57 protein-coding genes and 1 pseudogene (2 of these 58 only partly in view) are annotated in these 56,209 nt (G+C 71.0%); 16 read left to right on the forward strand and 42 right to left on the reverse strand.

Going from position 1 to position 56,209, the window contains the following annotated elements; genetic code table 11:
- Together rpe and HNR73_RS35925 are read right to left on the reverse strand one after the other, a co-directional pair.
- On the reverse strand, positions 1-182 hold the 5' end (the start) of the coding sequence (gene rpe / locus HNR73_RS35920; protein ID WP_184792523.1) for a ribulose-phosphate 3-epimerase. Its footprint begins 535 nt before the window's first position; the window shows 182 of its 717 coding nt (coding positions 1-182); the start codon lies at positions 180-182; the stop codon falls past the left edge of the window.
- Positions 183-195: 13 nt separating this feature from the next.
- Complete coding sequence (locus HNR73_RS35925; RefSeq protein WP_184792524.1) at positions 196-1,062, reverse strand: helix-turn-helix transcriptional regulator; 867 nt, start codon at positions 1,060-1,062, stop codon at positions 196-198.
- A 101-nt stretch (positions 1,063-1,163) separates the two neighbouring features.
- Here HNR73_RS35925 and HNR73_RS35930 point away from each other — a divergent pair, with 101 nt between their 5' ends.
- Positions 1,164-1,892 carry an SDR family oxidoreductase gene (locus tag HNR73_RS35930; protein WP_184792525.1) on the forward strand — a complete coding sequence of 243 codons (729 nt, stop codon included), beginning with the start codon at positions 1,164-1,166 and terminating at the stop codon, positions 1,890-1,892.
- Positions 1,893-1,921: 29 nt separating this feature from the next.
- Here the strand turns inward: HNR73_RS35930 and HNR73_RS35935 are convergent, their stop codons facing one another.
- The 5 genes from HNR73_RS35935 to HNR73_RS35955 form a co-directional block, all read right to left on the reverse strand.
- Complete coding sequence (locus tag HNR73_RS35935) at positions 1,922-2,377, reverse strand: hypothetical protein (RefSeq protein ID WP_184792526.1); 456 nt, start codon at positions 2,375-2,377, stop codon at positions 1,922-1,924.
- A gap of 31 nt (positions 2,378-2,408) precedes the next feature.
- Entirely contained in the window at positions 2,409-3,788 is a 1,380-nt protein-coding gene (locus tag HNR73_RS35940; protein WP_184792589.1) for an RsmB/NOP family class I SAM-dependent RNA methyltransferase, read from the reverse strand.
- On the reverse strand, positions 3,743-4,669 hold the full coding sequence (gene fmt / locus HNR73_RS35945) for a methionyl-tRNA formyltransferase (RefSeq protein WP_184792527.1): 927 nt from the start codon (positions 4,667-4,669) through the stop codon (positions 3,743-3,745). The genes HNR73_RS35940 and fmt overlap by 46 nt, the downstream gene beginning before the upstream one ends.
- A 44-nt stretch (positions 4,670-4,713) precedes the next feature.
- Positions 4,714-5,259 carry a peptide deformylase gene (gene def / locus HNR73_RS35950; RefSeq protein ID WP_184792528.1) on the reverse strand — a complete coding sequence of 182 codons (546 nt, stop codon included), beginning with the start codon at positions 5,257-5,259 and terminating at the stop codon, positions 4,714-4,716.
- 130 nt (positions 5,260-5,389) lie between these two features.
- Positions 5,390-6,286, reverse strand: a complete 897-nt coding sequence (locus HNR73_RS35955) for a DMT family transporter (RefSeq protein WP_184792590.1) — start codon at positions 6,284-6,286, stop codon at positions 5,390-5,392.
- 164 nt (positions 6,287-6,450) lie between these two features.
- Here HNR73_RS35955 and HNR73_RS35960 point away from each other — a divergent pair, with 164 nt between their 5' ends.
- From HNR73_RS35960 to HNR73_RS35980, 5 genes are all read left to right on the forward strand, one after another.
- A complete protein-coding gene (locus HNR73_RS35960; protein WP_184792529.1) occupies positions 6,451-8,022 on the forward strand; it encodes a cellulose binding domain-containing protein in 1,572 nt (523 codons plus the stop codon).
- A gap of 233 nt (positions 8,023-8,255) precedes the next feature.
- Complete coding sequence (locus tag HNR73_RS35965) at positions 8,256-9,014, forward strand: amino acid ABC transporter ATP-binding protein (RefSeq protein ID WP_184792530.1); 759 nt, start codon at positions 8,256-8,258, stop codon at positions 9,012-9,014.
- Positions 9,015-9,068: 54 nt separating this feature from the next.
- The gene (locus HNR73_RS35970) at positions 9,069-9,989 is read left to right on the forward strand and encodes a glutamate ABC transporter substrate-binding protein (protein WP_184792531.1); all 921 of its coding nucleotides are present in this window, start codon (positions 9,069-9,071) and stop codon (positions 9,987-9,989) included.
- 62 nt (positions 9,990-10,051) lie between these two features.
- Positions 10,052-10,699: an amino acid ABC transporter permease gene (locus tag HNR73_RS35975; protein WP_184792532.1), complete on the forward strand. Its 648-nt coding sequence runs from the start codon at positions 10,052-10,054 to the stop codon at positions 10,697-10,699.
- Between the two features lie 14 nt (positions 10,700-10,713).
- Positions 10,714-11,583 (forward strand): amino acid ABC transporter permease, encoded by an 870-nt coding sequence (locus tag HNR73_RS35980; protein WP_184792533.1) that lies wholly within the window; start codon positions 10,714-10,716, stop codon positions 11,581-11,583.
- A 49-nt stretch (positions 11,584-11,632) separates the two neighbouring features.
- Here HNR73_RS35980 and HNR73_RS35985 read toward each other — a convergent pair whose 3' ends face one another.
- From HNR73_RS35985 to HNR73_RS36000, 4 genes are read right to left on the reverse strand one after another with little or no spacing between them, the layout of a single operon-like run.
- Positions 11,633-12,106, reverse strand: coding sequence for a hypothetical protein (locus HNR73_RS35985; protein WP_184792534.1), 474 nt, complete (start codon positions 12,104-12,106; stop codon positions 11,633-11,635).
- Between the two features lie 5 nt (positions 12,107-12,111).
- On the reverse strand, positions 12,112-12,630 hold the full coding sequence (locus tag HNR73_RS35990) for a DUF6069 family protein (RefSeq protein WP_184792535.1): 519 nt from the start codon (positions 12,628-12,630) through the stop codon (positions 12,112-12,114).
- Between the two features lie 56 nt (positions 12,631-12,686).
- Positions 12,687-13,940 carry an ion channel protein gene (locus tag HNR73_RS35995; RefSeq protein ID WP_184792536.1) on the reverse strand — a complete coding sequence of 418 codons (1,254 nt, stop codon included), beginning with the start codon at positions 13,938-13,940 and terminating at the stop codon, positions 12,687-12,689.
- On the reverse strand, positions 13,937-15,622 hold the full coding sequence (locus HNR73_RS36000) for a SulP family inorganic anion transporter (RefSeq protein WP_184792537.1): 1,686 nt from the start codon (positions 15,620-15,622) through the stop codon (positions 13,937-13,939). The genes HNR73_RS35995 and HNR73_RS36000 overlap by 4 nt, the downstream gene beginning before the upstream one ends.
- A 254-nt stretch (positions 15,623-15,876) precedes the next feature.
- Here HNR73_RS36000 and HNR73_RS36005 point away from each other — a divergent pair, with 254 nt between their 5' ends.
- The gene (locus HNR73_RS36005; protein ID WP_184792538.1) at positions 15,877-16,257 is read left to right on the forward strand and encodes a phage holin family protein; all 381 of its coding nucleotides are present in this window, start codon (positions 15,877-15,879) and stop codon (positions 16,255-16,257) included.
- On the opposite strand, the gene HNR73_RS36010 is transcribed toward HNR73_RS36005, so the two are convergent.
- The 14 genes from HNR73_RS36010 to pyrR form a co-directional block, all read right to left on the reverse strand.
- Positions 16,254-18,200 (reverse strand): primosomal protein N', encoded by a 1,947-nt coding sequence (locus HNR73_RS36010; protein ID WP_239122329.1) that lies wholly within the window; start codon positions 18,198-18,200, stop codon positions 16,254-16,256. The two genes, HNR73_RS36005 and HNR73_RS36010, sit on opposite strands and share 4 nt — an antisense overlap.
- A 105-nt stretch (positions 18,201-18,305) precedes the next feature.
- The gene (locus HNR73_RS36015; RefSeq protein WP_184792539.1) at positions 18,306-18,524 is read right to left on the reverse strand and encodes a hypothetical protein; all 219 of its coding nucleotides are present in this window, start codon (positions 18,522-18,524) and stop codon (positions 18,306-18,308) included.
- A 164-nt stretch (positions 18,525-18,688) separates the two neighbouring features.
- On the reverse strand, positions 18,689-19,879 hold the full coding sequence (gene metK / locus HNR73_RS36020; protein WP_184792540.1) for a methionine adenosyltransferase: 1,191 nt from the start codon (positions 19,877-19,879) through the stop codon (positions 18,689-18,691).
- Positions 19,880-19,987: 108 nt separating this feature from the next.
- Positions 19,988-21,253, reverse strand: a complete 1,266-nt coding sequence (gene coaBC / locus HNR73_RS36025) for a bifunctional phosphopantothenoylcysteine decarboxylase/phosphopantothenate--cysteine ligase CoaBC (RefSeq protein ID WP_239122330.1) — start codon at positions 21,251-21,253, stop codon at positions 19,988-19,990.
- Positions 21,240-21,512 carry a DNA-directed RNA polymerase subunit omega gene (gene rpoZ / locus HNR73_RS36030; RefSeq protein WP_184792541.1) on the reverse strand — a complete coding sequence of 91 codons (273 nt, stop codon included), beginning with the start codon at positions 21,510-21,512 and terminating at the stop codon, positions 21,240-21,242. The genes coaBC and rpoZ overlap by 14 nt, the downstream gene beginning before the upstream one ends.
- Positions 21,513-21,582: 70 nt before the next feature.
- Positions 21,583-22,194, reverse strand: coding sequence for a guanylate kinase (gene gmk, locus HNR73_RS36035; protein ID WP_184792542.1), 612 nt, complete (start codon positions 22,192-22,194; stop codon positions 21,583-21,585).
- 20 nt (positions 22,195-22,214) lie between these two features.
- Positions 22,215-22,535 (reverse strand): integration host factor, actinobacterial type, encoded by a 321-nt coding sequence (gene mihF, locus HNR73_RS36040; RefSeq protein WP_184792543.1) that lies wholly within the window; start codon positions 22,533-22,535, stop codon positions 22,215-22,217.
- A 157-nt stretch (positions 22,536-22,692) separates the two neighbouring features.
- The gene (gene pyrF, locus HNR73_RS36045) at positions 22,693-23,613 is read right to left on the reverse strand and encodes an orotidine-5'-phosphate decarboxylase (protein ID WP_184792544.1); all 921 of its coding nucleotides are present in this window, start codon (positions 23,611-23,613) and stop codon (positions 22,693-22,695) included.
- 16 nt (positions 23,614-23,629) lie between these two features.
- Positions 23,630-24,691, reverse strand: a complete 1,062-nt coding sequence (locus HNR73_RS36050; RefSeq protein ID WP_184792545.1) for a quinone-dependent dihydroorotate dehydrogenase — start codon at positions 24,689-24,691, stop codon at positions 23,630-23,632.
- A 73-nt stretch (positions 24,692-24,764) separates the two neighbouring features.
- A complete protein-coding gene (gene carB, locus HNR73_RS36055; protein ID WP_184792546.1) occupies positions 24,765-28,118 on the reverse strand; it encodes a carbamoyl-phosphate synthase large subunit in 3,354 nt (1,117 codons plus the stop codon).
- The gene (gene carA / locus HNR73_RS36060; protein ID WP_184792547.1) at positions 28,111-29,244 is read right to left on the reverse strand and encodes a glutamine-hydrolyzing carbamoyl-phosphate synthase small subunit; all 1,134 of its coding nucleotides are present in this window, start codon (positions 29,242-29,244) and stop codon (positions 28,111-28,113) included. The genes carB and carA overlap by 8 nt, the downstream gene beginning before the upstream one ends.
- Entirely contained in the window at positions 29,241-30,533 is a 1,293-nt protein-coding gene (locus HNR73_RS36065; RefSeq protein WP_184792593.1) for a dihydroorotase, read from the reverse strand. Before HNR73_RS36065 ends, carA begins: the two co-directional genes overlap by 4 nt.
- A 17-nt stretch (positions 30,534-30,550) precedes the next feature.
- A complete protein-coding gene (locus tag HNR73_RS36070; RefSeq protein WP_203686832.1) occupies positions 30,551-31,480 on the reverse strand; it encodes an aspartate carbamoyltransferase catalytic subunit in 930 nt (309 codons plus the stop codon).
- On the reverse strand, positions 31,477-32,070 hold the full coding sequence (pyrR, locus tag HNR73_RS36075; protein WP_184792548.1) for a bifunctional pyr operon transcriptional regulator/uracil phosphoribosyltransferase PyrR: 594 nt from the start codon (positions 32,068-32,070) through the stop codon (positions 31,477-31,479). The genes HNR73_RS36070 and pyrR overlap by 4 nt, the downstream gene beginning before the upstream one ends.
- A 197-nt stretch (positions 32,071-32,267) precedes the next feature.
- Between pyrR and bldD the strand changes: the two genes are divergently transcribed.
- Complete coding sequence (gene bldD, locus HNR73_RS36080; RefSeq protein ID WP_184792549.1) at positions 32,268-32,762, forward strand: transcriptional regulator BldD; 495 nt, start codon at positions 32,268-32,270, stop codon at positions 32,760-32,762.
- Between the two features lie 66 nt (positions 32,763-32,828).
- On the opposite strand, the gene nusB is transcribed toward bldD, so the two are convergent.
- Together nusB and efp are read right to left on the reverse strand one after the other, a co-directional pair.
- Entirely contained in the window at positions 32,829-33,293 is a 465-nt protein-coding gene (nusB, locus tag HNR73_RS36085; protein WP_184792595.1) for a transcription antitermination factor NusB, read from the reverse strand.
- Complete coding sequence (efp, locus tag HNR73_RS36090; RefSeq protein WP_184792550.1) at positions 33,286-33,843, reverse strand: elongation factor P; 558 nt, start codon at positions 33,841-33,843, stop codon at positions 33,286-33,288. The genes nusB and efp overlap by 8 nt, the downstream gene beginning before the upstream one ends.
- Positions 33,844-33,952: 109 nt before the next feature.
- Between efp and HNR73_RS36095 the strand changes: the two genes are divergently transcribed.
- Entirely contained in the window at positions 33,953-34,459 is a 507-nt protein-coding gene (locus HNR73_RS36095; RefSeq protein ID WP_203686834.1) for a GNAT family N-acetyltransferase, read from the forward strand.
- 37 nt (positions 34,460-34,496) lie between these two features.
- On the forward strand, positions 34,497-35,696 hold the full coding sequence (locus HNR73_RS36100) for a sensor histidine kinase (RefSeq protein ID WP_184792551.1): 1,200 nt from the start codon (positions 34,497-34,499) through the stop codon (positions 35,694-35,696).
- Positions 35,697-35,699: 3 nt separating this feature from the next.
- Here the strand turns inward: HNR73_RS36100 and HNR73_RS36105 are convergent, their stop codons facing one another.
- On the reverse strand, positions 35,700-36,371 hold the full coding sequence (locus tag HNR73_RS36105; RefSeq protein WP_184792552.1) for a FadR/GntR family transcriptional regulator: 672 nt from the start codon (positions 36,369-36,371) through the stop codon (positions 35,700-35,702).
- A gap of 154 nt (positions 36,372-36,525) precedes the next feature.
- Between HNR73_RS36105 and HNR73_RS36110 the strand changes: the two genes are divergently transcribed.
- On the forward strand, positions 36,526-37,797 hold the full coding sequence (locus HNR73_RS36110; RefSeq protein WP_184792553.1) for a CynX/NimT family MFS transporter: 1,272 nt from the start codon (positions 36,526-36,528) through the stop codon (positions 37,795-37,797).
- Here HNR73_RS36110 and HNR73_RS36115 read toward each other — a convergent pair.
- On the reverse strand, positions 37,794-38,501 hold the full coding sequence (locus HNR73_RS36115; protein ID WP_184792554.1) for a nucleotidyltransferase domain-containing protein: 708 nt from the start codon (positions 38,499-38,501) through the stop codon (positions 37,794-37,796). The genes HNR73_RS36110 and HNR73_RS36115 overlap by 4 nt on opposite strands.
- Before the next feature lie 93 nt (positions 38,502-38,594).
- Between HNR73_RS36115 and HNR73_RS36120 the strand changes: the two genes are divergently transcribed.
- Complete coding sequence (locus tag HNR73_RS36120) at positions 38,595-39,308, forward strand: ArsR/SmtB family transcription factor (RefSeq protein WP_184792555.1); 714 nt, start codon at positions 38,595-38,597, stop codon at positions 39,306-39,308.
- Here the strand turns inward: HNR73_RS36120 and HNR73_RS36125 are convergent.
- Both HNR73_RS36125 and HNR73_RS36130 read right to left on the reverse strand, forming a co-directional pair.
- A complete protein-coding gene (locus HNR73_RS36125; protein ID WP_184792556.1) occupies positions 39,295-41,742 on the reverse strand; it encodes an ABC transporter permease in 2,448 nt (815 codons plus the stop codon). The genes HNR73_RS36120 and HNR73_RS36125 overlap by 14 nt on opposite strands.
- A gap of 40 nt (positions 41,743-41,782) precedes the next feature.
- Positions 41,783-42,532 carry an ABC transporter ATP-binding protein gene (locus tag HNR73_RS36130; protein ID WP_184792557.1) on the reverse strand — a complete coding sequence of 250 codons (750 nt, stop codon included), beginning with the start codon at positions 42,530-42,532 and terminating at the stop codon, positions 41,783-41,785.
- 131 nt (positions 42,533-42,663) lie between these two features.
- On the opposite strand from HNR73_RS36130, the gene HNR73_RS36135 reads away from it, so the two are divergent.
- Positions 42,664-43,974: a sensor histidine kinase gene (locus HNR73_RS36135; protein ID WP_184792558.1), complete on the forward strand. Its 1,311-nt coding sequence runs from the start codon at positions 42,664-42,666 to the stop codon at positions 43,972-43,974.
- Complete coding sequence (locus HNR73_RS36140; RefSeq protein WP_184792559.1) at positions 43,923-44,579, forward strand: response regulator; 657 nt, start codon at positions 43,923-43,925, stop codon at positions 44,577-44,579. Before HNR73_RS36135 ends, HNR73_RS36140 begins: the two co-directional genes overlap by 52 nt.
- 190 nt (positions 44,580-44,769) lie before the next feature.
- Here HNR73_RS36140 and aroQ read toward each other — a convergent pair whose 3' ends face one another.
- The 5 genes and pseudogenes from aroQ to HNR73_RS36160 form a co-directional block, all read right to left on the reverse strand.
- The gene (gene aroQ / locus HNR73_RS36145) at positions 44,770-45,207 is read right to left on the reverse strand and encodes a type II 3-dehydroquinate dehydratase (RefSeq protein ID WP_184792560.1); all 438 of its coding nucleotides are present in this window, start codon (positions 45,205-45,207) and stop codon (positions 44,770-44,772) included.
- On the reverse strand, positions 45,204-46,301 hold the full coding sequence (aroB, locus tag HNR73_RS36150; protein ID WP_373316644.1) for a 3-dehydroquinate synthase: 1,098 nt from the start codon (positions 46,299-46,301) through the stop codon (positions 45,204-45,206). Before aroB ends, aroQ begins: the two co-directional genes overlap by 4 nt.
- A pseudogene (locus tag HNR73_RS40435) lies at positions 46,281-46,769 on the reverse strand (shikimate kinase); the annotation flags it as partial. The pseudogene HNR73_RS40435 and the gene aroB, both read right to left, overlap by 21 nt.
- Positions 46,766-47,944 carry a chorismate synthase gene (gene aroC / locus HNR73_RS36155; RefSeq protein WP_184792562.1) on the reverse strand — a complete coding sequence of 393 codons (1,179 nt, stop codon included), beginning with the start codon at positions 47,942-47,944 and terminating at the stop codon, positions 46,766-46,768. The pseudogene HNR73_RS40435 and the gene aroC, both read right to left, overlap by 4 nt.
- Positions 47,945-48,024: 80 nt before the next feature.
- Positions 48,025-48,615 (reverse strand): prepilin peptidase, encoded by a 591-nt coding sequence (locus HNR73_RS36160; protein ID WP_184792563.1) that lies wholly within the window; start codon positions 48,613-48,615, stop codon positions 48,025-48,027.
- A gap of 66 nt (positions 48,616-48,681) precedes the next feature.
- On the opposite strand from HNR73_RS36160, the gene HNR73_RS36165 reads away from it, so the two are divergent.
- Together HNR73_RS36165 and HNR73_RS36170 are read left to right on the forward strand one after the other, a co-directional pair.
- On the forward strand, positions 48,682-49,569 hold the full coding sequence (locus HNR73_RS36165; protein ID WP_184792564.1) for a GNAT family N-acetyltransferase: 888 nt from the start codon (positions 48,682-48,684) through the stop codon (positions 49,567-49,569).
- Positions 49,570-49,610: 41 nt separating this feature from the next.
- Complete coding sequence (locus HNR73_RS36170; RefSeq protein WP_184792565.1) at positions 49,611-50,507, forward strand: GNAT family N-acetyltransferase; 897 nt, start codon at positions 49,611-49,613, stop codon at positions 50,505-50,507.
- On the opposite strand, the gene HNR73_RS36175 is transcribed toward HNR73_RS36170, so the two are convergent.
- The 6 genes from HNR73_RS36175 to HNR73_RS36200 form a co-directional block, all read right to left on the reverse strand.
- On the reverse strand, positions 50,504-51,328 hold the full coding sequence (locus HNR73_RS36175; protein ID WP_184792566.1) for a shikimate dehydrogenase: 825 nt from the start codon (positions 51,326-51,328) through the stop codon (positions 50,504-50,506). The two genes, HNR73_RS36170 and HNR73_RS36175, sit on opposite strands and share 4 nt — an antisense overlap.
- 1 nt (position 51,329) lies before the next feature.
- Positions 51,330-52,520, reverse strand: a complete 1,191-nt coding sequence (mltG, locus tag HNR73_RS36180; RefSeq protein WP_184792567.1) for an endolytic transglycosylase MltG — start codon at positions 52,518-52,520, stop codon at positions 51,330-51,332.
- A 62-nt stretch (positions 52,521-52,582) separates the two neighbouring features.
- Positions 52,583-53,056 (reverse strand): Holliday junction resolvase RuvX, encoded by a 474-nt coding sequence (gene ruvX / locus HNR73_RS36185; protein WP_184792568.1) that lies wholly within the window; start codon positions 53,054-53,056, stop codon positions 52,583-52,585.
- 61 nt (positions 53,057-53,117) lie between these two features.
- On the reverse strand, positions 53,118-55,802 hold the full coding sequence (gene alaS, locus HNR73_RS36190; protein ID WP_184792569.1) for an alanine--tRNA ligase: 2,685 nt from the start codon (positions 55,800-55,802) through the stop codon (positions 53,118-53,120).
- Entirely contained in the window at positions 55,799-56,092 is a 294-nt protein-coding gene (locus HNR73_RS36195) for a hypothetical protein (protein ID WP_184792570.1), read from the reverse strand. Before HNR73_RS36195 ends, alaS begins: the two co-directional genes overlap by 4 nt.
- Positions 56,092-56,209: the final stretch of a DUF948 domain-containing protein gene (locus HNR73_RS36200; RefSeq protein WP_221331300.1), read on the reverse strand. The gene runs 344 nt beyond the window's last position; 118 of the gene's 462 nt are visible here — the last part of the coding sequence; its start codon lies off the right edge, out of view; its stop codon occupies positions 56,092-56,094. Before HNR73_RS36200 ends, HNR73_RS36195 begins: the two co-directional genes overlap by 1 nt.

A 56,209-nucleotide genomic window follows, 5' to 3' on the forward strand; every position in this document is an offset into this window, starting at 1 on the left:
GTGGCCGCCTTCAGCGACTTCACCACCGGCGGCCCGAGCGTCAGGTTCGGCACGAAATGGTTGTCCATGACGTCCACGTGCAGCCAGTCGGCTTCCCCGGCGACCGCCGCCATCGCCTCGTCCAGCCTGGCGAAATCGGCCGCGAGGAGACTCGGCGCGATAACCGTATCGGTTCTGTCCACTGGCACAGTGTAGTCAGGTGTTCGGCGTGTACCTCGAACGCGTCAGCGCATCGGCGGCGAGCGCCCGTTCGGCCCGGATGCGCTGCATCGTCGCGTAGGACGGCGATCCCGGCGCGGTCACGTAGAGCACCAGCCGCTGGTCGCGGTCGGGGATCAGCAGGACCTGGCAGGTGATGTGCATGGTGCCGTGTTCCGGGTGGTCGATGGTCTTCGACAGGTCACGGCGGACCTCGACCTCGTGTTCGGCCCAGATCTGCCCGAACTCGGGGCTGGCCCGCAGGAGTTCCTCGACGAAGGCGCCGATGCTCGGGTCGTCGGGGTAGCGGCCGAGGGCGGCGCGCAGGTCGGCGATGGAGGAGCGCGCGAAGGCGAGGTGCTGCCGGTCGGTGAAGAGTTCGGGCACCGGTTCGCGGAAGATCCAGCGCAGGACGTTGCGGTCGTGTTCGGGGTGGGCGGAGAGGTCGCCGATGAACGCGACGGCCAGGTCGTTCCAGGCGAGGATGTCGTATTTGGCGTCGAGGACGTAGGCGGGGACGTCGGTGAGCCCTTCGATGAGGTGCAGGATGCTCGGGGGCACGTCCCTGCGCAGCAGGCTCTGGGGTGCGGGGGTCTCGCCGGCCAGGTGGAACAGGTGGGTGCGTTCGTCGATGTTGAGCATGAGCGCGCGGCTGAGGGCCGACAGGATCTGCCGCGAGGGCCGCGGTCCGCGGGCCTGTTCGAGCCGGATGTAGTACTCGATGGACATCCCGGCGAGTTGCGCGACCTCCTGCCGCCGCAGACCGGGCGTCCGCCGGCGTCCGCCTTCGGGCAGGCCGACGGCCGAGGGCTTGAGCTTGGCCCTGCGGGCCCGGAGGTACTCGGCGAGTTCGGCGCGCTGCATGGGTCAAGGGTCTCTCGCGGTGGCCGTTCCAGGGAGGTACCGGCGATACCACGTTCAGCGGGTCTCTGTCCGCCGCGGCGATCCGGGGTGAGGCTTCGACCATGACGACGAAGATCGCGCTGGTCACCGGCGCCAACAAGGGAATCGGCCTCGACATCGCCCGGGGTCTCGGCAAGGCGGGAGTGACGGTCCTGGTGGGGGCCCGCTCCGCGGAACGCGGTGAGGCGGCCGCCGAAACGCTGCGGTCGGAGGGGCTTGAGGCGGAGTTCGTGCGTCTCGACGTCACCGACGCCGCGACGATCGCGGCCGCCGCGAAGCACATCGAGGAGGCCCACGGGCGGCTCGACATCCTGGTGAACAACGCGGGGATCATCGACCGCAGGGAAGGCTGGATGCCGACCGAGACGCCCGTGGACGCGGTCCGGAACACCTTCGAGACCAACGTCTTCGGGGTGATCGCGGTGACCAACGCACTCGTCGGGCTGCTGGAGCGTGCCGCGGAGCCGCGGATCGTCAACGTCACCAGCGAGGTGGGGTCCTTCGCGATGATGACGAATCCGGAGAGTCCCTATTATCCGCTCCGGGGCGTGGGTTACCAGGCGTCGAAGTCGGCGCTGAACGCCGTCACGATCGCCTACGCCAAGACCTTCGCCGACACGGCGTTCAGGGTGAACGCGGTCAACCCCGGGTACTGCGCGACCGACCTCAACGGCAACGCCGGGCACCGGACGCCGGAGGAGGGCTCGCGGGCGGCGATCCGGATGGCGCTGATCGGCGCCGACGGTCCTACGGGGACCTTCGAGAGCGAGGAGGGGCCGCACCCCTGGTAGGCGCGTGACGCCTTCGGGGTGCCCGCGTGTCAGGCCATGTCGCGCAGGTGTCCCGACGGCGTGTAGTCGATCTTCCAGTGGGTGTAGACGCCGAGTTGGTCGTCCTTGAGGCAGCGCAGGCCGATGCTCACCCAGCGGATCTCGTCGCCCTCACCGGCGGCGGCGAAACCGACGGCGACGGCGAACACGTCGCCGCCGCAGGGGCATTCGCACCGCTCGGGTTCGGCCTCGGTCCAGTAGTCGGCGCTGTCGGCGATGAGCGTGAACTCGCCGCAGGCGACGCAGTGGCGTTCGGCGCAGCCGGCCTCGTCGTCCACGCCGACCTCGAAGGCGCGGCCTCCGCAGGAGGCGCAGACCGACTCGGCGACGCTCGCGACCTCGTAACCGCCGGCCCGGAAGTCCTTGAGATGGGCGGTCAGCGCGGCGAGGTCACCACCCTGCCGATGCGGCCGCCGGCCGGGCCGCGGGTTCTCCTGTGACGTCACCTTCGCCATTGTGCCGTTGAGGTCCGACAGTTCACTTCCGCAGAACGGCCAGGAACATGGCGTCCGTACCGTGGCGATGGGGCCACAACTGGACATGCGGCTCGGGTCCGAGTCCGTCGACGCCCGGGAAGAGCGGCCGCGCGTCGACGGCCGAGACGCCTTCGGCGGCTTCGGCGATCTCGCGGGTCTCGGCGAGGTGCGGGGAGCAGGTCACGTAGGCGACGACCCCACCGGGACGCAGGAGGCGAATCGCCGAGGCGAGCAGCCGGGTCTGGAGCACGGTGAGGTCGGCGATGTCCGACGGCTGGCGGCGCCAGCGTGCTTCTGGGCGGCGGCGCAGGGCGCCGAGTCCGGTGCAGGGCGCGTCGACGAGGACGCGGTCGTAGGTGCCGTCCTCGCCGAACGTGCGGCCGTCAGCCTCGTGGACGGTCACGGGGAGCCCGGCGACGGTCTTCTCGACGAGGCGGGCGCGGTGGGCGGAGACCTCGACGGCGTCGAGGGTGGCACCGCGCTGGGCCGCGAGCGAACCGAGCAGCGCGGCCTTGCCTCCGGGGCCGGCGCACAGGTCGAGCCAGCGTTCGTCGCGTCCTTCGAGCGGCACGGCGGCCAGGGCGGCGGCGACCGCCTGACTGCCCTCGTCCTGGACGTGGGCGCCGCCGTCGACGACCGCGGGGATGTCGCCGGGCGCTCCGCCGGGGAGGATCACCGCGTACGGGGACAGCGCGCCGGGTTTCCCGCCCGTGGCGGCCGCGAGTTCGTCGCGGTCGACGCGGCCGGGTCGCGCGCACAGGTGCACCGACGGGGCGGCGTTGTCGGCGTCGAGGAGGGCCGGGAGCTCGGCGTCGTCCCCGAGGGACGCGGCGAAGGCGCGGACGATCCACTCGGGGTGCGCGTGGCGCAGGGCGAGCGCGCCGACCGGGTCGGACGGGCTCAGTTTGTGCAGCCACGAGTCGAGGGGGCGGGCGGCGACCTTGCGCAGTACGGCGTTGACGAACCCGGCGGGCCGGTGCCCGGCGACCTTGCGGACCAGTGACACCGAGGTCGCCACGGCCGCGTGGGCGGGGACGCGGGTGTAGAGGATCTGATAGGCCCCGAGGCGCAGGACGTCGGCGACGGGCTGGTCGAGGCTCGCGGTCTCGCGGCCGGTGACCGACGCGACGATCCGGTCGAGGGTGCCGCGGGCGCGGCTGGCGCCGTAGGCGAGTTCGGTGGCGAGGGCCGCGTCGCGGCCGGTCACCTTGCGTTCGGTGAGCAGGCGCGGGAGGACGAGGTTGGCGTAGGCGTCGTCGCGGCTGACGGCGGCGAGGGTGTCGTAGGCGATGCTGCGGGGGTCGTCGGAGGTGGCGCGGCGGCCCGAGCCACCGGTCACTGGAAACGCTCCCCGGTCGCGAAGGGGTTGCCGCGCAGCCAGGCGTCGGCGGGCATGGGTTTCTTGCCGGGCGGCTGGACCTCGCCGAGGCGGACGGGCATGGTGGCGGTGCCGACGTGCACGGTGCCGCGTTCGACGGCGACCTCGCCGGGTGCCAGCGCCGGACCGTCGGGGTCGGGGCGGACGGGGCCGAGTTTCACGCGCTGGCCGTCGCGGAGGGTCCAGGCGCCGGGCGCCGGAGTCATTGCGCGGATCTTGCGGTCGACGGCGAAGGCCGGTTCGCTCCAGCGGACCTGGGCGTCCTCGACGGTGATCTTCGGGGCGAGGCTGATGCCGTCGTCGGGCTGCGGGACGGCGCGGGCCGCGCCCGCCTCGATCGCGTCGAGGACGGTGACGAGCAGGCCGGCGCCGCTGTCGGCGAGTCGGCCGAGGAGGTCGCCGGAGGTGTCGGTGGGGCCGATCGCCTCGGTGAGGGAGCCGTAGACGGGGCCGGTGTCGAGGCCCTTCTCCAGCTGGAAGACGCACGCGCCGGTGATCTCGTCGCCGTGCCACACCGCGTGCTGCACGGGGGCGGCGCCGCGCCAGGCGGGCAGGAGCGAGAAGTGCAGGTTGACCCAGCCGTGCGCGGGGATCTCCAGCGCCGACGTCGGGACGAGCGCGCCGTAGGCGACGACCGGGACGCAGTCGGGCGCGAGTTCGCGGAGGCGGTCGAGGAACTCCGGCTCGCGGGGTTTGAGCGGGGTGAGGACCTCGACGTTGCGGTCGTCGGCCCACGCCGCCACCGGCGAGCGCGAGGTCTTGCGGCCGCGGCCGACGCGGGCGTCGGGCCGGGTCACCACGGCGAGGAGGTCGTGTCCGCTCGCCTCGATCGCGTTGAGAGCCGGGATCGCCACTTCGGGCGTCCCGGCGAAGATCAGTCGCATCCGCTCAATCCCCCATCAGGTCCTTGCAGGCAACCTAGCCGACGCTAGAGGAAGCGTCCCTGCGAATCGTGCGGGCTGACCTTGACCTGGAGGCCGTCGTTGTACCACTCGGCGGCGCGGATGTCCTTCATCGCCTGCTTGCGGGTGTCGGCGTCGAGACGGTCGAGGAAGAGGACGCCGTCGAGGTGGTCGGTCTCGTGCTGGATGCAGCGCGACATCAGGCCGGTCCCGACGATCTGCATGGGGTCGCCGTACTCGTTGAAGCCCTTGCCGATGACGTTCTGGCGGCGCACGGTGTCGTAGTAGAGGCCCGGGATGGACAGGCAGCCTTCCTGGCCGTCCTGCTCCTCCTCGTCGGGGAACTCCAGGACCGGGTTGACGAGATGCCCGACGACGTCGTCGACGTCGAAGGCGAAGACGCGCAGCCCGACTCCGAGCTGGGGCGCGGCCAGGCCGGCGCCGCCCTCGTCGAGCATCGTGTCGATCAGGTCCTTGACGAGCTTGCGGAGCTGCTTGTCGAAGTCGACCACCGCGTCGGCGGGCGTCCGCAGCACCGGGTCGCCGAAGAGCCTGATCGCCTGAACTGTCACGTCGCCTGCCCCTTTGGTCCTCAACTCGTCCGGTGGACGAGTCTATGCGGTTGCGGTGGGGAGGGGCTGGGGCGGTGGGCAGGGACTGGCGAGGTGCTCTCGTCACCGCTGCGGGAGCCCGGCCGCGGGCTCACCCTTCCCTCGCTCCGACCGCCGCCGCCGTTCGCCCCCGCGCCGCCGCGCGACGTCCGCCGACCAGGGCCACGGCCACGCCCGCGATGAGCAGGGCGATGCCGGGGACGGCCACGGTCGGCGGCGTCTGGTCGAGCAGCAGGAAGCCGAGCAGCGCCGCTCCGGGCACCTCCAGCAGCAGCAGGAGGCTCACCGCAGTCGCGTCGATGCCGTGCAGGGCGAAGTTGACCAGCGAGTGTCCCAGCAGCTGGGGTCCCACGGTCAGAGCCGCCAGCGCGGCCCAGCCCGCGGCGGCGTACCCCCACAGTTCCGCGCCGCTGACGAGGCAGACGACGAGCAGGCCCACGGCGGCGACCGTGTAGACGATCGCGGTGTAACCGACCGTCGACAGTTCCTCGCGGGCTCGCTGTCCGGCGGTCACGTACACGGCGGCGGCGATGCCCCCGATGAGGGCGAGGACGTCGCCGAGGACGGCGGTCGGTGAGACGGTGAATCCCGCGCCGGTGGCCAGGGCGGCGCCGGCGACGGCCGCGCCGATGCCGATCCACGTGGCGCGCGGGAGGCGGTGCCCGCGTACGACGGCGAATAGGGCCGTCCACAGGGGCGTCGTCGAGACCAGGGCGGTGGCGGTGGCGACGTCGGTGAGGACCGCCGAGGGGACCCACGTCGCGAAGTGCACGGCGAGGGCGACGCCGGCGACGGTGCAGCGTCGCAGCCCCGCGCGGCTGAGTGCGCGGAGTTCGGCGCGGCGCCACACGAGCGCGATCGGCACCAGCAGCACGACGGCGAGCGCGTTGCGCCAGAAGGCGACGGCAAGGGCCGGGACGTCGCCGTCGGCGTTGGCCAGGACCACGACGGGCGCCGAGGAGGAGACCGCGAGGACGGCCACGGCCATGGCGATGCCTGGCGCGGCCCGGCGGAGCGGGGAGTCGGCGGTCACGATCGGCAAGTCTGCCAGCGACGCCACTGATCGGATTCCCTTCCGTCCCCTTGTGCCGGCTCACGGGAGGGCCTACTTTACTGCTAACTCAATTAACAGCTTCCACCTCGGGACACACCATGAAGCTCCGGCGAATCGCGCTCCTGCTCCTCCCCGTCCTGTTACTGGGCCTGCTCCCCGCCGCTCCGGCGCACGCGGCGGCGGCCGGCAAGGCGGTCTTCAGCAAGGACGACAGCTGGTCGTCCGGCTACACCGGCCGCTACACGATCACCAACACCGGCACCGCGAACATCAGCGGCTGGACGGTGGCGTTCACCCTCCCGTCGGGCACCACGGTCGGCTCGTACTGGGACGCGCTGATCACCGGCAACGGCTCCGGCAAGTACACCGCCGTCAACCGCGAGTACAACGGCACCATCGCCCCCGGCGCGACCGCCTCCTTCGGCTGGGTCGCCGCCGGTACCGGCGCGCCGACCGCCTGCACCCTCAACGGCGCCGCCTGCGGTGGCGCGCCGCCCGGCGACGACACCACTCCCCCGTCGGTGCCCGCGGGCCTGACCGTCACGGCCCCGTCGGCGAGCACCCTCACCGTCTCCTGGTCGGCGTCGACCGACAACTCCGGGACCGTCGCCGGCTACGAGCTCTCCCGCGACAACGGCACGCCGGTCGCGGTGAGCGGCACCTCGACGGTCGTCACCGGCCTCTCGCCGAACACGACCTACGCCTTCAAGGTCCGCGCGAAGGACGCCGCCGGGAACACCTCCGCCTACGGCGCCTCCGTCAGCGGCCGCACCAACACCGACGATCCCGTCCCGCCGACCGGGAGCATCCACGTCGCGCCCTACATCGACATCACCCGCGAGTCGCCGACCCTCACACAGGTCGCCACCGCCACCGGGCAGAAGTACTTCACGCTGGCCTTCATCCTCGGCTCGTCCGTGGGCTGCGACCCGCAGTGGGGCGGCACGATCCCGCTCAACGACGCGCGGATCATCGGCCAGATCAACCAGCTGCGCGCGATGGGCGGCGACGTCGTCATCGCCTCCGGCGGCGCGCTCGGCCCCTACCTGGAGAACATCTGCGGCAGCGCCGACGCCCTCTACAACGCCTACGTCAAGGTCCTGACCGCGACCGGCAGCAACCACCTCGACGTCGACGTCGAGGCCTCCATCCCGCACAGCATGGTCAACACCGCGCTGAAGCGGCTGGTCGACACCCGTGGCACGACCGTCAGCTACACGATGCGCATCCAGGGCCAGGACTACGGCATGGACCCGTACTCGGTGCAGATCCTCCAGGACGCCGCCGCCAAGGGCCTGTCCCCCATCGTCAACCCGATGCTGATGAACTTCGGCTACACCGGCGACTGGGGCCAGGCCATGATCGGCGCGGCCAACGCCACGCTCGGCCAGATGCGCACGATCTGGCCCGGCAAGTCCGACGCGCAGATCAAGGCGCAGCTCGGCGTCACCCCGATGATCGGCCGCAACGACACGGGCATGACGACCACGCAGGCCCACGCCCGGGCCCTGCTGAGCTGGGCGCAGAGCAACCACATCGGCTTCATCGGCTTCTGGTCGATCGGCCGCGACAACGGAACCTGCCCCGGCGGCGGGGTCTCACCGTCGTGCAGTGGCATTTCGCAGTCCCTCTACGAATTCACCAACATCTTCAAGGGATTCGCGGGCTGACCGGCGAACATTTGGGGAACGGCGGCCGAAACGGGCCGCCGTTCCTGCCATGGGACGCCCGTCGCGTCAAGCCCGGGGAGTCAGTGATCGGACCCGGCCGCAGCGCTCACATACCGTACGGAAAGCAAAGTTCCGACACGTCTCGGTAGCGGTCAGATCCCCGTCATACAACGGGTTGGTCACGAAACAGTCCCCGAATAGGCAATCGGGGCCATACCTCGTAGGGTGCTCCCATGGCAGCGCAGACCACGGCGGGAACGCCGCTCGTCCGGTTGTCCGGAGTCAATAAGCACTTCGGCGACAACCATGTCCTTAGGGACATCAACCTTGAGGTACAGGCCGGCGAGGTCATCGTCGTCATCGGCCCGTCCGGTTCAGGCAAGTCCACCCTGTGCCGCACGGTGAACCGCTTGGAGACGATCGGCACCGGCGAGATCACCATCGACGGCAAGGTCCTCCCCGCCGAGGGCCGTGAACTGGCCCGGCTGCGTTCCGACGTCGGCATGGTGTTCCAGCACTTCAACCTGTTCGCGCACATGACGGTGCTGGACAACATCACCCTCGGGCCGATGAAGGTCCGCAAGCTCACCAAGAAGGACGCCGAGGCCAAGGGCCGCGCCCTTCTCGACCGCGTGGGGCTCGCCGACAAGGCCGGCGCCCTGCCCGCGCAGCTGTCCGGCGGACAGCAGCAGCGTGTGGCGATCGCCCGCGCGCTGGCGATGGAGCCCAAGGTCATCATGTTCGACGAACCGACCTCGGCCCTCGACCCCGAGATGATCAACGAGGTCCTCGACGTCATGATCGACCTCGCCCGCGAAGGCATGACCATGATCGTGGTGACCCACGAGATGGGATTCGCCCGCCGCGCCGCGAACCGCGTGATCTTCATGGCCGATGGTCAGATCGTCGAAATCGCGCCGCCGGAGGAGTTCTTCGGCAGCCCCAAGAGCGAACGCGCACGCGACTTCCTCTCCAAGGTGATGTCGCACTAGCCCGGTCCTGCCCAAGGACGCGGAAACCCTTTCTGGAAGGAAAGAAGAAACACCATGCGAATGCATCGCAAACTGGCCCTGATCGGCCTCGCGGCCGTCGCCCTGGTCGCCACCGCCTGTCAAGGCAAGGCGAGCGAGGACCAGGAGGCCGCCGACCCGAATGTGAAGGCCATCACCTACACGATGCCGGCCGCCACCGAACTCCCCGCCGCTCTGCAGGCGATCAAGGACCGCGGCTACATCAACTTCGGCTCGAAGTTCGACCAGCCGACCACCGGTCAGCGCAACCCGGCCACCGGCAAGATCGAGGGCTTCGACTCCGAGATGGGCCGCCTCCTGGCGCAGCGCATCTTCGGGCCGCAGTACACCGAGGGCGACAGCGGCAACCTGCGCTTCGTGGAGACCATCTCCAAGAACCGCGAGGAGTACCTGGCCAGCGGCAAGATCGACGCTCTCGCGGCGACCTACACGATCAACGACGAGCGCAAGCTCAAGGTCGACTTCGCCGGCCCGTACTACATCACCGGCCAGGGCATCCTGACGCTCAAGGACAAGACCGACATCAACACCCTTGAGGACCTGTCGGGCAAGAAGGTCTGCGTGGCCGTCGGCTCCAACTCGCTGACGAACCTCGAAACGCTCAACCCGAAGGCGGACATCTCGGCTCCCCTCGCCGACTACTCCGCCTGCCGTGAGGCCGTCGAGAACGGCACTTACGACGCGCTGAGCACCGACGAGCCGATCCTGCGCGGCTTCCTGTCGGCCAGCCCGGACACGTTCCGCATCGCCGACACCACCTTCACCACCGAGCCCTACGGCATCGCCAGCAAGCACGGTGACAAGGAAGTCCGCGACTTCATCAACGACATGCTCGAAGAGGCCTACAGCAACGGCGACTGGGTCAAGGCCTTCGAGGGCACCCTCGGCAAGGCCGGCGCCAAGACCCCCACGCCTCCGCCGGTCGTTCGCTACTGAGAATCACCGATGGTGCCCGCCCTCTCTGAGGGCGGGCACCATTCGTCCCTGGAGGAGTGACCTTGCCTAACCCCAAGCTGGTTCTCGAAATGTTCGCCAGCGGGTTCTGGAACACCCTGTGGCTGTCGCTGGCGTCGTTCGCCGTGGCCCTGGTGCTCGGTGCGATCCTGGCGATGATGCACGTCAGTCCGGCCCCACCGGCAAGGTGGGCGGCGCAGGCGTACACCGCCTTCTTCCGCAACACCCCATTGCTCGTGATCCTGATCCTGTTCGGTTTCGGACTGCCGAAGCTCGCCATCGACCTTGAGCCCTGGCAGTGGGCCCTCATCGGCCTGGGCATGTACACCTCGGCCTTCGTCGGTGAGACCCTGCGCTCCGGCATCAACTCGATCTCCCTCGGGCAGGCCGAGGCCGCGCGCTCCATCGGCCTCACCTTCGGGCAGTCGCTGCGGCACGTGATCCTGCCGCAGGCCGTCCGCACGGTGATCCCGCCGCTCGGCACTCTGTACACCGCGCTCGTGAAGAACACCGCGCTGACCCTGGTCATCGGTTTCCAGGAGCTCGCCGCGAAGACCGAGCGGATGATCAACCAGGACATGGCGCCCGTCTGGGTCGTCGTCGTCGGCATCATCGCCTGTTACCTGATCATCAACCTGCCCACGAGCTGGTTCATCAGCCGGGCCGAGAAGCGCGCGGCGTTCGCGCGGTAGCGGGAAGAGATCTCATGAGCAACCCCTCCAAGAGCAGCTCCGTCCTGTTCGACGCGCTCGGACCGCGCGGACGCTCGCGCGTCCTGCTGTTCTCGGCGCTCAGCGCCGTCGTCGTACTGGGAATCCTGGCCTACGCGTACTTCCAGCTCAACTCGAAGCATTTCTTCGACTCGTCCCGCTGGGTCGACGCGCTCGACGCGCTGGTCATCGAGAACACCTACATCCCCGGCCTCCTCAACACCCTCAAGGCCGCGGGACTGGCCAGCATCGGCGCGCTGGTGCTGGGCTCGTTCATCGGGTTCGGCCGGATCTCGCGCTTCAAGGCGATCCGCTTCCTCTCCGGCGTCTACGTGCAGTTCTTCCGGGCCATCCCGGTGCTGCTGCTGATCTGGATCCCTTACACGATCAGCAACCACACCGGGACCGCGATCGACGGCTTCTACTTCGTCGTCGTCGGCCTGTCCATCTACAACGGCGCGGTACTGGCCGAGATCCTGCGTTCCGGCATCAACGCGCTGCCCAGCGGGCAGGCGGCCGCCGGTCACGCGATCGGCCTGCGCCACGGCCAGGTCCTGCGCCTGATCGTCTTCCCGCAGGCGTTCCGGAACATGCTCCCGGCGGTCCTCGCCCAGCTCGTGGTCCTGCTCAAGGACACCGCGCTCGGGTACATCGTCACCTACCCGGAGCTGCTCAAGATGAGCCAGCAGACGGCGTCGTACTACACGCAGTCCTTCCTCCAGGTGCTCGTGGTCGCGGCGATCGTGTACTTCGTGATCGCCTACGCGCTCTCGAAGCTGGTGTCGTTCATCGAGGTTCGCATGCGGCGCAAGGTCCCCAAGGCGGCGACCACCGCCGCGGTGGCCCCCGCCCCCGAACCGGTCTGACCCGCACGACTTCACCGAGCCCGGTCGCGCATCGCGCGGCCGGGCTTCGTCATGTCCGCAGCGCGAGCCTGGCGGCCACGACGACGCCCAGCCAGACCGCACCGCCGATGAACACGTTGAGGGCGGCCGTGACCAGGCCCGTCGGGTGGTCGTCGCCGGCGAAAACCGGCAGCAGCGCGACAAGGACCAGCGCCAGGCCCATGATCCAGCGGAAGTACGCGAACGGGCGCGCGCTGCCCGTGACGAGCATGTACATCAGCAGGGCGGCGGCTCCCGCCCCGGCCACCACGACGAGCGCGTAGACCACCACCGACGGCTCGGTGACGCCGCTGTACACCGACACGCCGAGGATCGGCATCTCGAAGACCGAGCGGACCACCACGAAACCGGCCACCGCGATCACCGCGGCGGCACTCGCCGTGACCCCGCAGCCGCCCCAGAAACGCCGGGCGCCGAAACCGCGCGCGTACGGGCTGGTGCCCGGCTCTCGATCGAGGCCGGGCTTGTGCCGGTAGACCGCCACCGCGCCTACATGCCGGGGCGCGGTGCGAACGGGTCGGCGGGATCGGCGGCCACGGGAACGCGCAGGCTGGCCTTCGCCGAGCCCCCGACCAGTACGCCGATCGCGATGCCGATCACCAGGTTGACCACGGCGGTCGCCGCGCCCGTGGCGAGCCGGTCGACACCCAGCAGCGGCACGAGCATCGCGATGATCGTGCCGAGCGCGACGATCCACCCGAAGAACAGGAACGGCCGGGGCGTGCCCAGCAGCAGCAGGTGCATGATCCCGGTGGCCAGCAGCGCGGCGAAGGCGGCGATCAGCGCGTAGGTGATCATGCTGGGCTGGACGACACCGCCGTCGACGTCGACACCGAGGATCGGCAGCTTCAGCAGGCCCTTGACGATGAGGAAGCCCACGACGGCGAGGCCGGCGGCGATGACGGCCGCGGCGACGCCGCCGCTCCACAGGCGCCCGCCGTTGACCCGGGAGGAGACCGGTGTCTCCTCCGGATACGGATTGTCGGGTTGGTGCCGGTATGTGGTCATGGGCACAGTGTGACCAATGGCGGCCGCGCGGGCGGGTGAACGCCCGAATCCGGGCGTCAAAGCGCCGGGCGCGGCGCTTTCGCCGGGTGGATCTCCATCGCGGGCGCGTTGGCCAGGAGCAGCCAGGCGGGCAGCACGGCCAGGCACAGCAGCGGGAGCAGGGTGACGTCGCCGACGACGACGGCCGCCATGAAGATGCTCAGCCAGCCCTGCCTGCTGATGGCCATGGTGAGGCCGAGGATGCCGCAGCCGACGGCGAGCGCGGCGGGGATCCGTGGGAAGGCGGCGGTGGCGAGCAGACCGAGGGCGACGCCGATGAAGACGACGGGGAAGATGCGGCCGCCGCGGAAGGCACTGCTCGCCGCGATGACGAGCGCGATGAGTTTGACGACGATGATGACGGCGAGCCCGCCGATGGTGTGGGCGCCGGGGTCGGCGGCGAGTTCCTTCATTTCTTCGAGGCCTTTGAACAGGGTGAGCTGTCCGCCCCACATGCCGAGGAGGCCGAGCACGGCACCGCCCACGCCGAGGATCAGGACCGGGTGGCGCATGGCGTGGAAGGCGCGGTGGGCGTGGGGAAAGGCGAGGGTCGCGAGTAGCCCGAGAGCCGCGGCGACCAACGTGACGGCGGGTCCGGTGAGCAGGTCGAGGGCGGACAGGCCGGGGTAGTCGGCGACGGTGATGGTGAACGAGGGCTCTTCGAGCAGTTGGAGGGTCAGCGAGCCGGCGCCGGCCGCGAGGAGGGGCGCGAACATGCGGTCCCACAGCGGGGTCTCCGGGTCGCCGGCGGCGGACTCGGTGAGGGTGAGCGCGGCGGCGACGGGCGTGCCGAACATGGCGCCGATGGTTCCGGCGGCGGCGATGCCGACCCAGGTCGCGGCTCCCGGTCCGGGCAGGAGGCGCAGGCCGAGGAAGACGGCGAGGGCGACGTTGACGGCGATGATCGGGTTCTCGGGGCCGAGGCTGACTCCTCCGGCGAGGCCGAGGACCAAGGTGATGAGCAGTCCGGGGATCGCCGAGACCGGTTGCGGCCCGGAGACCAGTGAGGTCGTGGCGGGATCCGGTCCGGCACCGCCGGGCCATTTCCACACGACCAGGCCGACGGCGAGGCCGGTGGCGGTGAGCACGGCGAACGTCCACCAGGTCCCGTCGGTGCCGACGGAGAACCGGCCGGGCAGCCAGTCCCACAGGAAGTGCTGGAGCTTCTCGGCGAGCACGCTCGCGGCGACGAGGATGAGAGCGCTCCCGGCGCCGATCAGCACGGCCAGGGGCGCCAGCCGCAGCAGTCCGCGCACGTCGGTTCTCTTCATTCGGTCCTCCGGTGTCCCGCGATCCAGACGTGGGCGGCGTGGGCGGCGCGGTCGAGGGCGCCGAAGACCTCGTCGTCGGCCTCGAAGACGTTGTCGGCGCCCACGCGGGCGAGGACGCCGCTGTCGTCGAGGATCTTGCGGAAGCGGGCGTCGAGTCCGGCGAGCATGAGCAGCGAGCCGGACGCCCGCAGTTCCTCAGCGCGGCGGGCGAGCCCTTCGAGGACGGTCGCGGAGGGGATGTCGGTGAGGGTTCGCACGCTGAGGATGAGCACGGCCGGTGCCGCACCGTCCGTGCGCGGCCACTGCTCGCCGACGCTGCCGAAGCCGGCGAAGAAGCCGCTGCCCGCGTAGTGCAGGACGGTGACCTGGCGGGCGGGGAGGACCTCGGGCGGGTCCGCGACGCGCCAGCCGCCGCCGTCGGAGCGCAGGGCGACGAGCTTGGCGCGCCGGGCCGCCTGTACGCAGTAGAAGACCAGGGAGAGCAGTGCCCCGAGGAAGATCGCCTGCTGGAGCGGGATCTGGGTGGTGGCGAGGAAGGTGACGGCCATGGCCGCGGTGGACAACCGGGACGTGCGCAGGACCAGGCGGACGTGGCGGGCCTGCCCGACGATGAGCTCGGCCCCGACGATGAGCATCAGGCCGCCGATGACGGGCATGGGGATGTACTCGGCGAAGCGTCCGGCGACCAGCACGACTGCCGTCAGCCACAGGCCGGCGAAGATACCGGCCCAGCGGGTCCGCGCACCGGCGTCGGTCGCCACACCGGTCCGCGACAGGGAGCCGCCGACCGGGAGGGAGCGCAGGAAGCCGCCGGCCACGTTGGCCAGGCCCTGGGCGACGAAGTCGCCGGAGGCGCTGGTGCGGCTGCCGTCGGGGTTCGGGACGGCGGCGGCGATGCCCGCCGCCTGGGCCAGCGCGACCAGGGTCACCGCGACGGCGCCGACGAGCAGTTCGGGGACCACCGAGAGCTCGGGCAGGACCGGGACCGGCAGGCTCGCCGGGATCGAGGCGATGTCGCCGACGGTCTCCACGTCGAGCGAGAACACCGGCGCGGCGACGGTGGCGGCGATCAGCGCGATGAGCATCGCCAGGGTCCTGATCCGCGCCCAGGAGCGGGCCGCGAACCACACCACGACCGTACCGGCGGCCAGCGCCGTCGTGCTCGGGTCCCAGTCGGTGACGTGCACGAGCCAGTCGGCGGCCTGCGCGACCTTGTTGTGGACCCGCGGTTCGTAGCCGGTGGCGTCGCCGAGCACACCGGTGAGGATCTGCACGGCGATGCCGGTGGTGAAGCCGGTCATCACCGCGCTCGACACGAAGTTCATGATCGAGCCGAGCCGCAGGACGCCGAACAGGATCATCATGAGCCCGACGAGGACCGTCAGCGTGGCGACGTTGCCCAGGTCGGCCGGGTCGAGGCCCGCCTCGGCGAGCACGCTCTGCGAGGACAGCGCAAGTGCACTGGTCAGCGTCGTGACCATGAGGACCGTGCGCGCGAAGAACGATCCGATGATCGCCGGGAACATGCCCGAGTACAGGCCGAGTACCGGGCTGAATCCGCCGACGGAGGCGTAGGCCATGCCCTCGGGGATGCTGAACAGTCCGGTCACCAGCCCCGACACGACGTCCCGCCCGCTCGGGCGGCTGAGGCCGCGAAACCAGGTCCGCGGACGGCCCGGCACGGCTCAGCCCGCGAGCGCGTCGGCGAAGGGTTCCCGGGACGGTGCGACGGGCATCGAGAACCTCCTCCGGGGGACGTGTGGCGCATGATGACCATAACCACACCCGCACCGGAAGAGACGCTTTTCGAGTGATATCGGCCGTCCATCCGAAAGTGACTGTTTTACGTCCCTATCGGGGGGTTCGAGCCTAGGCTGGGTCGAGCCGGTGGACCGGCCGGTGGCCACCGGCGAGGACGCGGCGGAGAGGAGAACCCGTGGGTTTCATAGTCCAGCTCCTGCTGACCGCCGGCGCCCTGTGGCTGTCGACGGTCATCGTCCCCGACATCGACGTCAGCGGCAGCGGCGCCTTCGCGAACTTCATGACACTGCTGGTCGTCGCCTTGATCTTCGGTCTGGTCAACGCGCTGATCAAACCGATCGTGCAGATCTTCGGCTGCGCCTTCTACATCCTCACCCTCGGCCTGTTCGCCCTCGTGGTGAACGCGCTGATGTTCTGGCTGACCGGCTGGCTCGCCGACAAGATAAACCTGCCGTTCCACGTGGGCGGCTTCTGGGCGGCCTTCTGGGGCGCCATCATCGTCACCGTCGTCAGCTGGATCGTGGGAGCCTTCCTCCCGCGCAAGGCCGAGGACTAGAGCAGCTCCGACGGGTCGACCTGGACACGTACCGGGTCGGCCGTCTTCTTCGTGCTGCGCACGCCCGAGGCTCCGTGCAGGGCTGCGGCCAGCTCCGCGCCATGGGTCCTGGGCGTGCGCAGCAGCAATCTCTCGGTCCGGTCGTCGACCGGCACCGGCCCCAGCTCCTCGGTCCCCGGCGGCAGCGACGCGTGGCGCAGCAGATCCTCCAGCGCCTGCGGCGGTCCCGTGAGCGAGGCCATCCGGGCGATCGGGGGGAACCGCAGCGAAGCCCGCTCGGCCAGCTCACGGGCGGCGAACCACGCCGGATCCCAGCGCAACAGGGCCTGCACGACCGCAAGACCGCCGTCGGCGACGACCACGACCTGCCCGCCGTCACGCGCCGGGCGCGCCAGCGCCGCCGCGGTCATCCACCGGCGCAGCGTCTCCTCCCCCGCGCGCAGATCCGCGCGGGTCAGCAGCGCCCAGGCGTCAAGGAGGAGCACGGCGCCATAACCGCCTTCGACGACCGGTTCGGCGCCGGGCGTGGCGACCACGAGCGCCGCCCCGCCCGGAACGGAGTCGAGGACCCGGTCCCCACCCGACGTGCGCACCGGCACCCCGGGAAAGGCGCGGCCGAGCTCGTCGGCGGTCCGGGCAGCACCGATCACGGCCGCGCGCAGGCGGGTGCCACCGCAGGTCGGGCAGCGAAAGTCAGGGCTCTGCTTGCCGCACCACCGGCACTGCGGGGGCGCGCTCGCCGAGTGGAGTGCCAGCGGACCCTGACAGTGCGGGCAGCGCGCCCGGGAGCGGCACTCCTGGCAGGACACGATCGGGATGTAGCCGCGCCTCGGCGACTGGATGAGCACCGGGCGGTCGGCGGCGAGGGCGTCGCGGGCGGCGTTCCAGGTCGTCGAGGGAAGCCTCGCGGCGGCGGCCTGCGGGTCGTGGGCGAGCTGGGCGTCGTCGCCGACGGGCACGATGTGCGGCGCCCGCTCACGCAGGGTCTCGCGCGGAGCGGTGAGGGGCCTCGCCCACTCGGTGTCGAGGAGGAGCTGGTCCTCGGTGGTGCGGGTGAAACCGCCGAGCAGGACGGCGGTGTCGGTGTTCTGCGCGCGGGTCAGCAGGACCGTGCGGGCGTGCGGGTAAGGGGCGCGGGGTTCGGCGTGGGAGTCGTCGCCGGCGTCCCACATCGCGACCAGGCCGAGATCGCGCACGGGCGCGAAGGCGGCGGCCCGGGTGCCCGCGACGACACGGACGGCACCCCGGGAAACGGCCAGGAAGGCGCGGTACCGCTTGGCCGGGCCGAGCGCGGCCGACAGGGTGACGTGCCGGTCGGGGCCGAGAACCTCGGTGAGGGCGCGGTCGAGGCGGTCGAGGTCGCGCTGGTCGGGGACGACGAGGACGACGCCCTTGCCGGCGGCGGCGGTCGTCGCGGCGGCCTCGGCGAAACGCCGGGGCCAGTCCTCGCCGGGCAGGGCGCCCCACACCGCGCGCGGGTGGTGGCCGGTGGCCAGGGATTGCAGGAAGGCACCACCGTGCTCATAGGCGCGCCAGGCCTCCGCCTCGGGCGCGGTCACCGCTTCGGCGGGCTCGCGTGGGGGCTCTGCCTCGACGCGGGCCTGGCGCGGGGGGACGGCGAGACGCAGCACGTCGGAGAGGTTTCCCGCGAAACGGTCGGCGACCGCTCGGGCGAGGCGCAGGATCTCGGGAGTGAGGACGCGCTCGGGTGAGACGAGCTTGGCGACGTCGGCGAGGCGGCCGCCGAAGTCGGTGCCGTCGGCCAGTTCGATGACGAAGCCGGACAGCGCCTGACCGGCGAAGCGGACCTTGACCCGGCAACCGGGACGGATCTGTTCGGCGAGCTCGGGTGGGACGCGGTAGTCGAAGAGCCGGTCGAGATGGGGCAGCGGACTGTCGACGCACACTCGCGCCACTCGGGTACCGCCGGTCGCCTCATCCACGGTGCGGTTCTACCAGAGAGGTGCGACAGCACGCCGCCTGGGCGGGTGAGAGACGTTCACGGCGGCCCGGCGCCGGTTCTGTCCGGCGGCGTCCGCCGGGCTCGGTCAGCGGTTGCGCGGGTGATTGCGGCCCGAACGCTCGTTGCCGCGCTTGTAGTTGCCGGTCCAGCGGGCCATGACCTCCTGGGGGTCACCGGCCTCGACCTCGTCGAGGAACTTCGCGGCGCGCGGACCCCGCAGCGTGGCGGCCTCGCGGCCGTGGTGGGAGATGTAGACGGTGCCGTTGAGGCGCTTCTGGTAATGGAAACCTTCGGGTGCGGGCATGCCAACGATCTCAGCAGACGCCGGTGATCACGGCAATCGGATTAGTGACGGGACGGGCCGCGCCCAGGCGTGCCCGGGCCGACCGGGCCGCCGACCGGTCACACCACCGAAAACGGCCCGGTCCGCGCCGTCGCGCGAGCCGGGCCGTCGGTGTACGTCGGGAACTAGGCCCCCGCGATCGAGCGCAGCGCGTCGGCGCGGTCGGTGCGCTCCCAGGTGAACTCGGGCAGCTCACGGCCGAAGTGTCCGTAGGCGGCCGTCGCGCGGTAGATCGGGCGCAGCAGCTGCAGGTCGCGGATGATCGCGGCCGGGCGCAGGTCGAAGACCTGGTGCACGGCGTCCTCGATCCGCTCCAGCGGCACGGTCTCGGTGCCGAAGGTGTCGACGTAGAGGCTCACCGGGTGCGCCTTGCCGATCGCGTAGGCGACCTGCGTCTCGCAGCGCTCGGCCAGACCGGCGGCGACCACGTTCTTGGCGACCCAGCGCATCGCGTAGGCGGCCGAACGGTCCACCTTGGACGGGTCCTTGCCGGAGAAGGCGCCGCCGCCGTGGCGGGCGTAGCCGCCGTAGGTGTCGACGATGATCTTGCGGCCGGTCAGACCCGCGTCGCCCATCGGGCCGCCGATCTCGAAGCGACCGGTCGGGTTGACCAGGAGCTTGTAGTCCGACACGTCCAGGTCGAGGCTCTCGACCTCTTTGGCGATCACGTGCTCGGCGATGTCGGGCGTCATCAGCGATTCGAGGGAGATGTCCGGCGCGTGCTGGCTGGACACGACGACCGTGTCGAGCCGCACCGGGCGGTTGCCCTCGTAACCGATGGTGACCTGGGTCTTGCCGTCGGGACGCAGGTAGGGGACGGTGCCGTCCTTGCGGACCTGCGTCAGCCGGCGCGAGAGCCGGTGGGCCAGCGCGATCGGCAGCGGCATCAGCTCGGGCGTCTCCTGGCAGGCGAAGCCGAACATCATGCCCTGGTCGCCGGCGCCCTGGAAGTCCAGGTCGTCGCCGGACGAGCCGTCGCGGGACTCGACGGCCTTGTCGACGCCCTGCGCGATGTCGGCCGACTGCGAACCGATGGAGATGCTCACGCCGCACGAAGCGCCGTCGAAGCCCTTCTTCGACGAGTCGTAGCCGATCCGCAGGATCGTCTCCCGAACGATCGTGGGAATGTCGGCGTAGGCGTCGGTGGTCACCTCACCCGCGACGTGCACCTGACCGGTCGTGATGAGCGTCTCGACGGCCACCCGGCTGGCCGGGTCCTGTTCGAGAAGGGCGTCGAGCACCCCGTCGCTGATCTGGTCGGCGATCTTGTCCGGGTGACCCTCGGTGACAGACTCCGACGTGAAAAGGCGTGCCACGGCGCTCCTTAGGGTTCTTGATTGTCCGATTGAAGTCTAATCCGACGCCACTCCGCCCCCTTGCGGCGCTACGCCGTGTGCTGTGAACCGGCGTAGTCCGCGTGGACCCTACGCCGGGCGACTACAGTCCGGGTCCGCCGGATCGCCGACGGGCGCGACACCCACGGCGGCGTCGAGCACGGCGTCGGCCACGCGGTCCTTGCTCATCGCCGGCAGCGTGGCCAGCACACCCGCCGGGGTGATGAGCGTGACCGTGTTGTCGTCGACGGCGAAGCCCCTGCCGTCACCGACGGCGTTGAGCACCGAGAGATCGGCCTTCTTCCGCGCGAGTTTCGCCGCGGCGTACTCCAGCGCGGTCCCGGCCTCGGCGGTCTCCGCGGCGAAGGTCACCAGAATCTGCCCCGGGCGTTTCGCGGCGCCCAGTTCGGCGGCGATGTCGGGGTTCTCGGTGAGTTCGAGGGTCGGGGCCGCTTCGCCCGCCACTTTCTTGATCTTGGCCTCGGCGTAGTTCGCGGGCCGGAAGTCGGCGGGAGCGGCGGCCATGACGATGATGTCGGCGCTCGCGGCGTGCGCGACGACCTCGTCGCGCAGCTGCGCGGTCGTCTCGACGCGGGTGACCTTGGCCCCGGCCGGGACGGGCAGCGCCACGTTGGCCGCGACGAGCGTGACCTCGGCGCCGCGGGCGATCGCCGCGCGGGCGATGGCGTATCCCTGCTTGCCGGAGGAACGGTTCCCGATGAAGCGGACCGGGTCGATGGGTTCGCGCGTGCCGCCGGCGCTGATCAGAACGCGCTTGCCGGCCAGGTCGGGCTCGCCGGGCCGGTCGAGGAGCCGGATCGCGGCGGCGAAGATCTCCGCCGGGTCGGGCAGGCGGCCCGGGCCGGTGTCGGCCCCGGTGAGGCGCCCGACGGCCGGATCGAGGACGACCGCCCCGCGCGAGCGGAGGGTGGCGACGTTGTCGACCGTCGCCGGGTGCTGCCACATCTCGGTGTGCATGGCCGGCGAGTAGAGCACCGGGCACCGGGCGGTCAGCAGGGTGTTGGTCAGGAGATCGTCGGCGAGGCCGTGCGCGGCCTTCGCGAGCAGGTTCGCGGTCGCCGGGGCGATGACGACGAGGTCGGCGTTCTTGCCGATCCGCACGTGCGGGACCTCGTGCACGTCGTTCCAGACCTCCGTGGCGACCGGCTGCCCGGAAAGGGCCTCCCAGGTCGGCGCGCCGACGAAGCGCAGGGCGGCCTCGGTGGGCACCACACGTACGTGGTGCCCCGACTCGGTGAACAGCCGGAGCAGTTCACAGGCCTTGTAGGCGGCGATCCCGCCGCCCACACCGAGGACGATGTTCTTCGCCCGCGAAGGCGCCTTAGACGTCGGCACCGTCGGTGCGCTCGGTGATCAGCAGGTCCTGGTCGATCTCACGCAGCGAGATCGACAGGGCCTTCTCCTGCGGGGTGGTCTCCACGAGCGGGCCGACGTACTCAAGCAGGCCCTCGCCGAGCTGGCTGTAGTAGGCGTTGATCTGCCGGGCGCGCTTGGCCGCGAAGATCACCAGCTGGTACTTCGACGGCGTCTTCTCCAGCAGGTCGTCGATCGGCGGGTTGGTGATGCCGATGGGGTTCGCGATGGTTCCGGACACGTGTGATCAGCCTCGAATTTCCGCTGCGGTACGCCACAGTGCGTGCGATGCGTGCAAAGTGACGCGTACTTCAGCCAACGTGGTTGCCGTTGGCCACGGGAGCCCTGGTGGGCGAACCGAGCAAGCTTACCAACTCGGCCGTGGCCTGTTCCACCGAGACGTTGACGATGGTGTGGTCGAACTCCGCCTCGGCGGCCAGTTCCTCCTTGGCGGCGGCGAGCCGGCGGGCGATCGTCTCGCGATCCTCGGTGCCGCGCCCGGTGAGCCGGCGGACCAGCTCCTCCCAGCTCGGCGGGGCGAGGAACACCAGCTGCGCCTCGGGCATCGCGATCCGGATCTGCCGCGCGCCCTGGAGGTCTGCCTCCAGCACGACGGGAAGTCCGGACGCGAGCTGATGCTCGACCGGTTTGCGGGGTGTCCCGTAGAGGTTTCCCGCGTAGTTGGCCCATTCGAGGAACTCGCCACCGGCGATGGCGGCTTCGAACTGGGACCGTTCGTAGAAGTGGTAATGGACTCCGTCGACCTCACCGGGGCGGGGTTTCCGGGTGGTGGCGCTCACTGAATGCCAGACCCATGGGTACCGCTCGCGAATAAGGGCCTTCACGCTGCCCTTGCCGACGCCTGACGGTCCCGAAAGGACCGTCAGGCGTGCCGCCGTCGGGCGGTGTTCGTCAAAGCTCACGGATCGTTTCTACCGGATGCCTAGGCTTCGGCTTGTCCGAACTCGGCAAGAAGCGCCCTGCGCTGGTGCTCACCGAGGCCACGAAGGCGACGGCTCTCGGCGATCTTGAGCTTTTCCATGAGCTGCGCGGCCCGGACCTTGCCGATACCGGGGAGCGCCTCCAGTACAGCCGACACCTTCATCTTGCCGACGATGTCGTCCTCGATCTTGCCGAAGACGTCCGACAGCGTGGTGGTGCCCTGCTTGAGTTGGTCCTTCAGCTCTGCGCGAGCCTTGCGGGCGGCAGCGGCCTTCTCCAGCGCGGCTGCGCGCTGCTCGGGGCTAAGCGACGGGAGCGGCACGAGGTCTCCTTGGGTTGACTTGTCATCCGGATCCGTGGGTTCACACTCTCACGACCCGGACCGGGCAGGTTGTTTACCCAGCGCCGGAAACCTAGCGGTCGCAAAGGGGTTCCCGCAATCCGGGGTGGCCTCCGACAGGCCGAAAGACTGCCCGGACTCACCGTCGCAGTGCCGAACGGCACTCGTCAAGGGTCCTGGCGACGGCCTCTTTGATGGCCGCCGGACTCGGTCCCTGCCGGGCGATTTCGCGGGAATAGGACGGAATTGCCGCCGCCGCCGCGCGCCCGAGAACGCGTTTGAGGTCACTCGGCTTCCCGCCCTGGGCACCCATGCCCGGGACCAGGATCGGTCCATTGATCTTCATCAAATCGTGAGCGGAGTCACTCTGTGGTGTGGCGTGGGTGATGCCGTGTGTGTGCTCTCGCACAGCGGTGATCGACCCCGAGTTCTCGGCGCACGCGCCCTTCACGGTGGCCCCGATGACGGCTCCGATCGAGCCCAGGGGCTCGGCGTCCTCGTTCACCGCCGCGATATCGTCCACAATGGACTGAGCCACGGTGCGGCCGTCGGAGCGCCGCGCGCGCTGCACCGAGGCGCCCTCCGGGTTGGACGTCAGCGCGAGCACGAACACGCCCCGGTTGTGCGCCTCGGCGAGATCGAACATGGGCGTGAGCGAACCGAAACCGAGGAAGGGGCTCGCGGTCACCGCGTCACACGAGAGGGGGCTCGCCGGGTCGAGGTAGGCCGACGCGTAGGCCGACATCGTCGAGCCGATGTCGCCGCGCTTGGCGTCGATGATCACCAGGGCACCGGCGGCGCGGCACTCGGCCACGACCTTCTCCAGGACCGCGATGCCCTTGGAGCCGAAGCGCTCGAAGAACGCCGACTGCGGCTTGACGAAGGCGGCCGTGTCGGCCACCGACTCGACCATGGTCCGGCAGAAGCGCTCCAGACTGGCCACGTCGTCCGACAGGCCCCAGTGCCTCAGCAGACCCGCGTGCGGGTCGATGCCCACGCACAGCGGCCCGCGTTTGGACAGCGCCTTGTGCGCTTTCGCGCCGAAAGTCTTGTCAACCACGAAAGGTCGTCTCCGTTCAAGATCGGTCGCGCGCGTCCAGCGCGATCCGCCGGGGCAGGGAAGGGCCGTGGTAGATGAACCCGGTGTAGAGCTGCACCAGACTGGCACCGGCGTCGAACATCCGCGCCGCCGCGTCGGGCGTGTCGATCCCGCCGACACCGATGATCGGCAGCTTCCCGCCGGTCTCACGATGCGCGAAGGCGACCACGGCACGCGCCCTGGCACCTAGTGGACGCCCCGACAGCCCGCCGGGTTCCACACCGCGCGGACGGTCGGTCTCGGCGAGACCGTCGCGGGAGAGGGTGGTGTTGGTGGCGATGAGGCCGTCGACGCCGACCTCGCCGCAGACTTCGAGGACCTCGGCGATGGCGTGCTCGGTCAGATCGGGCGCGATCTTGACCAGCAGCGGCTTCACCTTGGCCGGTGCGCCCGGTGAGGTGCTCGCCAGGCGCCCGCCCTCCTCCCGGAGTGCCGTGAGCAGGGTGCGCAGCTGACCGGCGTCCTGGAGGCCGCGCAGGCCGGGTGTGTTGGGCGAGGAGACGTTGACGGCGAAGTAGTCACCGAACTCGTGCAGGACCCGCAGGGAGGCGAGGTAGTCGCCGACGGCGTCCTCCAGTGGCGTCACCTTCGACTTGCCGAGGCTGATGCCCAGCGGCACCGGCAGCGGCTCCAGGTCGGCGAGACGCGCGGCCAGGGAGATCGCTCCCCGGTTGTTGAAGCCCATCCGGTTGATCAGGGCCTCACTGGCCGGGAGGCGGTAGAGGCGCGGGCGCGGGTTTCCCGGCTGGGGACGCCAGGTGACCGTCCCGACCTCGATGAAGCCGAAGCCGAGGGACGGCCAGGCGTGCAGGGCGCGGCCGTCCTTGTCCATCCCGGCGGCGAGGCCGACGGGGTTGGGGAACTTCAGGCCGAAGACCTCGGTGGGGCAGGCGCGGGCGTTGAAACCGACGAGGGCCTCGCGCAGTCTCGGCCGGTTCGCCAGCCGGGACAGCGCCCACATGGTGCGCTCGTGGGCGTCTTCGGGGTCGGCGCCGCCGAACTTGAACAGCAGTGGGCGCAGGACCTGGCGGTAGAGCACCGGTGACCTCCTCGTGGATGGCCCGGCGCCCCGGGGTCGTTCCCGGGGCGCGCGGGCGTCGGATCGCCCGCCCTCAGGCGGCCGGGGCATCGTCGGTTCCCGCGGCGGCGGCCTCGGCGCGCAGGGCCGCGTGCAGCTTCTGCAGCGGTCGCACGGTCAGGTCGCCACGGATCATCGCCTCGATGCCCATGACGGCCGCGGCGGCGCCCTGGATCGTGGTGATGCACGGGGTGTCGGAGGTGACGGCGGCCGAGCGGATCTCGTAGCCGTCGGTGCGGGGGCCCGCCGAGTTGGTCGGCGTGCTGATGACCAGCGACAGCTCGCCGGAGGCCATCAGTTCGACCGGGTCCGGCAGGGCGTCGGGGCCGTCGGCCTCGGAGTGGCGCCGGACCGGGAGGAAGTCGATGCCGTGGCGGCGCAGGACCTCACCGGTGCCGGTCGTGGCGTAGACGGTGAAGCCGAGGTCGACCAGGCGCTTGACCGGGAAGACCACCGCGCGCTTGTCGCGGTCGGCGACCGACACGAACACGTTTCCGCTGGTCGGGACGTGCCCGTAGGTGGCGGCCTGCGCCTTGGCGAAGGCGTGCCCGAAGGCGGTGTCGATGCCCATGACCTCACCGGTCGACTTCATCTCGGGGCCGAGCAGCGCGTCGACTCCCTTGCCCTCCACGGTACGGAACCGCTTGAAGGGAAGCACGGCCTCTTTCACCGCGATGGGGGCGTGCGGTGGCAAGGCACCGCCGTCGCCGGTGGGCGGCAGCAGGCCTTCGGCGCGCAGTTCGGCGATGGTCGCGCCGAGCATGATGCGCGCGGCGGCCTTGGCGACCTGGACGCCCGTCGCCTTCGACACGAACGGCACGGTGCGGCTGGCGCGCGGGTTGGCCTCCAGCACGTACAGGGTGTCGTCCTTGAGGGCGTACTGGACGTTGAGCAGGCCGCGCACGCCGATCCCGGCGGCGAGCGCCTCGGTGTGGCGGCGGATCTCGGTCATCACCGAGGAGCCGAGGGTGATCGGCGGGAGCGCGCAGGACGAGTCGCCGCTGTGCACGCCGGCCTCCTCGATGTGCTCCATGACGCCGCCGAGGAAGACGTCCTCGCCGTCGCACAGGGCGTCGACGTCGATCTCGATGGCGTCGTCGAGGAAGCGGTCGACCAGGACCGGGTGCTCCGGGGAGATGTCGGTGGCCCGGTTGATGTAGGCGCGGAGGGCGTCGTCGTCGTAGACGATCTCCATCCCGCGGCCGCCGAGCACGTAGGACGGGCGGACCAGGACCGGGTAGCCGATCTCGTCGGCGATCTCCTTGGCCTCCGGGTAGGACGTCGCCGTCCCGTACTTCGGCGCGGGGAGGCCGTTCTCGGTCAGCAGGCGCCCGAAGGCGCCGCGGTCCTCGGCCAGGTGGATCGACTCGGGGCTGGTGCCCACGACCGGTACACCGGCGGCCTTGAGGCGGCGGGCCAGGCCCAGTGGCGTCTGCCCACCGAGCTGGACGACCACGCCGACCACGCCGGGGCCGCCGGCCGCGCGGCCGGACTCCTCCTCGGCGTGGAAGACCTCCAGGACGTCTTCGAAGGTCAGCGGCTCGAAGTAGAGGCGGTCGGCGGTGTCGTAGTCGGTCGAGACCGTCTCCGGGTTGCAGTTGACCATGACCGTCTCGTACCCGGCGTCGCGCAGCGCCATGACCGCGTGCACGCAGGAGTAGTCGAACTCGATGCCCTGGCCGATCCGGTTGGGACCGGAGCCGAGGATGATCACCTTCGGCCGGTCGCTCGGGGCGACCTCGGACTCGTCCTCGTAGGCCGAGTAGTGGTACGGGGTGTTGGCGGCGAACTCGGCGGCGCAGGTGTCGACCGTCTTGTACACCGGGCGCAGCCCGAGCCGGTGGCGCAGGCGGCGGACGCCGTCCTCACCGGCGAACTCGGGCCGCAGCGCGGCCAGCTGGACGTCGGAGAACCCGGCCCGCTTCGCCCGGCGCAGCAGCGCCTCGTCGAGGACCGCCGCGGCGGCGATCTCGTCGCGCTGTTCGAGCAGCGCGGCCAGCTCGTCGACGAACCACGGGTCGATGCCCGAGGCCGCCGACACCTCGGCGACGCTCGCGCCGAGGCGCAGCGCGCGTTCGGCGGTGTAGAGGCGCCCGTCGTGCGGGGTCTTCAGGGCTTCGAGGGAGTTCTCCTTCGTGGCGCCCTTGGGGTCGGGCTTCGTCCACAGGCCGGGCGTGCCGGTCTCGGCCGAGCGCATCGCCTTCTGCAGGGCCTCACCGAAGGTGCGGCCGAGGGCCATGGCCTCGCCGACGGACTTCATCGTCGTGGTCAGCACCGGGTCGGCGCCGGGGAACTTCTCGAAGGCGAAGCGCGGGATCTTCACCACGATGTAGTCCAGGGTCGGCTCGAAGGCCGCCGGCGTCGCCTTGGTGATGTCGTTGGGGATCTCGTCGAGGGTGTAGCCGATGGCCAGCTTCGCGGCGATCTTGGCGATCGGGAAACCCGTCGCCTTCGAGGCCAGCGCCGAGGACCGCGACACGCGCGGGTTCATCTCGATGACGACGATGCGGCCGTCTTCGGGGTTGATCGCGAACTGGATGTTGCAGCCGCCGGTGTCGACGCCGACCTCGCGCAGCACGGCGATGCCCAGGTCGCGGAGGGCCTGGAACTCCCGGTCGGTCAGCGTCATCGACGGGGCGACGGTCACCGAGTCACCGGTGTGCACGCCCATCGCGTCGACGTTCTCGATGGAGCAGACGACCACGACGTTGTCGTTGCGGTCGCGCATGAGCTCCAGCTCGTACTCCTTCCAGCCGAGGACGCTCTCCTCGATGAGCACCTCGGTGGTCGGGCTCTCGGCGAGGCCCGTCCCGGCGATGCGCTCCAGGTCGGCGTCGGTGTGGGCCATGCCCGAACCGAGCCCGCCCATGGTGAAGCTGGGTCGGATGACGACGGGGAGGCCGAGTTCGGCGACGGTCTCGCGGACCTCGTCCATGCTGTGGCAGACCGCGCTGCGCGGGACCTCGCCCCCGGCGCGGCGGACGACCTCCTTGAACAGCTGGCGGTCCTCACCGCGGCGGATCGCGTCGATGTCGGCGCCGATCAGTTCGACGCCGTACTTGGCGAGGGCGCCCGACTCGTAGAGGGCGACGGCGGTGTTCAGCGCGGTCTGGCCGCCGAGGGTGGCGAGGATCGCGTCCGGCCGCTCCACGGCGATGACCTGCTCGACGAACTCCGGGGTGATCGGCTCGACGTAGGTCGCGTCGGCGAACTCCGGGTCGGTCATGATCGTGGCCGGGTTGGAGTTGACGAGGCTCACGCGCAGGCCCTCTTCGCGCAGGACGCGACAGGCCTGGGTGCCGGAGTAGTCGAACTCGCAGGCCTGACCGATGACGATCGGGCCGGAGCCGATGACGAGGACGTGCTGGATGTCGGTGCGTTTAGGCATTGGCCGGCTCCTGCCGTGCGAGTTCGGCGAGCCGGTCGAACAGGTAGTCCGCGTCGTGCGGGCCGGCCGCCGCCTCCGGGTGGTACTGGACGGAGAAGGCGAGCACCTTGCCGTCCTCGTTGGACAGTCGAAGCCCTTCGACGACGTCGTCGTTGAGGCAGATGTGGCTGACCTCGGCCGTCCCGTAGGGGGTGGCGAAGGTCGTGCCGGACTCGGGTGCCTTGACCGCGAAGCCGTGGTTGTGCGCGGTGACCTCGACCTTGCCGGTGGCGCGGTCGAGGACGGGCTGGTTGATGCCGCGGTGGCCGTAGCGGAGCTTGAAGGTGTCGAGCCCGAGGGTGCGGCCGAGGACCTGGTTGCCGAAGCAGATGCCGAAGACCGGCACCCCGCGTTCCAGCAGCGCCTTGGTGAGGGTCAGGTCGGCGGTCGCCGGGTCGCCCGGTCCGTTGGACAGGAACACCGCGTCGGCGCCGACGGCGAGGACGTCGTCGACGGTCGAGGACGCGGGCAGGACGTGCGTCTCGATACCGCGCTCGGCCATCCGGCGGGGCGTGTTGCGCTTGATGCCGAAGTCGATCGCGGCGACCTTCAGGCGGGTCTCGCCGTCGGCGGGGACCACGTAGGGCTGACGCGTGGTGACGTCGGCGAGGAGGTTCGCGCCGGCCATCTGCGGCGAGGCGGTGACCTTGCGCAGGAGGGCGTCGGCGTCGGTGTCGACGCTGGAGATCCCGGCGCGCATGGCACCGCGCTCGCGGAGGTGGCGGGTCAGGGCGCGGGTGTCGACGCCGCAGATCCCGACGATGCCCTGCGCGGCCAGTTCGTCCTCAAGGGACCGTTTCGCCCGCCAGTTGGAGGCGGTTCGCGACGCCTGGCGCACGACAAATCCGGCGACCCAGATGCGGGACGACTCGTCGTCCTCGTCGTTGACGCCGGTGTTGCCGATGTGCGGGGAGGTCATCGTGACGATCTGCCGGTGGTACGACGGGTCGGTCAGGGTCTCCTGGTAACCGGTCATGCCGGTGGAGAAGACCGCCTCGCCGAGGGTCTCGCCGACGGCGCCGTAGGCCTCGCCGCGGAAGACGCGACCGTCCTCCAGCACGAGTACGGCCGGGGCTCGTCTGGTCATTTCGTGGCCTTTCCATCCAGGACCGTCGCTTCACCGCGCAGGAAGGTCGCCCGCACCGTCGCGGGGAACGTCATGGCGGAGTACGGCGTGTTGCGGCTGAGGCTGGCCAGTTCGTTCGGGACGACGGTCCAGCTCGCGTTCGGGTCGATCAGGGTGAGGTTGGCGGGGACGCCCGGGGCCGGGTCGAGCCCGTGGCCCTCCAGCCCGGCGATGCGGGCGGGCGTGCGCGACATGCGCTCGGCGACGCCGTCCCAGTCGAGGAGACCGGGTTCGACCATGGTCTTGACGACGATGGACAGCGCGGTCTGGAGCCCGAGCATGCCGGGTCGTGCCGCGGCCCACTCGCATTCCTTGTCCTCGGCGGCGTGGGGGGCGTGGTCGGTGGCGACGGCGTCGATGACGCCTTCGGCGAGACCGGCCCGCAGGGCCTCGATGTCGGCGTCGGTGCGCAGGGGCGGGTTGACCTTGTTGACCGGGTCGTAGGTCGCGGCCCGCTCGTCGGTGAGGAGCAGGTGGTGTGGGCAGACCTCGGCGGTGACGCGCCAGCCCTTGCTCTTGGCCCAGCGCAGGATCTCCACGGATCCGGCGGTGGAGACGTGGCAGACGTGCAGGCGGGAGTCGACGTGCCCGGTGAGTAGGCAGTCGCGGGCGATGATGGCCTCTTCGGCGACCGCGGGCCACCCGGCGAGGCCGAGTCGCGCGGAGTACTCGCCCTCGTGCATCTGGGCGCCACCGGTCAGGCGCGGCTCCTCGGCGTGCTGGGCGATGACGCCGCCGAAGGCCTTCACGTACTCCAGGGCCCGCCGCATCATCTTCGGGTCGGCGACGCAGAAGCCGTCGTCGGAGAAGATCCGCACCTTCGCCGCCGAGTCGGCCATGGCGCCCAGTTCGGCCATCTGCTCGCCGGCGAGGCCGACGGTGACGGCGCCGATCGGCTGGACGTCGACGAGCCCGGCGTCCCGGCCGAGGCGCCAGACCTGCTCGACGACACCGGCGGTGTCGGCGACCGGCGAGGTGTTCGCCATCGCGCAGACCGCGGTGTACCCGCCGAGGGCGGCGGCGCGGCTACCGGACTCGACGGTCTCGGCGTCCTCACGGCCCGGCTCGCGCAGGTGGGTGTGCAGGTCGACCAGTCCGGGGAGCGCGACGAGGCCGCTCGCGTCGAGGATCTCGGCGCCCTCGGGCGCGTCGAGCCCTTCACCGACGGCGGTGATCACGCCGTCGGTGATGGCGATGTCGGCGTTCCGGCGGCCGAGGACGGACGCGTTCTTGATAAGCCAGCTGTTCACTGCTTCCCTCTCACGGCTCACTCGCCGGCTCCTTTTTCACCCGACAGCAGCAGGTAGAGCGCCGCCATCCGTACCAGTACTCCGTTGGCGACCTGCTCGACGATCGCCGACCTCGGCGAGTCGGCGACCTCGGGCGCGATCTCCATCCCCCGTACCATCGGGCCGGGGTGCATGACCAGGGCGTCGTCGGGCAGCAGCCCGGCGCGCCGGACGTCGAGGCCGTAGCGCCGCGAGTACTCGCGGACCGACGGGAAGAAGGAGTCGGTCATGCGTTCACGTTGCACCCGCAGCATCATCACGACGTCGGTTTTCGGCAGAACCGCGTCGAAGTCGTACTCCACCCCCGCGGGCCACGACTCGACCCCGACGGGCAGCAGCGTCGGCGGCGCGACCAGCGTCACCTCGGCGCCGAGGGTGTTGAGCAGCAGGACGTTGGAGCGGGCGACGCGGCTGTGCAGGACGTCGCCGACGATCGCGACGCGCAGTCCTTCGAGACGGCCCATTCGCTCACGCATCGTGTACGCGTCGAGGAGGGCCTGCGTGGGGTGCTCGTGTGTACCGTCGCCGGCGTTGAGGACGTGCCCGTCGACCCACTGCGCGAGCCGGTGCGCGGCACCGGAGGCGGGGTGGCGGATGACGACGGCGTCGGCGCCCATCGCCTGGAGCGTCCAGGCGGTGTCCTTGAGGCTCTCACCCTTTGAGACGCTGGAGCCTTTCGCGGAGAAGTTCACCACGTCGGCCGACAGGCGCTTCGCCGCGGCCTCGAAGGAGACCCGGGTGCGGGTGGAGTCCTCGTAGAAGAGGTTGACCACGGTCCGGCCCCGCAGGGTCGGGAGCTTCTTGACCTCGCGTCCCGACAGCGCGGCGCCGAGCTGCCGCGCGGTGTCGAGCAGCAGCGTGGCGGTGTCGCGGTCGAGGTCGGCGGCGGAGAGCAGATGGGTGATCACTTGTCGCCTCCGGTGCTCGGCTTCTGCGGCTCGCCCCCGGCGAGGAGGACGGCGTCACGGTCGTCGACCTCGCGCAGGAGGACGCTGACCTTCTCGCTGTGGGAGGTGGGGATGTTCTTTCCGACGTAGTCGGCGCGGATCGGCAGCTCACGGTGGCCGCGGTCGACGAGCACGGCGAGCTGGACCTGGAGCGGACGGCCGACGTCGTAGAGCGCGTTGAGCGCGGCCCGGACGGTGCGGCCGGAGTAGAGGACGTCGTCGACGAGGATCACGCGGCGTCCGTCGATGCCGCCGGACGGCACCGAGGTCGGCCCGAGCGGGCGGGCGCCGCGCAGTCGCAGATCGTCACGGTAGAGGGTGACGTCGAGTGCTCCGTGGGGGACGTCGACGCCTTCGAATGAGCGGATGCGCTCGGCGAGACGTACGGAGAGGGGTACGCCCCGGGTGGGAATTCCCAGCAGCGTCACCTCGCGCGCGCCACGAGTTTTTTCCAGTATCTGATGCGCGATGCGGTCGACGACTCGGCCTATATCGGCTTCGGACAGCAGCTCTCGGGATGGTTCGGGCGTGTTTCGGACACGGTCCGCCATTCCGACCTCCCTTCCCCGCCTCACTGGACGGTCCCTTAAAGGTGATCGCCACGGAGCCTAACAGCGGGTTGAACGGCGGCCTTGCGCGGACCGGATGACCTGCGCCACTTGACCGGGGCACCCCCACCCGCCTAACCTCACTCTCCGTAGTGAAAACTGGGGTCCCCCCAACCTCGACAAGACTGGAGTCCTAGTCAATGCCGTCTGAGTACGCCAAGAGTCTCGGCAACCGCCTCCGCCAGATCCGGCAGCAACAGGGCCTGTCGCTTCAGGGTGTGGAGGAGAAGTCGGCCGGCAAGTGGAAGGCGGTCGTCATCGGCTCGTACGAGCGTGGGGACCGTGCGGTCACCGTCGCCCGACTGGCCGAGCTCGCCGCCTTCTACCGGGTGCCCGTCTCGGAGCTCCTGCCCGAGGGCACGCCCATGAAGTTCGAGCCCGCCGGGAAGATCATTCTCGACCTTGAGGCTCTCTACGAGCACCCCGCCGACGAGGTCGCGCCGATCGCCCGATACGCGCGTGCGATCCAGCAGCAGCGTGGCGACTACAACGGCCGGATGCTCTCGATCCGCGCCGACGACCTTTCCGCGCTCGCCATTGTTTACGACACCACGCCTTCCGGCCTGGTGGAGCGGCTGACCGAGCTGGGCGTGCTGATCAGCGACCCGCACGAGTTCCTCAACCGCGAGAACTGACCCCGTGACATGAGGAGAGCGGGCCCCACGGCAGGGGGCCCGCTCTCTTTACATATGGGTAGAGCCTTACTCCTGGTGCCCGGCGAGGCTGTTGAGGACGCCGTTGATGAACGACGGCGAGTCGTCGGAGCAGAGCGTCTCGGCGAGCTTGACGGCCTCACTGATCACGACCGGGATGTCGACGTCGACCTGGTGGCGCAGCTCGTAGACGGCGACGCGCAGGATGTTGCGGTCGACGACGGGCATGCGGGCCAGGGTCCAGCCGTGGGCCGCGCCGGCGATCTCGAAGTCGATCTCCTTGCGGTACATCGACACGCCCTCGACGAGGACGGTCGTGTACTCGGGGATCGTCGGCATCTCCTTGTCGCGCTCGGCGAGGTCGCGGCGGTCGTCGAGGACCCGCGTGAACGGCAGGTCGCGCTGCTCGGCCTCGTAGAGCACGTCGACGGCACGCTTGCGCGCCTTGCGCCGTGCCGGGAACGACGAGAAGGAGGTCTTACGGTCCGCGGGGGGCCGCTCCTGGTCAGGCACGGCCGAGGTAGCTGCCGTCACGGGTGTCGACCTTGATCTTCTCGCCGGTGGTCAGGAACAGGGGCACGGCCACCTCGGCACCGGTCTCGACGGTGGCGGGCTTGGTGCCGGCCGAGGAGCGGTCGCCCTGGAGGCCGGGCTCGGTGTAGGTCACTTCGAGGACGACGGAGGTCGGCAGCTCGACGTAGAGCGGGACGCCCTCGTGCATGCCGATGGTCGCCTCGGCCTCGGGGAGGAGGTACTTCGAACCGTCGCCGACGGTCTCCTTCGAGACCGGGATCTGGTCGTAGGTGTCGGTGTCCATGAAGATGAAGTCGTCGCCGTCGACGTAGAGGAACTGGTAGGTCCGCTTGTCGACGGTGGCCGTGTCCACCTTGACGCCCGCGTTGAAGGTCTTGTCGACGACCTTCCCGGACAGCACGTGCTTGAGCGTGGTCCGCACGAACGCACCGCCCTTGCCGGGCTTGACGTGCTGGAACTTCACGACGGTCCACAGGCCGCCGTCGATGTTCAGCACCAGACCGTTCTTGAGATCGTTCGTGGAAGCCATGCTCGCGGGTGTCTCTTTCAGTTGAGAAGCTACGGACCGACAGGCAAGTGTACCGACCTGTACGGGCCTCGGCCGTACCGCCCTCCGGGGGCGTTGGCATCATCGTCGGGTGACTCACACCGAGGTGTACACGGCCGGTCCGGAGCTGTTCGGCGAGCTCGCGCGGGCCGGTGCGGCCGCGCAGACCCTGTTCGCGGCGGTCGGCATCGACCTGCCCGACGATGACCCCGAGGAGACCCTGCGGCACGCGGCGGTGGTGCTGGCCGCGGGACGCCCGCCGGTCGGGTTCGCCGCGCTGACGCTCGTCGACGGCGGCGTGCACCTGGAGGAGCTGGCGGTCGACCCGGCCTTCGGGCGCCGTGGGGTGGGGTCCGCGCTGCTGGAGGGCGTGTGCGACTACGCCCGTGAGCGGGGCTCGGCGGCGGTGACGCTGACGACGTTCCGCGACGTCGCCTTCAACGGTCCCTTCTACTCCTCCCGGGGCTGGGTGGAGTGGCCGAGGGAGGAGTGGGGTCCGCAGATGCGCGAGCAGTGGGCCGCCGAGGAGGCCGCGGGGATCGTCGTGGCGCCCCGGCTCGCGATGCGCCGGGAGGTGCCCGTCTCGAAGCGGGTGTGACGTGGGGCTCCGGCCCTTCGCGGGTACCGTGCGGAACGTGCGCGCCCTGTGGAAGACCCGACGCGAACGGACCTTCGACCTGTGGTTCGTCGGCGTGCTGTGCGCGATCTCGGTCGGGCTCACCTTCTGGGCGCCCCATGGCTACGACCTGACGGGTATCGGGTTCTGGTCGGCGACGTTCCTGCACATCGCCAACATCGCGCTCGTGCTGTGGCGGCGGGCCTATCCGATCGCCGTCGGCGTCATCGTCACGCTGACCACGATCGGGCTGGCGGTGTCGATGTACATCGCGCCGGGCTGGCTGCTCGATCCCGCCCGTCCCGACGACGTGTGGGTCTCGCTGGCGACACCGATCGCGGCTTACGCGGTCATGATGTTCTCCGGACGCAGGCTCGCCTCGTGGCTGGTGGTGGGGGCGCTGTTCGCGGTGCTGGCGCGGCCGTGGGACAGCAGCGGCGAGCTGGTGATGGCGGCGCTGCTGTTCACGGTGCTCCCGGCGACGATCGGGATGCGCCGGCGGATCCAGAAACGCCTCATCGACTCTCTCGCCGAGCGCGCCGAGCAGGCCGAACGCGAGCAGCACCTCCAGGGCGAGGCCGCCCGCGCCGAGGAGCGCACGCGTCTGGCCGGGGAGGTCCACGACGTCGTCAGTCACCGCGTGGTGCTGATGATCCTGCACGCCGAGGCGCTGCGCCGGGCCGCGCCCGACGCGAACACGCGCGAGGCCGCCGAGGCGCTCGGTGAGACCGGCCGGCAGGCGCTGGGTGAGATGCGCGAGCTCGTCGGGCTTCTGCGCGGGGAGCCGACCCCGGAGGGGCAGTCGCCGCCCGGGCTCGACGAGCTGCCCGAGCTGGCCGGGGAGTCGTCGGCGGTCGGGTTCCCGGTGACCTTCGTGGAGGACGGCGAACGCCCGGCGACCTCGCCGGTGATCGGGCGGACGGTGCACCGGATCGTGCGGGAGGCGCTGACTAACGTGCGCAAGCACGCGCCGGGCGCGGCGACGACGGTGCGAGTGGGTTACGAGGCCGAGCGGGTGCGGCTGTCGGTGCGCAACTCGGCGGCGTCGGGCCGGCGGTCGGCGGGCCTGGCCGCGAGCGGTTCGGGCAGCGGGCTGCTGGGGCTGCGGCAGCGTGCCGAGCTGGTCGGCGGGACGCTGCGGGCGGGGCCGCTGCCCGGCGGCGGGTTCCTGGTGGAGGCCGAGCTGCCGGTGTACATCGCCTCGGGTGAAGGCGGCTAGCGGCTAGTCGTGCGCGGTCTGCTCGTCGAGGTATTCGAGGGCTTCGCGCACGGCGGTGTCGGCGTCGCCGTCGGCGATCGCGGCGACGAGGCGGGAGTGGTCGATGTAGGCCTCTTCGGTGAGGTGTTCGCCGAAGTCGGCCTGCATGGCGTGGCGGATGGCGTCGCCGAGGTCGAAGTAGAGGTCGCGCAGGAGGGTGTTGTGGGCGGCCTCGACGATGAACTGGTGGAGGCGGACGTCGGCGTCGACCCAGGTCTCGACGTCGCCGACGGCCCAGGCCTCCTCGCGGCGGGCGAGGGCCTGGCGGATGGCGGCGAGGTCGGCGTCGGTGCGGCGGGAGGCGGCCAGGCGGACGGCCTCCAGTTCGAGGGCGCGGCGGACTTCGAGGGCCTCGCGACTGTGGCAGTCGGCGACGCGGCGGCGGACGGCGCCGGCGAGTTCGCTGGCGCCGCGCACGAAGGTGCCCGAGCCCTGGCGGATCTCCAGGAGTCCGGCGTGGGCGAGGGCGCGGACGCCTTCGCGGACGGTGTTGCGGCCGACGCCGAGCAGCGCGACGAGTTCGGGTTCGGTCGGGATGCGTTCGCCGACGGCCCACTCCCCCGCCGCGATCTGCGCGCGGAGCTGGCCGATGACCTGGTCGACGAGGGCCGACCGGCGGGCGGTTTGCAAGGCCATGGCGCGTCTCTCCTTCGGGCGCGGTTGGCGTAGCTCACAGCCCGCGTCTTCGAGGAAGCGCGGACGGCGTCCACGAGTTAATGTTGGCAGACGGAAATTCATCCCATCATTCGATGACCCGTTTAATCTTACCGTCACCGAGAGGACAAGCCGGATGAGCGCGCTCCTGGCCAAAGACGCACCGGCCGCGGGAACGCGTGCTCAGCGCGTGGTCTCGACCTCCTGGGTACTGGTCGCCGGGGTCCTGCTGACCGCGGCGAACCTGCGCACCGCCGTGACGAGCGTCGGGCCGCTGCTGGAGGAGATCCGCGACGGGCTCGGCACGTCGGCCACCGTCGCCGGGATCCTCACCACCCTCCCCGTGCTCTCCTTCGCCGCGCTCGGCGGCTTCACCCCCGCCCTCGCCCGGCGATTCGGTGAACGAAAACTCCTCACCGCGGCCCTGCTCACCATGAGCTTCGGGCTCGTCGTCCGCGCCATGGTCGACTCGACACCCGTCTTCCTCGCCGCCTCCGCGCTCGCCCTGGCCGGCGGCGCCGTCGGCAACGTCGCGATCCCGGCCGTGGTCAAGCGCCACTTCCCCGACCGCGTCGGGCCGATGACCACCGCCTACTCGACGGCCCTCGCCGTCGGCACCATGGTGACCGCGGCCCTGACCGTGCCGCTGGAGCAGGCCTTCGACGGCAACTGGCACCTCGCCCTCGGCGTGTGGGTCGTCCCCGCGCTGCTGGCCGTCGTGCCGTGGCTGCTCTGGCGCAGTCCCGCGACCGAGGCCGCCGAGCACGCCGAGGCCGCCGCGCCCGTCCGCCGCGTGTGGCGCAGCAAGCTCGCGTGGATGATGGTCGCCTTCTTCGGCATGCAGTCGCTGATCGCCTACGTGATGTTCGGCTGGCTGGCGCAGATGATGCGCGACACCGGCCACACCGCCGGCCAGGCCGGCGTGATGCAGGCGGTGTTCACGGCCATCAGCATCCCCGTGTCGCTGATCGTGCCGTCCCTGGCGGCGCGCATGCGCGACCAGAAGGCGCTGATGTTCACCCTGGTCGGCCTGTACCTGATCGGCCTGCCCGGCCTGTGGCTCGGCCGCGGCGGCCTGCAGTGGCTCGCGCTGGTCGTCACAGGCGTGGCGATGGGCACCTTCCCGCTGATCCTGACGCTGTTCGGGCTGCGCACGCGGACCCCGCAGGGCACCGCGGCGATCTCGGCCTTCGCGCAGTCCGGCGGCTACCTGATCGCCGGATCCGGGCCGCTGCTGGTCGGCGTGCTCTACCAGGCGACCGGTGGCTGGGCCGCTCCGTTCACGATGCTGCTGGCCGCGGCGGTCGTCGCGCTGATCGTCGGCGCCTACATCTCGCGGCCGCTGTTCCTGGAGGACGAACTGGCGGCGGCGGAGCAGAAGGACAAGGCCGCACCCGCGTCGGCCTAGGGCGTCCCGGGCTTCGGCGCGGACCTGCGGTAGCCCTCGAACAGCGGCCCGCCGGCACGGTCGAGAACCTCGCGGGTGAACGCGATGAGCGCCTCCCGCTCGTCGCGTGCGGCCGTCCAGCGTTCGGCGAGGCCGGCGTCGTGGGCGCGGAGTTCCCGCAGGAGCCACTTGCCGTTGCCGGTCCAGTGGGCGCCGAACTCCAGCGCCGCCCGGCCGGCCGACAGCCACAGCTGTGTCCCCACGAGCGTCGTCTCGGCCGGATCGACGCTGTGCAGATAGTCGTCGAGCTCGTCGGTGAGGACGTAGCGGCTCCAGTCGCTGGCCTCGGCCGGCACCGGCCCCGGCCCTTCGGCGAGCCGCTTCGCGCACTCCTCCCGCAGCCCGGCGAGCTCCCCGTCGACCTCGCCGAGCGGCACCCCGGTGCCGATCATGCGGTGGAGGGTCGGCTTGCGGGCCGCCAGCTCGATGTCCAGGAAGTGGCGGTGGCCGCGCAGGTCGTTGGCGAAGATCTCGACCGGCCAGCCCCGCCACCGGTGCGAGGAACGTCCGGCGGCGGCGTCCCCGTCGGGCAGGCGGACCACGATGTCGAGGTCCGAACCGGGTGTCCGCGCCGACGTCGTCACGCTCCCCGCCAGCAAGGCCCAGCGGGCCTGGGGGAAATGCTCGGCGACGAAGTCGCGGGCGTCGGCCAAGGGTGCGTCCATCCCGGCATCATCCCTGCTCGGGCCCGGGTGGACAAACCGATTGCCGCCGATCCTTCGGTCGCCGCCGAAGACTCGACGGCGCAAGATGGAGCCATGACCGACCCTCAGGCCGCCCCACTCGCCGAGCTCGCCTCCGTGCTCGCCGACCGGACCCGCGTGGCGATCCTCCTCGCCCTCCTCGACGGGCGCGCGTGGACGGCCGGGGAACTCGCGCGGCACGCCCAGGTCGCGCCGTCCACGGTCAGCGGGCATCTCACCCGCCTGGCCGACGCGCGTTTCGTGACCTACTACCGGCAGGGCCGCCACAGCTACGTGCGGATCACCGATCCGGAGGTCGCCGAGCTGCTGGAGAACCTCACGGCACGACTGGAGACCCCCGCGCCGAAGGTGACCTCGCTGCGGGCCTCGAACCGGCAGCGGGCCCTGGCGGCCGCCCGCACCTGCTACGACCATCTCGCCGGGCGCCTCGGCGTGGCGGTGGCCGAGGCCCTGGTGCGCGAGAAGCTCGTCTCCGTCGGCGACCACCCCGCGCTGACCGACGACGGCGAGCGCTGGTTCGCCGACCTGGGCGTCGACCTGACCGAGCTGCGCCGGAAGCGGCGGCCGATCCTGCGGGAGTGCATCGACTGGACCGAGCGCCGTCCGCACCTGGCGGGTGCGGCGGCCTCCGGGCTGCGGGAGGCGGTGACCTCGCGGACCTGGGTGGTGCCCGTCGGTGACACGCGTGGACTGCGCATCACCGACGAGGGCTACGCCGCCTTCGCCGACCTGCTCGGGCTGACCCGTGAGGAACTCAAGGTCGGCTGAGTCCGGGCACGGCGACGGTGAGCGCCGAACCGAGTGCGACCACTCCACAGGCCCCCACCACCAGCGCGACGGCTCCCCAGGGGACGACGATCGCGCCCGTCCCGGTGAGCAGCAGGAGCGCCAGGGACATCCCGCCGAGGACGAGTCCACCGGCCAGTGCCGCGAGGACCGTCCCGACGAGCAGGACCACGAGCGTCTCGACGGCGAGCACGGCGAGCACCTGGCGGCCGCTCGCCCCGGCGAGTCTGAGCAGGCGTCTTTCGGGGCGACGGTCACGGGTGGCCATGGCGAGGGTCCCGGCGATGAACAGGCCGGTGTAGGCCAGGGCGATGCCGAGGACGACGCGCATGCCCAGGGCGGTGACGCCGCCGGATGCCGCTCGCCGCGACGCCGCCCAGTCCTGGTGACTCACCGCGGTGGCGCCGAGCGGTGCCAGACCCGCGCGGAGGTCCGCGGCCACGACCGCCGGATCGTGGCCCGGTGCGGCCGAGACGAACAGCTCGCCGACTTCCGCGCCGGGGGCGTTGGCGGGGGTGACATAGGCGCCGTTGCCGCCGGCCCCCTCGCGGATGACGGCGACCACGCGGAGGGTTACCGGGCTGCCGTCGGCGCGCCAGATCGCGACCTCCTCGCCGAGTTCGCGGCCCCATTCGGTGTCGACGACGATCGTGGAGTCGTCGAGTTCGCCGGGCGAGCCTTCGAGGACCGGGGGCGCGAGCGCCGTCCCGAAGGCGGCGGGGTCGACCGCTCGTGCCTGCCTGCGCAGGAGGGCGGTGTCCTCCTCGACGTCGAAGAGGACGGTCTCGCGGGTGACGCTGACTTCGGCGCCGGGTACGTCCCGCGCGGCCGTGGCCATGGCCTCGGTCAGGGCGGGCGCCTGTTCGGGCAGGACGAGGTATCCGGCCGTCACTCGCGCGGTCTCCTCCTCGGTCCGGGCGCCGTCGACGGTCCCGACGGCTCCGAGCAGGCAGATCGCGAGCCCTACGGTCAACAGGATGGGCGCGGCCGTGGCGGCCGTGCGGCCCGAGGTGGCCAGCGCCGACTCGCGGGCGAGCATGCCCGTGGCACCGCGCAGCCTGCTCAACGGCCAGGTCACCAGCCGCGCGATCGGCCCGGTCAGCAGGGGCGCGAGGGCAGCCAGGGCGACGAGCAGCATCAGGACCAGGGGCGTGTACTGCTTGCGTTTGAGCAGCGTGGCCGGGCCCTCCAGGAGCGGCTGGATCAGCATCAGCAGCGCCCCGAGGAGCGCGGCGGCGCCGAAGAGGGCGCGCAAGGGTGACAGTCGACGGGCCTGCACGTGAGTCTCGCGCAGCGCTTCGGTCGGCGCGATACCGCCCGCCCGGCGTGAGGCCGACCAGGCCCCGCACCACGCGACCACAACGCCGACGGCGAAGGCGATGTAGAACGGCGCCGGCGAGGAACCGACGGTGAACCACGGCGGCGCCATGCCCAGCTCCCGCAGCCACGCCGCCATGCGAGGCCCGCCGGCGTCGCCAACGACGCAGCCCGCGGCCGACCCGGCCAGTCCGAGGAGCGTCGCCTCGGCCATGACGGTCCGGCGGACCTGACGTGGTGTCGCTCCCGCCGCCCGCAGCAGGGCGAACTCGCGCCGCCGCTGGCCCACCGCGAAGGCGAAGGTCGAGGCCACCACGAACACCGAGACGAAGGCGGCGATCCCGCCCGCCGTGCCGACCAGGGAGTTCGCCGCGATCAGCGCCTGTTCGTCGCGGGCGGTCGCCGGGTCGAGCAGGCGCAGCTCGCCGCCGCTGAAGACCTCGGCCTCCGTCCCGACGAGGTCCCGGACGGCCGCGGCCGGACCGTCCACGACGGCCAGCCCGGCGACCGGTTGGAGACGCGCGGCCTCGGCGTCGGTGAAGTAGACGCCCGGGTCCTCCCCGGCGGACGCGGCGAGACCGGTCACCAGGTACGCCCGTGGCCCCTGTGGGGTGTAGACGGTGACGTGCTCGCCCAGGGCGCCCGCGCCGGTGGCCAGCACGATCTCGTCGTCGACCTTCGGCGCCCGTCCCGAGAGGAGTTCGGTGCCCGAGAAACGCGCCGACGGCCAGGGCCGTCCCGTCGCGGTGCCGCCGGGCGCGCCGAGTTCGAAAACGCGGTCGACGGTGACCGCGCCGAGGGTGGCGAGACGGTCGAGGAGCCCCGCCGACAGGGCGTGCTCACCGGGCAGCGGCGTGGTCTCGGTGTCGTGCGAGGTCTCCACACTCAGCTCGGCGAGCGCCCGGACGACCACGGGCGCGTTGGCGTAACGGACCGGCGCACGCTCGGGCGCGCTGAAGGTTCCGGTGAGGACCTGGCCCATCGCGGCGACGAGACCGACGCCGAGGGCCAGGGCGAGGAAGGTCGCCGCGAAGGTCATCCAGCGCGAGCGCAGACCACGCCAGGCCATCGCGAGCAGGGTGAACGGTGAGGTCAACATGGACGGACCGCCTCGGGTGCAAGGTGACGGGTGTGGAGTGTCATGCCGCTACCGCCACGGGACGCAGATCGGCCAGGGCCGCCGCCACCCGCGAGGGCGTCGGCTCGTGATCCTCACCGGCGACGCGACCGTCGGCCAGGTACACCACCCGGTGCGCGTAGGACGCCGCCACCGGATCGTGCGTCACCATGATCACCGTCAGCCCATGCCCGTCGACCAGCCCGCGCAGCAGGCGCAGGACCTGCGCGCCGGTCTCGGTGTCGAGGGCACCGGTCGGCTCGTCGGCGAAGAGCACCGCCGGGCGGGTCACCAGGGCACGGGCCAGCGCCACCCGCTGCTGCTGGCCACCGGACATCTCATGTGGACGATGCCCGCCGCGCCCGTCGAGACCCACCTCGCTCAAGGCCTGACGCAGAGCCTTTCGGCTCACCCGGCGCCCGGCCAGACGCGCCGGGAGGCTCACGTTCTGCTCGGCCGTCAACGTCGGCAGGAGGTTGAAGGACTGGAACACGAAACCGATCCGCTCACGGCGCAACGTCGTCAAACGCTTCTCCGACAGGCCCGTCAGCTCCACCGGCGGCCCACCGCCCAGCAGCACCGAACCCGCGTCCGGCCGATCCAGCCCGGCGGCGCACTGCAGCAAAGTGGACTTGCCCGAACCCGAAGGGCCCATCACCGCGGTGAAACCGCCCGACGCGAAAGAGAGGGAGACACCGGCGAGAGCGTGGACCGCGCTCTCCCCGGAACCGTAGGTCTTGCGAAGACCGGTCAGCCGGACTGCGTTCGTCATAGGTCAATCAGACCGGCGAATCGGCCCGCGCGCATTGGCACAAGTTCTAGTTCCGGGGTAGAAGAACTTCTACCCCACAAGTAGAACCAGCACCAGTGACCGCGCCGACCACCAGCCCGTACGGTCGACGCATGAACATCTCGACGGCATGGCGGGCGCTCAGTTCGGGCCGCCTGCTGCGCGGCTGGTGGCCGTGGCGCTCCGTCGCCTACGTGGCCGGCGGCGCCCTGGCCGGCTTCGCCGCGTTCATCGCCATCACGGCCCTGCTCACCCTCGGCGTGACCCTCGCCGTCGTCCTCATCGGCATCCCCCTGCTGATCGCCGCCGCGCTCTCCGGGATCCCCGTCGGCATCGTCGAGCGCCTCCGCCTCCGCCTCGTCGACACCCGCCCCGCCCACGACCCGCACCGCGAACCGCCCCGCCCCGGCCTCGCCTCCTGGGCCCGCACGCGCCTCACCGAACAGAGCACCTGGCGCGCCCTCGGCTACACCCTCCTGCACGCCACGCTGCTGTGGCCCCTCGACCTGCTCGTCCTCGGCTTCGCCCTCGTCGCCCCCGGCAGCCTGCTGATCGCGCCGGCGGCCCTCGCGCTCGCCGAGGACGGCGAGGTCAAACTCGTCAAACTATGGCTCATCGACGACTGGCGCGAGGCCCTGCTCGCCGTCCCCGTGGGCCTCGCCGGCCTGGTCGCCGGGCTCTACCTCGTCACCCTCTACGCCGCCGGGCGCGGCGCCCTCGCCCGCGTCCTGCTCTCCGTACCCGCCGAGGACGCCCGCGAAAGACTCACCGCCGTCACCCGTTCCCGCGCGCGCCTGGTCGCCGCCTTCGACGCCGAACGCCGCCGCATCGAACGCGACCTCCATGACGGAGCCCAGCAACGCCTCCTCGCGCTGAGCATGACCCTCGGGCTCGCCAAATACGCCGAAGGGCAAGACCTCCAGGACCTCCTCGACCGCGCACGAGCCGAGTCCACCACCGCGCTCGCCGAGATCCGCGAACTCATCCACGGCATCCACCCGCAGGTCCTCGTCGACCGCGGCCTCGGCCCCGCGCTGGAGGAGGCGCTCGACCACCTCGGCATCCCCGTCGAGTCCGACATCTCCCTGCCCGAGGAGCGGCCACCCTCCGCGGTCGAGACGGCGGCCTATTTCGCCGCCCGCGAGGTCTTCACGAATGTCGCGCGCCATTCCGGGGCCACGAACATGCGACTGTCGGTGGAGGCCGACACGTCCTGGCTGCGTCTTGAGATCATCGACGACGGTCACGGCGGCGCCGACCCCGCCGAAGGCACCGGCCTGACCGGCCTCGCCGACCGCATCGCCGTCGTCGACGGCACCTTGAGTCTGTCGAGCCCGCCCGGCGGCCCGACCCGAGTACACGTGGAGATCCCTTGGCACCGCAGCGAACGGCCCGCGTCGTCCTCGCCGAAGACGGAGTCCTGATCGCCGAGGGCATCGCCGGTCTCCTCCGCCGCTTCGGCCACGACGTCGTGGCCGTCGTCGGTGACGCCGTCAAACTCCGCGACGCCGTCTCCGCCTACCTGCCCGACCTGGTCGTCACCGACGTGCGCATGCCGCCGAACTTCAGCGACGAGGGCCTCGTCGCCGCCATCGAGCTGCGCCACAGGTACCCGACGATGGCGGTGATGGTGGTCAGCCAGTACATCGAGGCGACCTACGCCGGCGAACTCCTCGACGCCGACGGCGACGCCGGCGTGGGTTACCTGCTCAAGGACCGCATCGCCGACGTCATGGAGTTCGGCGCGGCCGTCGAACGCGTCCTCGCCGGCGGCACGGTCGTCGACCCACTCGTGGTGAAACAACTCGTCCGCCGCAACCGTGACCCCCTCGCCTCCCTCAGCGGCCGGGAGAAGGACGTCATCGCCCTCATGGCCGAAGGCCGCTCCAACGCGGCGATCGCGAAGACACTGCACGTGTCCGAAGCCGCGGTCGCGAAACACGTGACGGGAATCTTCACGCGCCTGGGACTCATCGCGACGGAGGACGACAACCGGCGGGTCATGGCGGTGCTGCGCTACCTGCGGTGAGGGGACAACGGGGGGTGCGGCGGGAAGGTTGAAGGGCGAAGAGCGAGAGCCGGGCGGGGTGGGCGAGGCAGGGCCGGCTGCAAAGGCGAAGCGCGAAGACGGCCCTGGGTACGACTGGCGGAGAGCGAGGACTCCACGGGCCACCGGACTGCGGGCGGCGTCTAGCGGCGGGCGAACCGCGCGGCCCGCCTCACTCCCCCAGCGAAGCCAGGTGCCGCAGCGCCAGCCGGTACCCGTTCACGCCGGCCCCCACGATCACCGCGTCGGCGTGCGCCGACACATAAGAGTGGTGCCGGAACGCCTCGCGCTTGTGCACATTGGAAATGTGCACCTCGACGAGCGGCGCCGTGAGCATCGCGCACGCGTCCCCCACCGACACCGAGGTGTGCGTCAGCGCCGCCGCGTTCAGCACGACCGGCGTCTCGTTGTCGGCGGCTTCGTGCAGCCATGCGAGCAGCTCGTGTTCGGCGTTGGTCTGCCGGACGTCCGCGTTGAGTCCCAGTTCCTTCGCGGCCAGCTCGCAGAGCGTGACCAACTCGGCGTAGGTGGTACTACCGTAAATGTGCGGCTCACGGGTGCCCAGCCGGTTGAGGTTCGGCCCGTTGAGGATCAGGACGTCGGTGGTCATGCGCTCACCTCGGCGTAGGCGGTGCGGAGCTGCTCCTCGGTCACGTCGTCCACGAGGGCCGGCCGGCCGATCGCGTCGAGCAGCACGAAACGCATCGTCGCGCCGACCGACTTCTTGTCGACGCGCATGGCCGCGAGCAGCCCATCGAACTTCCCGGCCTCGTAGTGGGTCGGGAGTCCCAGCGACTCCAGGATCGCCACGGTCCTGCCGACCACGTCGACACGACCGGTGAGGCGGCCGAGGTGCGCGGCGAAGACCATGCCCACGGCGACGGCGTCGCCGTGGCGCCACCGGTAGTTCTCGACCTTCTCGATGGCGTGGGCGAAGGTGTGCCCGTAGTTCAGGAAGGCACGACGCCCGGATTCGCGGAGGTCCTCGGTGACGACCTCCGCCTTCACGCGGATGGCGCGGGCGGCGATGTCGGCCAACAACGCCGAATCGGCGACCAGGGCCGCCTTCGGGTCGGCCTCGACGCGTCGGAGGATCTCGGCGTCGGCGATGAAACCGCACTTGACGACCTCGGCGAGCCCCGCGGCGAGGTCGGCGGACGGCAGCGACTCCAGTGTGGACAGATCGCACAGGACGACGGCCGGGGGATGGAAGGCGCCGACGAGGTTCTTGCCCGCGGCGACGTTCACGCCCGTCTTCCCGCCGATGGCGGCGTCGACCATCCCCAGCAGGGAGGTCGGCAGGTGAATGACGCGCACACCGCGCAGCCAGGCGGCCGCGACGAAACCGGCGAGGTCGGTCACGGCGCCTCCACCGAGGCCGATGACGACGTCGGTGCGGGTGAAGCCCGCGGCGCCGAGGTGGTCCCAGCAGGCCGCGGCGACCTCGACCGACTTGGCGGCCTCGGCGTCGGGAACCTCGGTCAGCAGCGGCCGGACACCCGCGTCGGCGACGGCCACGGCTAGCGCGGCGGCGCGTTCGGCGAGGGGCGCGGTGTGCAGGATGGCGGCCTGGGCGGCGCCGGTGAGGTATTCGGGTACGTGCGACCACAGGTCGCGGCCGATGACGGCGTCGTAGTCGGCGGCGCCGCCGAAGGGGATGCGAACGGGCCGTTCGCCGACGTGGGCGAGCAGCTCGTCGACGATCCCGGCGGGGTCGCGGTCGTCGGTTTCGACGGTGACGGTGGCGACGTCGCGGTAGAGCGGCAGCCGCTGGTCCATCAAGACCTTGAGGGTCGCGCGGGGGTTCATCTCCAGGAGGGGCCGTCCGGCGCCGAGTCCGACGCGGCGGACGGCGTCGGTGAGCCCGACGTTGAGGAACACGACGCGGTGCCCGCCGAGGAGCGCGCGGGTCGCGTCGGCGAGGATCGCGCCGCCGCCGAGGGCGAGGACGCCGTCGTGCCCGGTGAGGGCGTCGGCGACGGCCTGGCGTTCGAGGGCGCGGAAGTGGTCTTCGCCCTCGTCGATGAAGATCTCCGGGATGGGTTTCCCGGCGAGGGTCTCGATGTCGAGGTCGGTGTCGCGGAAGGCGACGCCGAGGCGTTCGGCGAGGGCGGCGCCGACGGTGGTCTTGCCGGAGCCGGGCGGGCCGACGATCACGCAGACGGGCTTCATCGGATCAGCAGGTTCTCCAGGTAGCCGGCGAGGTTGCGCCGGGTCTCGCCGACCGAGTCGCCGCCGAACTTCTCCAGCGCGGCCTCGGCGAGGACGAAGGCGACCATGGACTCGGCGACGATGGCCGCGGCGGGCACGGCACACACGTCGGAGCGCTGCGCGATCGCGGCGGCGGCCTCGCCGGTGGCGACGTCGATGGTGGACAGGGGCCGCGTGAGCGACGAGATCGGCTTCATCGCCGCGCGGACGCGGACGGCTTCACCGGTGGTGATGCCGCCTTCAAGGCCGCCGGCGCGGTCGGTGAGGCGCTTGACGCCGTCGGCGGTGGCCACGATCTCGTCGTGGGCGGCCGAGCCGCGCGAGCGGGCCTGAGTGAAGGCATCGCCGATCTCGACGCCCTTGATCGCCTGGATCGACATGAGCGCGGTGGCCAGGCGTGCGTCGAGTTTGCGGTCCCACTGGACGTGCGAGCCGAGTCCGGGCGGGGCGCCGTAGGCGAGGACTTCGACGACTCCGCCGAGGGTGTCGGCGTCGTTCTTGGCGTCGTCGACGGCGGCGACCATGCGCACGGAGGCGTCGGGGTCGAGGCAGCGGAGGGGGTCGGCGTCGATCTGGGCCTCGTCGCCGGGCTCGGGGAGGATCCCGGGTTTGGCGGCGACGTCGCCGAGGGCGACGACGTGGGAGAGGACGTCGATGCCGATGGCCTGCTTGCAGAAGGCCTTGGCGACGGTGCCGATCGCGACGCGCGCGGCGGTCTCGCGGGCGCTGGCGCGTTCGAGGATCGGGCGGGCGTCGTCGTGGGCGTACTTCTGCATCCCGGCGAGGTCGGCGTGGCCGGGCCTCGGGCGGGTCAGCGGTTTGTTGCGGGCCTGTTCGGCCAGCAGGGCGGGGTCGACGGGGTCGGCCGACATGACCGTCTCCCATTTGGGCCACTCGGAGTTCCCGACGCGGATCGCGACGGGCGAGCCGAGGGTGAGCCCGTGGCGGACGCCGCCGATGATCTCGACCTCGTCCCGCTCGAACTTCATCCGGGCGCCGCGGCCGTAACCGAGGCGGCGGCGGGCGAGTTCGGTCGTGATGGCCTCGGTGGTCACCGCGACGCCGGCGGGGAGGCCGTCGATGATCGCGACCAGGGCCGGTCCGTGTGATTCTCCGGCAGTCATCCAACGCAACACGGTGGCAAGTGTGTCACGCAGGCGGCGGTGACCGGTCAGCAGGTGAGCGGCGCGTCCCAGGCCTCGGGACGGGTGCGGGTTCAGGCCAGGAGGACGGCCAGATGGGCGCCGAGCAGCATCGACGGTCCGTACGGAAGGTGGGTGCGGCCGGCGCGGGCGGCGGCCAGGGCCCACAGGGCGCCGATGGCGATGGTGCACACGGTGGCCGTCGCCACAGTGGTCCAGGAGAGCCGGCCGAGGGGCAGGGCGAGGAGGGCGGCGAGTTTGACGTCACCGAAGCCGAGTGCCGCCGGGGCGGCGAGGTGGACGGCGGCGTAGGCGGTGAGGCAGACGGCGGAGGCGGCGAGCGCGCGGGTGAGGGAGGCGCGGTCGCCGGTGAGCGCGAGGGTGGCGGCGGTGAGCGGCCAGGCGGGGAGGACGAGCGCGTCGGGGAGCCGGTGGAGGGCGGTGTCGACGGCGGCGAGCGCGACGCCGAGGACGGTGAGGGCGGCCAGGACGGCGGTGACGGGGAGGGGCCGTGGGGTGAAGGCCAGTGCGGCGAGGAGTCCCATGGTGGTGATGGTGAGGACGGGGATGTTCGGTGTGGTGTGGGCGCCGACGGCGGCACCGAGGGGGCGGGCGCAGGCGAGGCCGAGGAGACCGGCGAAGAGGACGGAGTAGACCATCCCCATGTCTACTCATAGCGCGCAAATAGGACGGGGTCGATGTTGGCGGCGGGCGTCGGGCATGCTGTGCGGATGTTGATCCGACCGGCCGTGCCCGAAGACGCCGCGGCGCGTGCCGCCCTCGCGGCGGTGTGCCATCCGCATGTCCTGGTCAGCGAGCGGATGATCCGCTATTTCCTGCCCGATCCCGCGCTGCGCAGGGCGTCGGTGGTCGCCGAAGTGGACGGCCGGGTCGTCGGGTCGGGGTCGGTGGAGCTGGAGGTCATGGATCGCACGACGGCGGCCGAGACGATCAGCGTCGCCGTCGACGCGCGCCGCCGTGGCGTCGGCTCGGCGATCCACGCCGCCTTGGCCGAGCATCTGGCGACGCTGCCCGCGACACGGCTGAAAGGACGGGTGACGGGCCCGGAAGGCAGGGCCTTCGCCGAGGCGCACGGTTTCACGCCCGGCCGCGTATGGCGGATCTCCGGCACCGACCCGCGACAGGCACCGCCCGTCCCGCGCATTCCCGAGGGCATCACGCTCACCCCGCTCGCCGCCGTCGAAGACCTCGCACCGGTCTACGAGCTCTACCGGGAGTGCGGTGCCGACATGCCCGGTCGCGAGCGCGGGCCCGGTTTCTCCTACGAGGACTGGCTGAAGTTCGCCGTCAACTCCCCCGTGGCCGACCGGGACTGCTCGATCGTCGCCTACGACGGGGACGTCCCGGTGGCCTTGACGTTCATCAACAGCGACGGCGACCGCGCGTTCAACTCCCTCGCCGGGACCGCCCGCGATCACCGCGGCAAGGGCCTGGGCAGGCTCGTCAAGGCCGTGTCCCTGCACAAGGTCGCCGCCAAGGGCGTGATGAGTGTGTACACGGCCAACACCGAGGACAACGCCGCCATGCTCGCGGTCAACACCTGGCTGGGTTACCGGCCCGCGCTCGAAGAGCTCACCATGGTCCGGCCCGTTGGCTAAACGGCGTGACAACACCCGGCCGGCTGCGGCATGGTGGCCGCATGATCCTGCGTAAGGCCACCCCCACCGACGACGGCGCGGTCCTCGCGCTGTGGACCACCTGCTATCCCTTCCAGGTCTTTACCGAGGCGCTGATCCGCGCCCGGGAGGTCGACAGCCCGCCCGCCGAGAAGCGGCTGACCCTTCTCGCCGAGGTCGACGGCGTCGTCGAGGGCGCCGCCATCTGCCGGGTGGACTTCGAGTCGGCCGATCCGGGGGTCGCCACACTCGCCCTGATGGTCGCGCCCGATTCCCGGCGCCGCGGCATCGGTGGTGCCCTCCACGAACGTGCGCTGGCCTACCTGCGCGGGCTCGGCATGACGCGACTGATCGTGCGCACCGGGGACGACGACGGCATGGCCTTCGCCACCGCACGGGGAATGACGCTCAGCCGCACCGAGCGGATCTCACGGGTCGACCCGCGCGACGTGCCGGCGCCTCCCGCGCTTCCCGACGGGATCACCCTGCGGTCCATGGCCGACATCGCCGACCTGCGCCCGGTCTATGAACTCGACGGCGCGGTGAGCCTCGACGTGCCCGGTGACACGCCCTTCCAGTCCATGCCCTACGAGGAATGGCTGCGCGCGATCGTCGGTATCCCCATCTTCGACGCCGAGGCGAGCATGGTCGCCTACGACGGGGACCTGCCCGTCTCGCTGGCCTGCGTGGAGTCGGCCGGGACGCGCATGTTCAGCGGCCTGGCCGGGACCCTCGCCGGCTACCGCGGACGCGGGCTCGCGCGCGTGGTCAAGGCCCACGCCCTGCGCCGCGCCGCCGCGAAGGGGATCACCGAGGCGTTCACCAACAACGACGCGAGCAACACCGCCATGCTGGCGGTCAACACCCGGCTCGGCTACCGCGAGCACACCAGACTGCGGGTCGTCACCGGCGCGATCTAGCGGGCGGCGACGGCTTCACGCAGGGCCGCGCGCATCGCCTCGACGGGCGCGTCGACGCCCGTGAACAGCTCGAACTGCCGCACGGCCTGCGCCAGCAGCAGCGCGAGCCCGTCGACGACGACACAGCCGGCCTCGATGGCGCCGGCTGCCAGGGGCGTCGGCCACGGGTCGTAGAGCACGTCGAACAGGGTCGTGCCCGCACCCCACGACACCGCCAGGTCGTCGGCGACACCGCGCGGGACGGTGGAGATGACCAGGTCGGCCGCCGAACAGGCCGGGGCCTGCGTCCAGCTGGCGCCGGTGAAGCGGTGCGCGCCGAGTTCGGTGGCCACGGCCGTAAGGTCGGCGAGCGACTCCGGGCGGCGGGCGTAGGCGACGATGTCGGAGGCGCCGAGGTCGACGGCCGCGGCGACCGCCGCGCGGGCCGTGCCGCCGGCGCCGAGGACGGCGACGGTGTTGGCCTTCTCGATCCCGGCGTCGAGCAGTGCGTCGACCATGCCCGGCGCGTCGGTGTTCTCGGCGAAGCGGCCGCCCTCGCGCAGGACGAGCGTGTTCGCCGCGCCGATCGCGCGAGCCGTCGGCGACACCTCGTCGGCGACGTCGAGGGCCGCCTCCTTCAGCGGCATCGTCAGCGACAGTCCCGCCCACGACACGTCGAGCCCGTCGAGGAAGGCGGGCAGCCGGTCGGCGGTCAGCTCGTGCCTGTCGTAGACCCACCCGGTCAGGCCCGCCGCGGCGTAACCGGCGTTGTGGATCACCGGTGACAGCGAGTGCGTCACCGGTGAACCGAGGACGGCGGCCTTCCGGACCGGGCCGGTCATGTCACAAGACCCCGTTCGCTTGTGCTTCCAGGATGTTCTGCTCGTGCTCGGTGAGCGTCTCGGCGAACTTCGTGGTGCCGTCCTTGTCGACGGCCACGAAGTAGAGCCACTTGCCGTCCGGCGGGTTCATCGCGCCTTCGAGGGCGGGCTTGCCCGGGTTCCCGATGGGCGTCGGCGGGAGGCCCTCGTGAGCGTGCGTGGACCACTTGTTGCTGTCCGGGTCACGAAGCACGTTCATGTCCATGTCCTTCGAGGCCAGCGCCTTGCGGCCGGCCATCAGCTCACCGTAGTTCCAGGTGACGTCGTATTCGAGCAGGCCGGTGACGAAATCGCCGGTGGAGATCCCGAAGATGCGGTTGTAACCGACCCGCGAGACCTTGCCCATGTCCTCGTCCTTGAGGGCCTCGGCCTGCGACATCGACGCCATGTTCAGCGCCTCCCACGGGCTCACCTTCCCCTCGAAGGTCGACTCGACGGTCTCCTTGAACGAGATCTCGTCGGCGACGGCCATGAACCGCGACACCATCTCCTTGAGCATGCTCTCGGCGGTGTCCTCCTTGGTGAAGTCGTAGGTGTCGGGGTACAGGAAACCCTCCACGCTCTTCACGATCTTCTCGTCGTCGGTGTTCCGCTCGAACCAGGAGTCGTCGATGCCGAGGGCCTCGGTGTCCTTCGCGGCCTCCTTGAAGTCCTTGACGTCGACCCCGGTCTTCTCCGAGAGGATGTCGTAGATGTCGAAGGAGTGCCTGCCCTCGGTGATGGTGATGCCGTTCTTGACGCGGCTGTCGGGCGAGAGCAGCAGCTCCAGCGCCGACTCCGCCGACATCTCCTTGCGCAGCGTGTACGTGCCCGGCTGGACCTTGCTCGAATCGGGGTTGGCGTCCCACGCCTCGACGAAGGCCGCACCGCTTTTGACCACACCCTCGTTGTACAAGATGTTGGCGATGTCCGAGCCCAACGCGCCGTCGGGAATGGTCACCTCCACCTCACCGGTGCCCGTACCCTGATAATCCTCGGCGGCGAAAGCGTCCTGGAGCTTCCCGAAGCCCCACCAGCCCCCGGCGACCAGACCACCGAAGAGGACCACGACCAGCAGCAAGGTGACGCCGGTCCGGCCCTTCTTCTTCTTACGGTGGCTCTTGGGGCGAGGACGGTCCTCTCCCGTGCGCGCGAAATCGTCAAGCACGGACACGGCGCTCTCCCAACGGGTTCGGTCATGGCGACCACGACTACGAGGACGATCGCGGCACGGCGTCAGATACGCCGCTGCCGCTCCAGGTACTGCTGGAGGATCTCGACGGCCGCCGCTTGGTCCACGACGGCCTTCCGGCGCCGGCCTTTGACGCCCCGCTCCGCCAGCCTACGGCTTGCCGAGGCGGTGCTGAGCCTCTCATCGGCCAAACGGACCGGAACGGGCTCGACCGTTCGGGCAAGAAGGCCCGCGTACTTGCGGCACTCACGCGCCGCGAAGCTCTCTGTCCCGGCCAGGGTGACGGGAAGTCCCACGACGATCTCCACCACCTCATGCTCCTCGACGAGATCGACGAGCGCGGCGATATCGGTGGGAACGCCCTTTTTTGTGGTGAGATCGCGCGCGAGAGTCACCAAAGGTGAGGCAAGCACGCCATCGGGGTCGCTCATGGCGACCCCGACGCGTACCTTGCCCACATCCACGGCCAGCCTGCGTCCACGCGTGAACGCGGCCGGCTCGGGTTCGTTCTCCGACACACGGGCGATCTTAACCGCGTCGATGACCAGCGTCGACGCGGTCTCGTCCCGGCACCCGGCGCTACTCTCCCGCCACGATCCGGCCGACCCGCTCACCCACGGTGCTCAGCAGCCCCTTGGCCTCCGAGGCCGGGGCGCCGCCGCCCTGCGCGACGTCGTCGCTGCCGCCACCGCGACCGGAGAAAGCGGCCTTGACCAGCTCTTTCGCCGACAGACCCGCCGACTTCGCCGCCGCGTTCACGGTCACCACGAGCGAGGCCTTGCCACCCTTCGTCGCGGCCACCGCCACCACGCCCGGACGGGTCGAGGGGATGTGGTCGCGGATCGCCTGGGACAGCTTGCGCGAATCCTTGTCATCGTCGAGGACGGCGACGAACGCCACCCCCGCGACGTCTGCCGCGCGGGCCGCGTACTCGGCCGCCTCGGCGCCCAGGAGACGCTCGGTGAGCTTCTCCGAGGCCCGCTCGGCGTCCTTCAGCCGCTTCACCAGCGCCGAGACACGCTCGGCGAGCTCGCCCCGGGGCGCGCCCAGCTCCTCGCTGATGCGCGTTACCAGGTCGCGTTCGCGCGCGAGGTACTGGTAGGCCTCGATACCGGTCGCGGCCTCGATGCGCCGCTGCCCGGAACCGACGGACGACTCCGCGGTGACCACCAGGGGCCCGATCTGCGAGGAGTGCGACACGTGCGTGCCACCGCACAGCTCGCGGGACCATTCGCCGCCGATCTCGACGACGCGGACCTCTTCGTCGTAGGTCTCGCCGAACAGCGCCAGCGCGCCGATCTCCCGCGCCCGGCCCAGCGGCATGTACTCCACCGCGACGGGCAGGTCCTTGCGAACGGCCAGGTTGGCGACCTCTTCGACCTCGCTGCGGGTCGTGTTCGACAGGCCCTTGCGCCACGAGAAGTCCAGGCGGAGGTAACCGGGCCGGTTGAAGGAACCCGACTGAAGCGCGCTCGGCCCGAGGACCTGGCGCAGCGCGGCGTGCACGACGTGGGTGCCGGAGTGCGCCTGACGCGCCCCGATCCGCCACTCCGGGTCGACCGCGGCGTGCACGGTCTGCCCGACGCCGAGTTCGCCGCCGGTCACGCGGACCTTGTGCGCGACGAGCCGCTTGACGGGCCGCTGCACGTCGAGGACCTCCGCCGACAGACCGGGACCGGTCAGCGTGCCCGCGTCGGCGTGCTGACCACCGGACTCGGCGTAGAAGGGCGTGCGGTCGAGGATGACCTCGACGATGTCGCCCTCACCCGCGCGGTCGACGGGCGCGCCGTCGGCGAGGATCCCCAGGACCTTCGCCTCGGACTCCAGGGTCTCGTAGGCGACCCAGTCGGTCGGGCCGTTCTCGGTGAGCAGGCTCGTGTACGCCGACTTGTCGGCGTGCGCGGACTTCCGCGAGGCCGCGTCGGCCTTCGCGCGCTGCCGCTGCTCGGTCATGAGCGCGCGGAAGCCCTTCTCGTCGACGGTCAGGCCCTGCTCGGCCGCCATCTCCAAGGTCAGATCGATCGGGAAGCCGTAGGTGTCGTGCAGCTCGAAGGCCCGCTTGCCGGGAAGTTCCGAACCACCCTCGCCCTTGACCTCCTTGACGGCGGTGTCGAGGATCGTCGTGCCCGCCCGCAACGTGGACAGGAACGCCTCCTCCTCGCCGTAGGCGTACTGGGAGATGCGCTCGTAGTCCGACTCCAGCTCCGGGTAGGACGGCGCCATGCAGTCGCGCGCCACCGGGAACAGGTGCGGGAAGGCCGGCTCCTCGAAGCCGAGCAGGCGGATCGCGCGGACCGCGCGGCGCAGGATCCGGCGCAGCACGTAGCCGCGGCCCTCGTTGGAGGGCGTCACGCCGTCGCCGATGAGCATCAGGCCGGTGCGGACGTGGTCGGCGATGACCCGCAGGCGCACGTCGTTGGGGTGCGACTCCGCAGCCACCTGCGACTTCGACACGCCGTACTTCACGCCGGTCAGCTCGGTCGCGCGATCGAGGATCGGGCGGACCTCGTCGATCTCGTAGAGGTTGTCGACACCCTGCAGGATCGAGGCCATGCGCTCAAGGCCCATGCCGGTGTCGATGTTCTTCTTCGGGAGGTCGCCCAGGATCGGGTAGTCCTCCTTGCCGCTGCCCTCGCCACGGATGTTCTGCATGAACACGAGGTTCCAGAACTCCATGTAACGGTCCTCGTCGACCGCCGGGCCGCCCGCCTGACCGTACTGGGGGCCGCGGTCGTAGAACAGCTCCGAACACGGGCCGCACGGCCCCGGGATGCCCATCGACCAGAAGTTCGGGCCCTTGCCCAGACGCGTGATGCGTTCCTTGGGCAGCCCGATCTCGCGCTCCCAGATGTCGAAGGCCTCGTCGTCCTCGAAGTACACCGTCGGCCAGATGCGGTCGGGATCCATCCCGTACCCGCCCTTGTCCAGCGGCATCGTGCACAGGTCCCACGCGAAACGGATCGCCTGGGACTTGAAGTAGTCGCCGAAGGAGAAGTTCCCGTTCATCTGGAAGAACGTGCCGTGGCGGCTGGTCTTGCCGACCTCGTCGATGTCAGGCGTGCGGATGCACTTCTGCACCGAGACGGCGCGGGAGTGCGGCGGTTCGGCCTGTCCGAGGAAGTAGGGCACGAACTGCACCATGCCGGCGTTGATGAACAGCAGGTTCGGATCATCGATTGCCGGAAGCGGTGCGCTGGGCACCACGGTGTGTCCGTTCTTCTCGAAGTGAGCCAGGAACCGTCGCTTGACTTCCGCGGTCCTCATCGGCGGTAGCCACCCTCTCGATCGTCGTACGGGTCATCGTCTTCATCGGCGGAGAAGTCGATCAGGTGGCCCTCGGCCATCGCCTGATGGATCTCCGCCTCACGCTCGTGCATGTTGTCGAAGACGTCTGCAACAAAACTACGTGCGGAATCGACCACCCCGACAGCGCTTTTACGCGCCGAGTCGGCGATGCCGCCCGGGGTGAACTTCTCCGCCTTCTTGGTCAGCTGGCGCACCACGATCGCGCCCGCCGCCAGCCCCAGACCGAGCCAGAACAGCCGCTTGACCATCACGCCCCCTTGGCGTGGCGGCCGCTGCGGCGGCTCGACTTCGCCTCGGCCTTGCGGGCCTTGATCTGCCCGCGGACCTCGCGGTCCTCGTCGGCGGCCTTGCGCTGCGACACGGTC

The sequence above is a fragment of the Phytomonospora endophytica genome, from assembly GCF_014202425.1.
Taxonomy (GTDB): domain Bacteria; phylum Actinomycetota; class Actinomycetes; order Mycobacteriales; family Micromonosporaceae; genus Phytomonospora; species Phytomonospora endophytica.

What these genes read in the sequence shown, in the direction of transcription:
- HNR73_RS36195 (WP_184792570.1), bottom strand. Translation starts at nt 56,092, where the DNA reads ATGGTCAAGCGGCTGTTCTGGCTCGGTCTGGGGCTGGCGGCGGGCGCG.
- carB (WP_184792546.1), bottom strand. Translation starts at nt 28,118, where the DNA reads ATGCCTAAACGCACCGACATCCAGCACGTCCTCGTCATCGGCTCCGGC.
- HNR73_RS35980 (WP_184792533.1), top strand. Translation starts at nt 10,714, where the DNA reads ATGAGCAACCCCTCCAAGAGCAGCTCCGTCCTGTTCGACGCGCTCGGA.
- carA (WP_184792547.1), bottom strand. Translation starts at nt 29,244, where the DNA reads ATGACCAGACGAGCCCCGGCCGTACTCGTGCTGGAGGACGGTCGCGTC.
- HNR73_RS36130 (WP_184792557.1), bottom strand. Translation starts at nt 42,532, where the DNA reads ATGACGAACGCAGTCCGGCTGACCGGTCTTCGCAAGACCTACGGTTCC.
- aroQ (WP_184792560.1), bottom strand. Translation starts at nt 45,207, where the DNA reads ATGACCACCGACGTCCTGATCCTCAACGGGCCGAACCTCAACCGGCTG.
- HNR73_RS35965 (WP_184792530.1), top strand. Translation starts at nt 8,256, where the DNA reads ATGGCAGCGCAGACCACGGCGGGAACGCCGCTCGTCCGGTTGTCCGGA.
- HNR73_RS36115 (WP_184792554.1), bottom strand. Translation starts at nt 38,501, where the DNA reads ATGGACGCACCCTTGGCCGACGCCCGCGACTTCGTCGCCGAGCATTTC.
- bldD (WP_184792549.1), top strand. Translation starts at nt 32,268, where the DNA reads ATGCCGTCTGAGTACGCCAAGAGTCTCGGCAACCGCCTCCGCCAGATC.
- HNR73_RS36125 (WP_184792556.1), bottom strand. Translation starts at nt 41,742, where the DNA reads ATGTTGACCTCACCGTTCACCCTGCTCGCGATGGCCTGGCGTGGTCTG.
- HNR73_RS35955 (WP_184792590.1), bottom strand. Translation starts at nt 6,286, where the DNA reads ATGGCCGTGGCCGTCCTCGCGGTCTCCTCCTCGGCGCCCGTCGTGGTC.
- pyrR (WP_184792548.1), bottom strand. Translation starts at nt 32,070, where the DNA reads ATGGCGGACCGTGTCCGAAACACGCCCGAACCATCCCGAGAGCTGCTG.
- HNR73_RS36120 (WP_184792555.1), top strand. Translation starts at nt 38,595, where the DNA reads ATGACCGACCCTCAGGCCGCCCCACTCGCCGAGCTCGCCTCCGTGCTC.
- HNR73_RS36135 (WP_184792558.1), top strand. Translation starts at nt 42,664, where the DNA reads ATGAACATCTCGACGGCATGGCGGGCGCTCAGTTCGGGCCGCCTGCTG.
- HNR73_RS35925 (WP_184792524.1), bottom strand. Translation starts at nt 1,062, where the DNA reads ATGCAGCGCGCCGAACTCGCCGAGTACCTCCGGGCCCGCAGGGCCAAG.
- HNR73_RS36015 (WP_184792539.1), bottom strand. Translation starts at nt 18,524, where the DNA reads ATGCCCGCACCCGAAGGTTTCCATTACCAGAAGCGCCTCAACGGCACC.
- efp (WP_184792550.1), bottom strand. Translation starts at nt 33,843, where the DNA reads ATGGCTTCCACGAACGATCTCAAGAACGGTCTGGTGCTGAACATCGAC.
- HNR73_RS35995 (WP_184792536.1), bottom strand. Translation starts at nt 13,940, where the DNA reads ATGAAGAGAACCGACGTGCGCGGACTGCTGCGGCTGGCGCCCCTGGCC.
- HNR73_RS36110 (WP_184792553.1), top strand. Translation starts at nt 36,526, where the DNA reads ATGAGCGCGCTCCTGGCCAAAGACGCACCGGCCGCGGGAACGCGTGCT.
- HNR73_RS35930 (WP_184792525.1), top strand. Translation starts at nt 1,164, where the DNA reads ATGACGACGAAGATCGCGCTGGTCACCGGCGCCAACAAGGGAATCGGC.
- HNR73_RS35990 (WP_184792535.1), bottom strand. Translation starts at nt 12,630, where the DNA reads ATGACCACATACCGGCACCAACCCGACAATCCGTATCCGGAGGAGACA.
- alaS (WP_184792569.1), bottom strand. Translation starts at nt 55,802, where the DNA reads ATGAGGACCGCGGAAGTCAAGCGACGGTTCCTGGCTCACTTCGAGAAG.
- HNR73_RS36160 (WP_184792563.1), bottom strand. Translation starts at nt 48,615, where the DNA reads ATGGGGATGGTCTACTCCGTCCTCTTCGCCGGTCTCCTCGGCCTCGCC.
- fmt (WP_184792527.1), bottom strand. Translation starts at nt 4,669, where the DNA reads ATGCGACTGATCTTCGCCGGGACGCCCGAAGTGGCGATCCCGGCTCTC.
- HNR73_RS36170 (WP_184792565.1), top strand. Translation starts at nt 49,611, where the DNA reads ATGATCCTGCGTAAGGCCACCCCCACCGACGACGGCGCGGTCCTCGCG.
- HNR73_RS36105 (WP_184792552.1), bottom strand. Translation starts at nt 36,371, where the DNA reads ATGGCCTTGCAAACCGCCCGCCGGTCGGCCCTCGTCGACCAGGTCATC.
- HNR73_RS36165 (WP_184792564.1), top strand. Translation starts at nt 48,682, where the DNA reads ATGTTGATCCGACCGGCCGTGCCCGAAGACGCCGCGGCGCGTGCCGCC.
- HNR73_RS36175 (WP_184792566.1), bottom strand. Translation starts at nt 51,328, where the DNA reads ATGACCGGCCCGGTCCGGAAGGCCGCCGTCCTCGGTTCACCGGTGACG.
- HNR73_RS35970 (WP_184792531.1), top strand. Translation starts at nt 9,069, where the DNA reads ATGCGAATGCATCGCAAACTGGCCCTGATCGGCCTCGCGGCCGTCGCC.
- HNR73_RS35960 (WP_184792529.1), top strand. Translation starts at nt 6,451, where the DNA reads ATGAAGCTCCGGCGAATCGCGCTCCTGCTCCTCCCCGTCCTGTTACTG.